59 protein-coding genes, 1 pseudogene and 1 riboswitch (1 of these 61 running past the window's edge) are annotated in these 54,854 nt (G+C 72.1%); of the genes and pseudogenes, 20 read left to right on the top strand and 40 right to left on the bottom strand.

The window, feature by feature from the left end; all coding sequences use genetic code 11:
• The 5 genes from mutM to ABD466_RS20755 form a co-directional block, all read right to left on the bottom strand.
• On the bottom strand, positions 1–804 hold the 5' portion of the coding sequence (gene mutM / locus ABD466_RS20775; RefSeq protein ID WP_344658771.1) for a bifunctional DNA-formamidopyrimidine glycosylase/DNA-(apurinic or apyrimidinic site) lyase. The gene continues 54 nt to the left of window position 1, outside the view; only the first 804 of its 858 coding nucleotides appear in the window; its start codon is at positions 802–804; its stop codon lies beyond the left edge, outside the window.
• Between the two features lie 186 nt (positions 805–990).
• Entirely contained in the window at positions 991–1,812 is an 822-nt protein-coding gene (gene rnc / locus ABD466_RS20770; RefSeq protein ID WP_425558692.1) for a ribonuclease III, read from the bottom strand.
• 23 nt (positions 1,813–1,835) lie between these two features.
• Positions 1,836–2,009: a 50S ribosomal protein L32 gene (rpmF, locus tag ABD466_RS20765; RefSeq protein WP_344658770.1), complete on the bottom strand. Its 174-nt coding sequence runs from the start codon at positions 2,007–2,009 to the stop codon at positions 1,836–1,838.
• A 4-nt stretch (positions 2,010–2,013) separates the two neighbouring features.
• Positions 2,014–2,628, bottom strand: a complete 615-nt coding sequence (locus tag ABD466_RS20760) for a YceD family protein (protein WP_344658769.1) — start codon at positions 2,626–2,628, stop codon at positions 2,014–2,016.
• Positions 2,629–2,844: 216 nt separating this feature from the next.
• Positions 2,845–3,816 (bottom strand): hypothetical protein, encoded by a 972-nt coding sequence (locus ABD466_RS20755; RefSeq protein ID WP_344658768.1) that lies wholly within the window; start codon positions 3,814–3,816, stop codon positions 2,845–2,847.
• A gap of 200 nt (positions 3,817–4,016) precedes the next feature.
• Between ABD466_RS20755 and ABD466_RS20750 the strand changes: the two genes are divergently transcribed.
• A complete protein-coding gene (locus ABD466_RS20750; protein ID WP_344658767.1) occupies positions 4,017–6,029 on the top strand; it encodes a DUF8189 domain-containing protein in 2,013 nt (670 codons plus the stop codon).
• A 94-nt stretch (positions 6,030–6,123) separates the two neighbouring features.
• Here the strand turns inward: ABD466_RS20750 and ABD466_RS20745 are convergent, their stop codons facing one another.
• From ABD466_RS20745 to ABD466_RS20725, 5 genes are all read right to left on the bottom strand, one after another.
• A complete protein-coding gene (locus ABD466_RS20745) occupies positions 6,124–7,308 on the bottom strand; it encodes a hypothetical protein (protein ID WP_344658766.1) in 1,185 nt (394 codons plus the stop codon).
• Between the two features lie 95 nt (positions 7,309–7,403).
• Positions 7,404–7,901: a pantetheine-phosphate adenylyltransferase gene (gene coaD / locus ABD466_RS20740; RefSeq protein ID WP_344658838.1), complete on the bottom strand. Its 498-nt coding sequence runs from the start codon at positions 7,899–7,901 to the stop codon at positions 7,404–7,406.
• Positions 7,902–7,918: 17 nt separating this feature from the next.
• Positions 7,919–8,527 carry a 16S rRNA (guanine(966)-N(2))-methyltransferase RsmD gene (rsmD, locus tag ABD466_RS20735; RefSeq protein WP_344658765.1) on the bottom strand — a complete coding sequence of 203 codons (609 nt, stop codon included), beginning with the start codon at positions 8,525–8,527 and terminating at the stop codon, positions 7,919–7,921.
• Positions 8,528–8,615: 88 nt separating this feature from the next.
• Positions 8,616–10,832 (bottom strand): ATP-dependent DNA helicase RecG, encoded by a 2,217-nt coding sequence (gene recG / locus ABD466_RS20730; protein ID WP_344658764.1) that lies wholly within the window; start codon positions 10,830–10,832, stop codon positions 8,616–8,618.
• Positions 10,833–10,851: 19 nt separating this feature from the next.
• On the bottom strand, positions 10,852–12,855 hold the full coding sequence (locus ABD466_RS20725) for a DAK2 domain-containing protein (RefSeq protein WP_344658763.1): 2,004 nt from the start codon (positions 12,853–12,855) through the stop codon (positions 10,852–10,854).
• Positions 12,856–13,135: 280 nt separating this feature from the next.
• On the opposite strand from ABD466_RS20725, the gene rpmB reads away from it, so the two are divergent.
• The 5 genes from rpmB (at position 13,136) to egtD (ending at position 17,594) form a co-directional block, all read left to right on the top strand.
• Positions 13,136–13,321, top strand: a complete 186-nt coding sequence (rpmB, locus tag ABD466_RS20720) for a 50S ribosomal protein L28 (RefSeq protein WP_194909835.1) — start codon at positions 13,136–13,138, stop codon at positions 13,319–13,321.
• A gap of 154 nt (positions 13,322–13,475) precedes the next feature.
• Positions 13,476–14,567: a glutamate-cysteine ligase family protein gene (locus ABD466_RS20715; RefSeq protein ID WP_344658762.1), complete on the top strand. Its 1,092-nt coding sequence runs from the start codon at positions 13,476–13,478 to the stop codon at positions 14,565–14,567.
• Positions 14,564–15,898 carry an ergothioneine biosynthesis protein EgtB gene (gene egtB, locus ABD466_RS20710; RefSeq protein WP_344658761.1) on the top strand — a complete coding sequence of 445 codons (1,335 nt, stop codon included), beginning with the start codon at positions 14,564–14,566 and terminating at the stop codon, positions 15,896–15,898. Before ABD466_RS20715 ends, egtB begins: the two co-directional genes overlap by 4 nt.
• On the top strand, positions 15,898–16,623 hold the full coding sequence (egtC, locus tag ABD466_RS20705; protein ID WP_344658760.1) for an ergothioneine biosynthesis protein EgtC: 726 nt from the start codon (positions 15,898–15,900) through the stop codon (positions 16,621–16,623). Before egtB ends, egtC begins: the two co-directional genes overlap by 1 nt.
• A complete protein-coding gene (gene egtD / locus ABD466_RS20700; protein ID WP_344658759.1) occupies positions 16,623–17,594 on the top strand; it encodes an L-histidine N(alpha)-methyltransferase in 972 nt (323 codons plus the stop codon). Before egtC ends, egtD begins: the two co-directional genes overlap by 1 nt.
• Positions 17,595–17,852: 258 nt before the next feature.
• Here egtD and thiD read toward each other — a convergent pair whose 3' ends face one another.
• The 3 genes from thiD to ABD466_RS20685 are packed head-to-tail and all read right to left on the bottom strand — an operon-like array spanning position 17,853 to position 20,127.
• Positions 17,853–18,665, bottom strand: coding sequence for a bifunctional hydroxymethylpyrimidine kinase/phosphomethylpyrimidine kinase (gene thiD / locus ABD466_RS20695; RefSeq protein WP_344658758.1), 813 nt, complete (start codon positions 18,663–18,665; stop codon positions 17,853–17,855).
• 26 nt (positions 18,666–18,691) lie between these two features.
• Positions 18,692–19,189, bottom strand: coding sequence for a GNAT family N-acetyltransferase (locus ABD466_RS20690; protein WP_344658837.1), 498 nt, complete (start codon positions 19,187–19,189; stop codon positions 18,692–18,694).
• A gap of 35 nt (positions 19,190–19,224) precedes the next feature.
• Entirely contained in the window at positions 19,225–20,127 is a 903-nt protein-coding gene (locus ABD466_RS20685; RefSeq protein ID WP_344658757.1) for a LysR family transcriptional regulator, read from the bottom strand.
• Positions 20,128–20,221: 94 nt separating this feature from the next.
• Here ABD466_RS20685 and ABD466_RS20680 point away from each other — a divergent pair, with 94 nt between their 5' ends.
• Entirely contained in the window at positions 20,222–20,512 is a 291-nt protein-coding gene (locus ABD466_RS20680; protein ID WP_425558691.1) for a YciI family protein, read from the top strand.
• A 43-nt stretch (positions 20,513–20,555) separates the two neighbouring features.
• Here the strand turns inward: ABD466_RS20680 and ABD466_RS20675 are convergent, their stop codons facing one another.
• Complete coding sequence (locus tag ABD466_RS20675) at positions 20,556–20,843, bottom strand: Dabb family protein (protein WP_344658756.1); 288 nt, start codon at positions 20,841–20,843, stop codon at positions 20,556–20,558.
• Between the two features lie 107 nt (positions 20,844–20,950).
• Between ABD466_RS20675 and ABD466_RS20670 the strand changes: the two genes are divergently transcribed.
• Positions 20,951–22,333: an MFS transporter gene (locus tag ABD466_RS20670; RefSeq protein WP_344658755.1), complete on the top strand. Its 1,383-nt coding sequence runs from the start codon at positions 20,951–20,953 to the stop codon at positions 22,331–22,333.
• Positions 22,334–22,353: 20 nt separating this feature from the next.
• Here ABD466_RS20670 and ABD466_RS20665 read toward each other — a convergent pair whose 3' ends face one another.
• Positions 22,354–23,319, bottom strand: a complete 966-nt coding sequence (locus ABD466_RS20665; protein WP_344658754.1) for a thiamine-phosphate kinase — start codon at positions 23,317–23,319, stop codon at positions 22,354–22,356.
• A 131-nt stretch (positions 23,320–23,450) separates the two neighbouring features.
• Here ABD466_RS20665 and ABD466_RS20660 point away from each other — a divergent pair, with 131 nt between their 5' ends.
• A complete protein-coding gene (locus tag ABD466_RS20660; RefSeq protein WP_344658753.1) occupies positions 23,451–23,687 on the top strand; it encodes an Lrp/AsnC family transcriptional regulator in 237 nt (78 codons plus the stop codon).
• Positions 23,688–23,723: 36 nt separating this feature from the next.
• Positions 23,724–24,299 (top strand): DUF3515 family protein, encoded by a 576-nt coding sequence (locus tag ABD466_RS20655; protein WP_344658752.1) that lies wholly within the window; start codon positions 23,724–23,726, stop codon positions 24,297–24,299.
• A gap of 33 nt (positions 24,300–24,332) precedes the next feature.
• On the opposite strand, the gene ABD466_RS20650 is transcribed toward ABD466_RS20655, so the two are convergent.
• The gene (locus ABD466_RS20650; RefSeq protein ID WP_344658751.1) at positions 24,333–25,505 is read right to left on the bottom strand and encodes a D-alanine--D-alanine ligase family protein; all 1,173 of its coding nucleotides are present in this window, start codon (positions 25,503–25,505) and stop codon (positions 24,333–24,335) included.
• A 39-nt stretch (positions 25,506–25,544) separates the two neighbouring features.
• Here ABD466_RS20650 and ABD466_RS20645 point away from each other — a divergent pair, with 39 nt between their 5' ends.
• Positions 25,545–26,873, top strand: coding sequence for an MFS transporter (locus ABD466_RS20645; protein WP_344658750.1), 1,329 nt, complete (start codon positions 25,545–25,547; stop codon positions 26,871–26,873).
• On the opposite strand, the gene ABD466_RS20640 is transcribed toward ABD466_RS20645, so the two are convergent.
• Positions 26,824–27,831: an NAD(P)H-dependent glycerol-3-phosphate dehydrogenase gene (locus tag ABD466_RS20640; RefSeq protein ID WP_344658749.1), complete on the bottom strand. Its 1,008-nt coding sequence runs from the start codon at positions 27,829–27,831 to the stop codon at positions 26,824–26,826. The two genes, ABD466_RS20645 and ABD466_RS20640, sit on opposite strands and share 50 nt — an antisense overlap.
• Positions 27,828–28,688: a lysophospholipid acyltransferase family protein gene (locus ABD466_RS20635; RefSeq protein WP_344658748.1), complete on the bottom strand. Its 861-nt coding sequence runs from the start codon at positions 28,686–28,688 to the stop codon at positions 27,828–27,830. Before ABD466_RS20635 ends, ABD466_RS20640 begins: the two co-directional genes overlap by 4 nt.
• Before the next feature lie 74 nt (positions 28,689–28,762).
• Between ABD466_RS20635 and cofC the strand changes: the two genes are divergently transcribed.
• Both cofC and ABD466_RS20625 read left to right on the top strand, forming a co-directional pair.
• Positions 28,763–29,440 carry a 2-phospho-L-lactate guanylyltransferase gene (gene cofC, locus ABD466_RS20630; protein ID WP_344658747.1) on the top strand — a complete coding sequence of 226 codons (678 nt, stop codon included), beginning with the start codon at positions 28,763–28,765 and terminating at the stop codon, positions 29,438–29,440.
• A gap of 7 nt (positions 29,441–29,447) precedes the next feature.
• Positions 29,448–29,672 (top strand): hypothetical protein, encoded by a 225-nt coding sequence (locus tag ABD466_RS20625; protein WP_344658746.1) that lies wholly within the window; start codon positions 29,448–29,450, stop codon positions 29,670–29,672.
• Positions 29,673–29,899: 227 nt separating this feature from the next.
• Here the strand turns inward: ABD466_RS20625 and ABD466_RS20620 are convergent, their stop codons facing one another.
• The 4 genes from ABD466_RS20620 to leuC all read right to left on the bottom strand — a co-directional run bounded on the left by ABD466_RS20620 (position 29,900) and on the right by leuC (position 33,109).
• Positions 29,900–30,619: an HU family DNA-binding protein gene (locus ABD466_RS20620; RefSeq protein WP_344658745.1), complete on the bottom strand. Its 720-nt coding sequence runs from the start codon at positions 30,617–30,619 to the stop codon at positions 29,900–29,902.
• A gap of 132 nt (positions 30,620–30,751) precedes the next feature.
• Positions 30,752–31,036, bottom strand: coding sequence for an SCO5555 family protein (locus ABD466_RS20615; protein WP_344658744.1), 285 nt, complete (start codon positions 31,034–31,036; stop codon positions 30,752–30,754).
• A gap of 51 nt (positions 31,037–31,087) precedes the next feature.
• Positions 31,088–31,687: a 3-isopropylmalate dehydratase small subunit gene (gene leuD, locus ABD466_RS20610; RefSeq protein WP_344658743.1), complete on the bottom strand. Its 600-nt coding sequence runs from the start codon at positions 31,685–31,687 to the stop codon at positions 31,088–31,090.
• A gap of 15 nt (positions 31,688–31,702) precedes the next feature.
• Positions 31,703–33,109: a 3-isopropylmalate dehydratase large subunit gene (gene leuC, locus ABD466_RS20605; protein ID WP_344658742.1), complete on the bottom strand. Its 1,407-nt coding sequence runs from the start codon at positions 33,107–33,109 to the stop codon at positions 31,703–31,705.
• A gap of 115 nt (positions 33,110–33,224) precedes the next feature.
• Between leuC and ABD466_RS20600 the strand changes: the two genes are divergently transcribed.
• Entirely contained in the window at positions 33,225–33,941 is a 717-nt protein-coding gene (locus tag ABD466_RS20600; RefSeq protein ID WP_344658741.1) for an IclR family transcriptional regulator, read from the top strand.
• 36 nt (positions 33,942–33,977) lie between these two features.
• Positions 33,978–35,276, top strand: coding sequence for an outer membrane protein assembly factor BamB family protein (locus tag ABD466_RS20595; RefSeq protein WP_344658835.1), 1,299 nt, complete (start codon positions 33,978–33,980; stop codon positions 35,274–35,276).
• A gap of 101 nt (positions 35,277–35,377) precedes the next feature.
• Here the strand turns inward: ABD466_RS20595 and ABD466_RS20590 are convergent, their stop codons facing one another.
• From ABD466_RS20590 to ABD466_RS20570, 5 genes are all read right to left on the bottom strand, one after another.
• The gene (locus ABD466_RS20590; protein WP_344658740.1) at positions 35,378–36,241 is read right to left on the bottom strand and encodes a bifunctional 5,10-methylenetetrahydrofolate dehydrogenase/5,10-methenyltetrahydrofolate cyclohydrolase; all 864 of its coding nucleotides are present in this window, start codon (positions 36,239–36,241) and stop codon (positions 35,378–35,380) included.
• A 26-nt stretch (positions 36,242–36,267) separates the two neighbouring features.
• Positions 36,268–36,354: riboswitch (ZMP/ZTP riboswitch) on the bottom strand.
• Positions 36,355–36,371: 17 nt separating this feature from the next.
• A complete protein-coding gene (locus tag ABD466_RS20585; protein ID WP_344658739.1) occupies positions 36,372–37,682 on the bottom strand; it encodes a geranylgeranyl reductase family protein in 1,311 nt (436 codons plus the stop codon).
• A gap of 32 nt (positions 37,683–37,714) precedes the next feature.
• Positions 37,715–39,355 carry a N,N-dimethylformamidase beta subunit family domain-containing protein gene (locus ABD466_RS20580; protein WP_344658738.1) on the bottom strand — a complete coding sequence of 547 codons (1,641 nt, stop codon included), beginning with the start codon at positions 39,353–39,355 and terminating at the stop codon, positions 37,715–37,717.
• Positions 39,356–39,359: 4 nt separating this feature from the next.
• Positions 39,360–40,055: a demethylmenaquinone methyltransferase gene (locus ABD466_RS20575; RefSeq protein ID WP_344658737.1), complete on the bottom strand. Its 696-nt coding sequence runs from the start codon at positions 40,053–40,055 to the stop codon at positions 39,360–39,362.
• A gap of 137 nt (positions 40,056–40,192) precedes the next feature.
• Positions 40,193–41,479 carry an amidohydrolase family protein gene (locus ABD466_RS20570; protein ID WP_344658736.1) on the bottom strand — a complete coding sequence of 429 codons (1,287 nt, stop codon included), beginning with the start codon at positions 41,477–41,479 and terminating at the stop codon, positions 40,193–40,195.
• A gap of 95 nt (positions 41,480–41,574) precedes the next feature.
• On the opposite strand from ABD466_RS20570, the gene ABD466_RS20565 reads away from it, so the two are divergent.
• A complete protein-coding gene (locus tag ABD466_RS20565) occupies positions 41,575–41,904 on the top strand; it encodes a hypothetical protein (protein ID WP_344658735.1) in 330 nt (109 codons plus the stop codon).
• Between the two features lie 91 nt (positions 41,905–41,995).
• Here the strand turns inward: ABD466_RS20565 and ABD466_RS20560 are convergent, their stop codons facing one another.
• The 5 genes from ABD466_RS20560 to ABD466_RS20540 all read right to left on the bottom strand — a co-directional run bounded on the left by ABD466_RS20560 (position 41,996) and on the right by ABD466_RS20540 (position 46,655).
• On the bottom strand, positions 41,996–42,667 hold the full coding sequence (locus ABD466_RS20560; protein ID WP_344658734.1) for a hypothetical protein: 672 nt from the start codon (positions 42,665–42,667) through the stop codon (positions 41,996–41,998).
• Position 42,668: 1 nt separating this feature from the next.
• On the bottom strand, positions 42,669–43,463 hold the full coding sequence (locus tag ABD466_RS20555; RefSeq protein WP_344658733.1) for a hypothetical protein: 795 nt from the start codon (positions 43,461–43,463) through the stop codon (positions 42,669–42,671).
• Between the two features lie 24 nt (positions 43,464–43,487).
• Complete coding sequence (locus ABD466_RS20550) at positions 43,488–44,684, bottom strand: hypothetical protein (protein ID WP_344658732.1); 1,197 nt, start codon at positions 44,682–44,684, stop codon at positions 43,488–43,490.
• Positions 44,681–44,917 (bottom strand): hypothetical protein, encoded by a 237-nt coding sequence (locus ABD466_RS20545; protein ID WP_344658731.1) that lies wholly within the window; start codon positions 44,915–44,917, stop codon positions 44,681–44,683. The genes ABD466_RS20550 and ABD466_RS20545 overlap by 4 nt, the downstream gene beginning before the upstream one ends.
• A gap of 193 nt (positions 44,918–45,110) precedes the next feature.
• Positions 45,111–46,655: an AMP-binding protein gene (locus ABD466_RS20540; protein ID WP_344658730.1), complete on the bottom strand. Its 1,545-nt coding sequence runs from the start codon at positions 46,653–46,655 to the stop codon at positions 45,111–45,113.
• A 103-nt stretch (positions 46,656–46,758) separates the two neighbouring features.
• Here ABD466_RS20540 and ABD466_RS20535 point away from each other — a divergent pair, with 103 nt between their 5' ends.
• The 3 genes from ABD466_RS20535 to ABD466_RS20525 are packed head-to-tail and all read left to right on the top strand — an operon-like array spanning position 46,759 to position 48,115.
• Positions 46,759–47,247 carry an SRPBCC family protein gene (locus tag ABD466_RS20535; RefSeq protein WP_344658729.1) on the top strand — a complete coding sequence of 163 codons (489 nt, stop codon included), beginning with the start codon at positions 46,759–46,761 and terminating at the stop codon, positions 47,245–47,247.
• Positions 47,244–47,663: an EVE domain-containing protein gene (locus ABD466_RS20530; RefSeq protein ID WP_344658728.1), complete on the top strand. Its 420-nt coding sequence runs from the start codon at positions 47,244–47,246 to the stop codon at positions 47,661–47,663. Before ABD466_RS20535 ends, ABD466_RS20530 begins: the two co-directional genes overlap by 4 nt.
• Positions 47,660–48,115: a MarR family winged helix-turn-helix transcriptional regulator gene (locus ABD466_RS20525; protein WP_344658727.1), complete on the top strand. Its 456-nt coding sequence runs from the start codon at positions 47,660–47,662 to the stop codon at positions 48,113–48,115. The genes ABD466_RS20530 and ABD466_RS20525 overlap by 4 nt, the downstream gene beginning before the upstream one ends.
• Before the next feature lie 28 nt (positions 48,116–48,143).
• Here the strand turns inward: ABD466_RS20525 and mqnC are convergent, their stop codons facing one another.
• The 8 genes from mqnC to mqnE form a co-directional block, all read right to left on the bottom strand.
• Positions 48,144–49,358: a cyclic dehypoxanthinyl futalosine synthase gene (gene mqnC / locus ABD466_RS20520; RefSeq protein WP_344658726.1), complete on the bottom strand. Its 1,215-nt coding sequence runs from the start codon at positions 49,356–49,358 to the stop codon at positions 48,144–48,146.
• 56 nt (positions 49,359–49,414) lie between these two features.
• Complete coding sequence (locus ABD466_RS20515) at positions 49,415–50,386, bottom strand: DUF1152 domain-containing protein (protein WP_344658725.1); 972 nt, start codon at positions 50,384–50,386, stop codon at positions 49,415–49,417.
• Positions 50,387–50,461: 75 nt separating this feature from the next.
• On the bottom strand, positions 50,462–51,025 hold the full coding sequence (locus tag ABD466_RS20510) for a PaaI family thioesterase (protein WP_344658724.1): 564 nt from the start codon (positions 51,023–51,025) through the stop codon (positions 50,462–50,464).
• A 54-nt stretch (positions 51,026–51,079) separates the two neighbouring features.
• The gene (locus tag ABD466_RS20505; protein ID WP_344658723.1) at positions 51,080–51,970 is read right to left on the bottom strand and encodes a menaquinone biosynthetic enzyme MqnA/MqnD family protein; all 891 of its coding nucleotides are present in this window, start codon (positions 51,968–51,970) and stop codon (positions 51,080–51,082) included.
• A 23-nt stretch (positions 51,971–51,993) separates the two neighbouring features.
• On the bottom strand, positions 51,994–52,347 hold the full coding sequence (locus ABD466_RS20500) for a DUF4229 domain-containing protein (protein ID WP_344658722.1): 354 nt from the start codon (positions 52,345–52,347) through the stop codon (positions 51,994–51,996).
• A gap of 43 nt (positions 52,348–52,390) precedes the next feature.
• Positions 52,391–52,906, bottom strand: coding sequence for a GNAT family N-acetyltransferase (locus tag ABD466_RS20495; protein ID WP_344658721.1), 516 nt, complete (start codon positions 52,904–52,906; stop codon positions 52,391–52,393).
• Between the two features lie 5 nt (positions 52,907–52,911).
• Entirely contained in the window at positions 52,912–53,118 is a 207-nt protein-coding gene (locus tag ABD466_RS20490; RefSeq protein WP_344658720.1) for a hypothetical protein, read from the bottom strand.
• 109 nt (positions 53,119–53,227) lie between these two features.
• Positions 53,228–54,388: an aminofutalosine synthase MqnE gene (gene mqnE, locus ABD466_RS20485; RefSeq protein ID WP_344658719.1), complete on the bottom strand. Its 1,161-nt coding sequence runs from the start codon at positions 54,386–54,388 to the stop codon at positions 53,228–53,230.
• Between the two features lie 124 nt (positions 54,389–54,512).
• Between mqnE and ABD466_RS20480 the strand changes: the two are divergent.
• Positions 54,513–54,854 (top strand): annotated as a pseudogene (locus tag ABD466_RS20480) (hypothetical protein); the annotation flags it as partial.

Genomic DNA, 54,854 nt, shown 5'->3' with positions numbered 1-54,854 from the left:
CGACTCGCGCCTGATCGGCGTCCCGCAGCGGTCGCAGGGCTCCCCCTCGCGGCCGTAGGCGTGCAGGGAGCGGGCGAAGTAGCCGCTGTCGCCGTTGACGTCGACATAGAGGCTGTCGAAGGACGTGCCGCCGACGGCGAGGGCGGCGCTCATGACGTCGCGGGCTGCGCCGAGCACGCGGTCGGTGTCGGGGCGGCGCATCTTCGAGGTGGGCTTGTCGTAGTGCAGGCGCGCGGCCCACAGGGCCTCGTCCGCGTAGATGTTGCCGATGCCGCTGACGCGGGTCTGGTCCAGCAGCGCGCGCTTCAGACCGGTGTCGCGGCGGCGGAGTTCGCTGTGGAAGAAGTCGACGTCGAACTCCGGGTCGAGGACGTCGCGCGCGATGTGGGTGACGGAGGCCGGGACGATGACACCGTGGCGGTCCTTCTCCAGGTGCTCGACCGCCATGCCGCCGAAGGTGCGCTGGTCGACGAAACGGAGCTCGGGACCGCCGTCGGTGAAGGTGAAGCGGATCCGGAGATGCTTCTCGTCGGGGGTGCCGGCGGGCTGGACGAGCAGCTGACCGCTCATGCCCAGGTGGCCGGTGACGGCCTCGTCGGCGTCGAGCGGCAGCCACAGGAACTTGCCGCGCCGCTCGGCGCTGAGGAAGGTGAGCCCGGCGACCCGGGCGGCGAAGTCCTCGGAGCCGTCGGTATGGCGGCGGATCGCCCGCGGATGCAGGACCTCGGCGGCGGCGATCGTGCGACCGACCGCCCAGCGCTCCAGGCCGCGGCGGACGACTTCGACTTCAGGCAGTTCCGGCACGGGGTGAACGTATCAAAAAGGTCCGACAGGAAGGGCCCGGCTCGGCGGCCGGGCTCGTGGGGCTCTTGAGGCTCGTGGGGGTCTTGAGGCTCGCGGGAGCGTGCGATCGGGCTCTGGCACCAGGCGCCGCCGGGCTCGTGAGGCTCGCGGGAGCGTGCGGTCGAGGCGGTGGCATCAGGCGCCCGCTCAGGAAGCCTGGGCGTCCGGCTCGATGTCGTAGGGGCCGTGCGTCAGCTTGCGGTCGCCCGCCGCGCCCGGCAGCACGCCCTTCGCGGCCAGGGTCTCGGCGTGCGTCTCGCGGATCTTCCGCCACGCCTCCTCGGCGGCCTGCTGCTCGGCCTCCTTCTTCGAGCGGCCCGAACCGTGGCCGTAGGCGACGCCCGCGACGCAGGCGTCGGCCTCGAAGAACTTGTCGTGGTCCGGACCGGTCTCGGTGACCCGGTAGTCCGGCACGCCGATGCCCGCCACCGCGGTCAGCTCCTGGAGCGAGGTCTTCCAGTCCAGGCCGGCGCCGAGCGTCGCGCTGGTGGCGATCAGCGGGCCGAAGAGGCGGCGGACCAGGTCGAACGCCACGTCGATGCCGTGGTCGAGGTACACCGAGCCGATCAGGGCCTCGAGGGTGTCGGCGAGGATCGACGCCTTGTCGCGGCCGCCGGTGGTCTCCTCACCGCGGCCGAGCTTCACGAAGTCGCCCAGGCCCAGGCCGCGGGCCACCTCGGCCAGGGCCTTGGAGTTGACGACCGCGGAACGCAGCTTGGCGAGCTGCCCTTCGGGCAGCTCGCTGTGCGTCTTGTAGAGCGTGTCGGTCACCACCAGCCCGAGCACTGAGTCCCCGAGGAACTCCAGGCGCTCGTTGGTGGGGAGCCCGCCGTTCTCGTACGCGTACGAGCGGTGGGTGAGGGCACGGTCGATCAGCCGGGCGTCCACGGGCAGGCCGAGACGGGCGATGAGCTCTTCCGGCGGCGCGGTCGCTCCCGTCCCGCCCTTTCCGGACTTGTTGGACGCCACAGCTGGTCTACTCGCGTCCCGACTCAGACCTCGACGACCTGGCGGCGGTCGTAGGTGCCGCAGTTCTCGCACAGGTGGTGCGGAACCTTGGTCTGGCCGCAGTTCTCACACGCGACCAGGGTCAGCGGGGCGGCCTTCCACTGGGCGCGGCGGGAACGGGTGCGACTGCGGGACTTCTTGCGCTTCGGGACGGCCACGGTCCTACTCCTGGTCTTGGGCGGGCGGGGCGACCGGCGCCGTACCGCTGTTGCTTGCTTCGGGGTCCTTCAGGTCCGCCAAGGCCGCCCACCGGGGGTCGACGGTCTCGTGCGAGTGTTCCGGGTCCTCGTTCAGGAGCGCCCCGCACTCGGAGCACAGTCCCAGACAATCGTCCCGGCACAGCGGTGAGACCGGCAGTGCGAGCACCACCGCGTCGTGGACGACCGGCTCGAGGTCGAGCAGGTCGTTGACGAGGAACACCGCGTCCTCGTCCCCTCCCGTGTCTTCACCCGGGAAGAAGTACAGGTCCTGGAAGTCGGCCTCGACCTCGAGGTCGAGCGGCTCCAGACAGCGGACGCACTCCCCGGCCACGGCGGCACGCGCGGTGCCGGTCGCCAGGACCCCCTCGACCACGGCTTCGAGCCGTGCGTCCAGGTCCACGTCCGAACCCGCCGGCACGTAGGCGACGCCGTCCTTCTCGCCGGTGTGCTCCGGGGCCGGGACGGTCTCATGGACCGTCCGCATGGAACCCGGGCGCCTCGCGAACTCGTGGGTGTCGATCACGTACGGCGAGCGGGGATCGGGCTGCGCCGTGGTTCTCGGCGTCGTGCCAGGCATGTTCCCTCTATCGTCGTGTGATGGAAACCCAAGTCGAAGGCGTGCGTCAGCCGTTCGGCCGTCAGGCAGACATCCACGATAGCCGAGCGTCGGGGCGCCGTCCAAACTGTCCCTACGACTGCCCCGCTTCGGCTGCTCCGCATCCTTCCCGAGTCATGCGTTGGGGCCCGTCACCTGCCCCGCTTCGGCTGCTCCGCATCCTTCCCTAGCTGTGCCTCAGTATGTGACCTCCACCGCACCGTCCGCGCCGGCCCCGGAGCTCTGAGAGCCGCCGCCGCCGTCGCCGCCGCGGCCGTACCCCTCCGGACTCCCGGCGCCGCCCGGACCGCCCTGTGAGGCGGTCGAACTGTTGCGCGAGGAGCCGTAGTCGGCGTCGCCGCCCGGCGTGAACGTGCCGTTCAGATCGTGGCCCTGCGACCGGCAGCCGCCGGCCCGGCCGCCGAGGCCGGGGAAGCCGCCCGCGCCACCGTCCTCGAACCCGACCGAGCCGGCCGCGCCGCCTCCCCCGCCGGAGGCGTAGACGTAGGTGCTCAGATCGCTGTTCGCGAAGCTGCTGGCGCCGCCTCCGCCGCCGCCGCCACCGCCCGGGAAGACGTCCGTCGCCCCGCGGCCGCCGGGGATGGCCTTGCCGTCGACCACGCTGGCGCCGGCCCCGCCGTTCCCGCCGTGCGGCCCGTGCTCGGTGCGGAAGCCGTTCGCCCCGCCGCCGCCGCCACCGCCTCCGGTCCCTCTATGGCCGTGGCGGCCGTTGGAGCCCTCGGCCTGACCGTTCCGGCCCTCGGCCCCGCCTCCGGCGCCGCCGCCGGGTGTGGCGTCCACCGCGGCGGCGCCCTGCGACGAACCGCGGCCGCCGGCACCGCCGACGACCACGTTGAAGGTCTGGCCCGGGGTCACCGGCAGCACGCACTCCATGATCGAGCCGCCTCCGCCGCCGCCTCCGCCCCACGAGCTGATTCCGGACTGGAAGCTGTCGCCGCCCCCGCCGCCTCCGGCGCCGACCACCTTGACCGTCAACGACGTGACGCCGGCCGGGACGGTGAACGTCCCGTCCTGGGTAAAGGTCTGCGTGCTCGACGCCGACGCCGACGCGGGCGCGGGCGGGGCCCACGCCCCGGCCAGGGCGACCGCGGCGGTTCCGGCGGCTGTGGCCAGGCGCCGGGCGGCGCCAGTCTTCGTTCCCTCACACACGGCGATTCCTCCGATCACGATTCGGCAGTGTCGAAGCCCACTGGACTACCGGTAACCGGTCGCCTTCAAGTCTTAATGCGCCGTATGAGTGTTTTGCCACAAACTGTTCCGAATATTCGGTGTTGGGTGCCGCCGAGGATCCCCTCAAAGGTGTACGGATGATGTCGAATCTTCGTATCCTGCAGAGGAGAAGGACCACCTTGCGCCCTCTCACAAAAACCCGTTCCATGCTGCTGGCGGTCGCGACCGCCGCTCTCGGCCTCACGCCGGCCCCGGCCCGCGCCGACACGTTCGCAGCGCCGCCTACGGTGGTCCAGGTCGTAGCCCACCAAGACGACTCGATCCTGTTCTTCAACCCCGACATCCGGAAGCTGTACGACTTCCCGACCGTCACCGTGTTCCTCACCGCTGGCGGGTCCACCACCGAGGTGGGGCCCGGCCAGGCGTTCGACAGCACCTGCGCATACGGTGAGAGCCGCGACAAGGGGGCCCGGGCCGCGGCCGCCGCGCTGGCCGGGGTGCAAGACCCGACCTGGACCAGGACACCGATGACATTCGCGGGCAAGGTGGCCGAGGAGGACACGCTGGACCAGGCGCCGCAGGTGAAGCTGGTGTTCTTCAAGCTGCACGAGGCCGGCGACGGCAACTACCCCGGCAGCGGGAACCAGCAGGCGGTGCTCGACGATCTCTACCTGCGAGGCGAGACCACCGGCTGGCACGAGTCGACGATGGGGACGATGCCCGACGACGGCGGCTCGGACTGCGAGTCGGAGTACGCCGACCAGACCTACACCAAGGCCGAGCTGACCGCGTCGCTGACGGCCCTGTACGAGCACTACAACGCGACGGTCGTCTACGGCATGGACGCGCACCGGTTCGCCAGCGATCCCGGCAACTCCGACCACCTGGGCGCCGGCGGCTTCACCCTGGACTCGGTCGCGGCCTACCACGGCCCCGGCGGCGATCACCACGTCGTGCTGCGGTCGTACCAGGACTACGACATCAGCAACGAACAGGCGGACGTCGACGCCTACAACTCCGGGCTCAAGCACAACGACTTCCTGAGCTACCTGGGCCCGGACCGCGGCGACATCCCCGGTCAGTACCACGGGCTCTTCGACACCTCGCCGGATCCTGACAACTCGTTCTACACGCCGTTCTACAGCCGCCAGTACTCGCGCTGGCCGAACGGCGCGGTCTGGACCGGGCAGGACGCGAACGGCCGGCTCACCGCCTTCGCCGTGGCGGACAGCCAGATCCAGGTCTGGACCGAGAGCGCGCCCGGCTCGTGGACCGGCCCGGTGCCGCTGCCCGGCGGCACCGGGATGGCCGCGACGCTGGCGGTGACCCGGGATCCCTCCGGCATGCTGCGGGTGACCACGATCCGGCTGGCGGACTATCAGGTGATGACGGTCGTGCAGACCGCGCCGGGGTCCTGGGGGCCCTGGACCTCCCTGGGCAACCCGAACCCCGAGGACCCCACGCTCGTGGGCGACCCGGCCACGCTGACCGAGTCGAACAACAACGTCACCGTGTTCGTCCGCAACCGGGGCACCGGGGTGAGCGCCAAGACCCTGAACCCCGGCCAGTCCTGGCCGGACGAGTGGGCCGACCTCGGGGGCTGGCAGGTGCGCAACGATCTGGCCGTGGGCCGGGCCGGCAGCGGTGCCGGGGAGCTGTTCGCCCCGGCCGGAAGCGGCATCCTGCACTGGAAGCAGAACTCGTCCGCGCTCTGGGCCCAGGACTCCGGACCGCTGACCTCGACGGTGCTCGGGAAGGTCCAGGTCTCCATGGCGAACAACGCCGACGGCCGGGCGGAGATCTTCTACGTGAACCCCGACAACCCTGTGGTCGCCACCCAGTGGACCCAGGCCGACGGCGCGTGGACCGGTTCGCCTGGACTACTCGCCAACAGTCCGAACACCCTGGAGAGCGTCGCGGCGGCGGTCCCCGGCGACGGGCGGATCTCGCTCGCGGTCCGCAACGCCGGAGGCGGGGTCAGCATGGTGTCGCAGACCGGCCCGAACGTCGGGTTCTCGAACACCTGGCCGGACCTGGGGAGCGTCATCGTCGGAGCGCCGGCGCTGACCGTGGACTCCACCGGGCGGCTGGTGGTGCTGGCCATCGAGCTGGACGGGACCCTGCACGTCAACCGGCAGACCGCGGCCGGCACGGACAGCCCGTTCGGCGGGTGGCAGCTGGCCGGGAGCTGAGCCCGCGCGAGCCCGTCCGAAGCGAGCGGGCCGTCGCCCGGCAGATGCCGGGCGACGGGCCGCTTTCGTTGAGGCTGAGCCGGTCAGCCGGTCGTCACCGCTGGTACGGGTCGTCCCGGAACTGGCGCACGTCGATCATCCCGGTGTCGAAGAAGCCGGTGGCCTCCGGCTGCCCCTGCTGCTGGCCGGGGTGGGTCTGGTGCGAGGGGTGCTGGCCCTGCTGCTGCGCGTACGGGTCCTCCTGCTGGTAGGAGGGGTACTCGCCGGTGTGGTAGCCCTGCTGGTCGTACTGCGCGCCGTAGGGCTGGACCGGGTACGGCACCGCCGCCGGGTCCGCGTAGTTGTACGCGCCGTTCTGGTCCTCGTAGCCGTAGCCGACCGCGACCGGGGCCGGCTGCTGGTACTCCTGCGGCGGGTAGTCCTGGGAGAAGTCCGGCCGCTGGAACACCCCGCTCATGTCCGCCTGCGCGAACTCCCGGGACAGCTCCGGCTCGGGCAGCCCGTACGAACCCGGGTTGTAGGCGTCCTCCGGCTGCGCGTACGCGGCCTCCTGGTACGCGGCTTCCTGGTACGCCGAGGTCTCCTGGTAGGACGAGGTCTCCTGGTAGGACGGCGCCTCCTGGTAGGAGGGCTGGTTCTGGTAGCCGTTCTGCTGCTCGTACGCCTCGTCGGTGTACTGCGGGTACTCGCCGGTGTTGTAGTCGCCGCGGGAGCCCCCCTCGCGCGGATAGCCGGCGCCGACGTGGTCGTCGCGCTCGGAGAAGTCGTACTCCGGCCGGGTCGCGGCCTCGACCGCGTCCTGCTCCAGGACGTGCTGGCCCAGCTCCTCCATCGGGTCCTTGCCGGCCATCTTGGCCCGGCCCCGGCCCACCGCCTGCAGCGTCTTGGTGAGCACCACCTCGAAGTTGGCGAGCTTGTCGTCGACGTAGTTGTCGGCGTCCTCGCGGATGCGCCGCGCCTCCTCCAGAGCGGCCCCGCGGATCCGCTCGGCCTCCCGGCCCATCTCGGTGCCGGACAGCATGCTGCCGCGCTCGCGCCGGGCGGCCTCGATGTGCTCGGCGGCGTCCCGGCGGGCCTGGGCTATCACCTCTTCGCGCTCGGCCACCAGGCGCCGCGACTCCGCCAGCTCCTGGGCCAGGCCCTCGGCGAGCTCGTGCAGTATCTCCATCACCTCGGCGCGGTTGATCACGCACGAGGCGGACATGGGGACGGCCTTGGCGTTCTCCACGATCTGCGCCAAGTCCCCGACCATCTGCTCCAAGCGGTCGCTCGTGGCCACTTCTCACACGCTCCTTCGGCGGCGCGGGACCGCCCCGTCTGTCGGCATCCGATCGGTTTCTGCTTCCGTCCCGCGCACGGGTTTCAGCGCAAAGGCTACGCGGACTTGGCCTTGCGTTCAGCCAGACGGTCGGTGAGGGCCGAAAGCACCAGGTCGGGGACCAGTCCGGAGACGTCCCCGCCGAGCGCCGCGACCTCCTTCAGGAGCGAGGAGGACAGGTAGCTGTACAGCGGGTTGGAGGCCACGAACAACGTCTCGATGCCGGCCAGCCGGTGGTTCATGTGCGACATCTGGAGTTCGTACTCGTAGTCGCTCACCGCGCGCAGGCCCTTCATGCTGGCGCGGATCCCGTGCCGGGCGCAGAAGTCGACCAGCAGGCCCTCGATCGGCTCGACCCGCACGTTGCCGTAGTCGGCGGTCACCCGGCGCACCAGGTCCATGCGCTCGTCGACGGTGAACAGGCCCCCGGCCTTGCCGGCGTTCACCCCGACCGCCACGAACACCTCGTCGAACAGCTGCGAGGCGCGGCCGATGATGTCCAGGTGTCCGTTGGTGATCGGGTCGAAGGACCCGGGACAGACGACGCGGCGGATGACGGGCTCGGCCATGTTCACTCCGGCTGTTCGAGGGGTCCGGTGGGGGGCGCGCCGCGAACGTACCAGACCGCGAAGTTCATGCGGGCCTCCCCGTAGCTCTTGCTCCGCGTCGCCTCATAACCCGGTGGCCAGGGGAAATCGGCGTCCCGCGAGGAACGTTCGAGGACGGCGACGGCGTCCGGGGCGAGCCAGCCGCCCTCGCCGAGGGCTGTGAGGATGGTCACCACGGCGGCGTCGGGTACCGCGTACGGGGGATCCAGCAGGACCAGGTCGAACGGGGCTTCGGCGGGCGGCGCCGCGGCGGCGGCGCGCTCGGCGCGGTCGGTGACGACGCGGGCGCCGGGCAGGCCGACGGTGGCGACGTTCCTGCTGATCAGCTGGGTGACCCGCCGGTCGGCCTCGACGAGCAGGACCGCTCGCGCCCCGCGCGACAGCGCCTCCAGGCCCAGGGCGCCGGAGCCGGCGAAAAGGTCGAGGACGGACAGTCCGGACAGGCCGCCGAACTCGGCCTCGAGCGCCGAGAACAAGCCTTCGCGGGCCCGGTCGCCGGTGGGGCGGGTGCCGTCGCCGGGCGGGACCGCCAGGCGGCGGCCACGGGCGGCTCCGGCGATGATGCGGGTCATGGGTGACGGGGCTTTCGGTCGATCGAGCTGGCGGTCCGGGAGTCGGCCTTCGAGCCGGCCGGCGAGCTGTCCGGCAGGCGGCCGGTTCTCAGGTCTTGCCCAAGTATTCCGCGCGCTCGGTGTCCAGCAAGGCGGCCACCGTCCCGGCGAGCGCGGGATGCCCGGCGAGCTCCGGGTCCGCCGCGACCAGCGGCGTGGCCTCCTCGCGGGCGGCGCGGATGACGTCCTCGTCCTCGATGACGCTGAGGAGCTTCAGCGAGGAGCGGTAGCCGGACTGCGAGGCGCCGAGGACGTCGCCCTCCTTGCGCAGGGCGAGGTCGATCTTCGACAGCTCGAAGCCGTCGAGGGTGGAGGCGACGGCCGCCAGCCGCTCGCGGGCCGGGCTGCCCTCGGGCGACTCGGTGACCAGCAGGCACAGGCCGGCCCACTGTCCCCGGCCCACCCGGCCGCGCAGCTGGTGCAGCTGCGACACGCCGAAGCGGTCGGCGTCCATCACCACGATCACGGTGGAGTTCGGGACGTTCACGCCGACCTCGATGACCGTGGTGGCGACCAGGACGTCCAGCTCGTGCCCGGCGTAGGCGCGCATCACGGCGTCCTTCTCGTCCGGCGCCAGGCGACCGTGCAGCACGCCGACGCGGAGCCCGCGCAGCGGGCCCTCGGCCAGTCGGGCCGCCACGTCGACCACGGCCAGCGGCGGGCGCTGCTGGCCGGGCTCGGAGACGAGGTCGGAGCCGTCGTCGGCGACCTCGTCGGCCTCGCCGATGCGCGGGCAGACCACGTAGGCCTGGTGACCCGCCGCCACCTCCTCGCGGATCCGCTCCCAGACGCGGGTGAAGTGCGACGGGTGCTCGTGCGCGGCCACCACGTGGGTGGCGATCGGCGAGCGGCCGGCCGGGAGCTCGGACAGGATCGAGGTCTCCAGGTCGCCGAAGACGGTCATCGCGATGGTGCGGGGGATCGGTGTCGCGGTCATGACCAGGACGTGCGGCGGGTCCTCGCCCTTGGCGCGCAGCGCGTCGCGCTGCTCGACGCCGAACCGGTGCTGCTCGTCGATGACGACCAGGCCGAGGTCGGCGAACTGGACGCGGTCCTGGATCACGGCGTGCGTGCCGACCACGATGCCGGCCGCGCCGGAGGCCGCGTCCAGCAGGTTCTGCCGGCGCTCCTTCGCGTTCTGCGACCCGGTCAGCAGGGCGACCTTGACCTGCTTGCGTCCGGGTTCGGCGACCGGGATCTCCGAGAACAGGTCCGCCGGCACGTCGGCCGCCGCGCCCAGCATCTGCACGATGGAGCGGTGGTGCTGCTGCGCCAGCACTTCGGTGGGGGCCAGCAGCACGGCCTGGCCGCCGGCGTCGGCCACCGCGAGCATGGCCCGCAGCGCGACCATCGTCTTGCCGGAGCCCACGTCGCCCTGCAACAGCCGGTGCATCGGGTGCACGGAGGCCAGGTCCCGCTCGATCTCCTCGCCGACCTGGCGCTGCCCGGCGGTGAGCTGGAACGGCAGGGCGTCGTCGAAGGCGTCGAGCAGACCGCCGGGGACCCGCTTGCGGGGCTTGGCCGGCAACGCCTTGAGAGCCTCCCGCCGCTGGGCCAGCACCACCTGCATGGGCAGCGCCTCGTCCCACTTCAGGCGCTTGCGGGCGACGGCGATCTCCGGCCAGTCGTCGGGGCGGTGGATCCGGCGGAGGGCCTCGGTCAGCGGGAGCAGCCCCTGGCGGGCCCGCACCGGCCGGGGCAGCGGGTCGTCCTCGGGGTCGGCGTCCAGCTGGTCCATGACCATGCGGACGCAGCGGGCGATCTTCCAGGACGGCAGGCCCCCGGACGCCGGGTAGAGCGGGATCAGCTCGCCGGCCCAGTTGTCGACGTCGGTGTCGCCGGCCTCGTCGGAGTCCGCGTCCAGCTTGGCGAACTCCGGGTTCGTCATCTGGATCCTGCCGTGGTACTCGCCGACCTTGCCGGCGAACATGCCGAGCATCCCGGGCTTCAGGGCGTTGGCCGCGCGCGGGTTGAAGAAGGTGATCTCCACGGCGGTGTCGGCGGAGTCCCGCACCTCGATGGTCAGCATCTGGCCGCGCCGGGCCGCCATCGCCCGCCGGCTGACCTTGGTGACCTGCGCCACGATCGTGGCCTCGGTGCCCGGCTCGAGCTCGGACAGCTCGGTCAGCTGCCCGCGCTTGACGTACTTGCGCGGGTAGTGGCGCAGCAGGTCGTTGACGGTCTCCAGGCCCAGGGCGGTGCGCAGCACCTTGGCGGTGCGGTCGCCGACCGCCTTGGTCAGGGGCACGTCCAGGCGGATGCCCATGGCTCGGACACCTCCGGGGTCACTCGACGCCGATCAGGAGCGGGTAGCCGGTCCGCCCGCCCTCGTACACCACGACATCCACGACCGGATGGCGTTCCCGCAGACGGTCGGCGACGGCCTCGGACATCCCCGGCTCGGCACCGTCCCCGACCACCAAGGTCACCATCTCACCGCCCGCCGACAACATCCGCTCCACCACCGAGGCCGCGGCCGTCGCCTGGTCGTCCTCGATCAGCGCGACGTCGTTCTCGACGTGCCCCATGACCTGCCCGGGACGGCACACCCCGGCCATCGTCCAGGCCTCGGTGGCGGCCACCTCGATCGCCCCGTACCGGGTGGCCCCGGCCGCGGCGGTCATGGCCACCACGTCGGCGTCGAAGCGCCGGGCCGGCTCGTGCACCGCGAGCGCCGCTATGGCCTGCACGGTCACCTTCGCCGGCACCGCCGCCACGCGGACCGGCGGATGGCCGGGGTACCGGCCGGCCGACAGCCGCTCGGCCACCGCGGCGGCCACGACGGCCGTCTCGGCCCCGTTGGGCAGCAGCACCACCTCGGCCGCCCGGGTCGCCGCCACGGCCCGCTCGAAGTCGGCGGCGCTCGGCGGCCGCTCGGCGGTGGCCCGCAGCACGTACGCCCCGGACTCCTCGAACAGCGCGGCGACGCCCTCGCCGTACGCGACCGCGACCACGGCCCGCGTCGGCCGCGTCACCGGCACCCCGGCCCCGGCGACCGCCACCGGCACCTCGGCATGCGGCGCGGGCTGCGAGGCCAGGTGCGTGATCTTGATGTCCCGCGGCCGCCCGGCGGCGAGCCCGGCTTCCACGGCGAACCCGGCGTCGTCGACGTGCACGTGGACCCGCCACAGCCCCTCGCCGCCGACGACCACCAGGCTGTCGCCGCCGCCGCGCTCACAGAACTCGTCGAGCTCGCGCCGCAGCCCGGCGACCGCGGCGTCGGACGCCTCCAGCAGGTAGATGACCTCGTACTCGGGCTCCGGCCGCGCCGCCGGGACGGGGTCCACGACGCGGGCCGCGCCCACGGCGGCCAGGCGGCGCTGCCGGAACGCCCCGCGCGGATCGACGCCCCCGGTGTAGGCGGCCAGCGTCTCCAGGATCACGACCAGGCCGAGGCCCCCGGCGTCGACCACGCCGGCCTGGCGCAGGACGTCGAGCTGTTCGGGGGTCCGGGCCAGCGCCACCCGGGCGCCGGCCGCCGCGGCTTGGGCCACGTAGGCGAGGGAGTCGTTGGCCGTGAGGGGACGCGGGGGGCCGGGCGCCGCCGAACCGGGATCCACCGCTTCGACCACGACGTCCGCGGCAACACCATGAACTTCGGCACCGCCAGCCGCATGACCAGCAGAGGCATCAGGCGACTCGGCGACCGAGCCGCTAGCGGAGCCACCGGCCGAACCGTCGAGCGAACCACCAGTGGGGCCACCGCCAGAGCCACCGGCCGAACCACCGGCCGACGGCAGGTCCCGCAGTCCCGCAGCACCCGCAGCCCGCCCCTCCGCCAGCTCTCCGATCGCCACCACAGCCGCCGAGGCCGCCTCCGCCGCCGCCCCCGCCACTGACAGGATCGTCCCGGCCGCCGGGCGCGCCACGGCGTCGTACGCCGACGCGGCGGCCGCCGGCAGGCCCGCGGCCAGGGCCGGGCCGTCGACCGCGGGGCCGGTGTAGCGGGCGTTGGCGGCGCCGCGCAGCAGCTGGCTCAGGATCACGCCGGAATTGCCCCGGGCGCCGAGCAGGGCGCCGTGGGCCAGGGCCTGGAGGGCCTCCGGGACCGACGGCGCCGGCCCCGGTGCGGCCAGGCGGTCGTCGAGGGCGCGGCAGGCCGCCTCGAAGGTGAGGTACATGTTGGTGCCGGTATCGCTGTCCGCGATCGGGAAGACGTTGAGGGCGTCGATCTCCTCGCGGTGCCTTCCCAGCACCGCCAGCGCCGCCCCGGCCCAGCGGCGCAGGGCGCCGGCGTCGACGGGGGCCGCGGCCGGGGACGGCGGCGGCTGGGGGGCGGTGGGGGGCATGGCGGCCAGGGTACCGCTGTCGCGCCCGGGGATCCGCGCGATGGTGCGGCATCGGATACGGCGCCGCGAAGCAGCACCTCGACGGGTGGTGGTGGGAGACGGGCGGGCGGATTGGCGTCACGGCCCCCGCTTCGGCTACTCTGACCAGGTTGCCAGGACGGGCTCCGCCCCCTGGCCGTGGAACCTGCCCGCCGACGACGGCGGGACTCAAGCAAGCACGCAGCCGCAGGATCAGTTCCCCCCACCGGCAGCGTCAACGACTCGGTAGAGGTGAATCGAAGTGGCTGCCAACTGCGACGTGTGCGGCAAGGGGCCGGGCTTCGGCCACAACATCTCGCACTCGCACCGCCGGACCAAGCGGCGCTGGAACCCGAACATCCAGACCGTGCGCGCGGTGGTGAACGGGACCCCGAAGCGAGTGAACGCCTGTACCTCCTGCATCAAGGCGGGCAAGGTCGCGCGCTAAGCGGCTCAATGCCGGGCGGTAACCGCCCGACAACGTGTGACACCCTCGAACCGCAGGTCAGCCCGGCAAGGGCGGACCTGCGGTTCGTCGTGTTCAGCGAACCGTAAGCCTCGGGACCGCGACTGTGTCAGTACCGCGTGTCACGATGGAGTGCATGACCCTCATCACGGTGGACGATGCCGTCGAGTACATCTCGGGCATCTGTTTCAAAACCGGCCCGCCGAGCCGGGTCGGCGTGGAGCTGGAGTGGTTCCCCCGAGACGCCCGCCGCCCGGGGCACCTGCCCGAGCGGGAGCGGCTCATCCGGGCCTTCTCGGAGGCGGCCGCGCTGCCGCTGTCCGGGACCCTCTCGATGGAACCCGGCGGCCAGTGGGAGCTCAGCTCCTCCCCCGCCGGCTCGGTCCGCGACCTGATCGCCGCGACGGACCGGGATCTCGCCCTCCTGCGGCGGTCGGCCTCGGAGGCAGGCCTCGAGCTCGTCGGCATCGGCCACGAGCCCGGCCACCCTCCCCGACGCGTCCTCGACCACCCCCGCTATGTCGCGATGGAGCGGTTCTTCGACCGCGACAACGGCTCCGGCCGCGTGATGATGTGCTCCACGGCCTCGATCCAGGTGAACCTGGACGCCGGTCACGAGCACGACGGCCCCGACGGCTACGTCACCCGCTGGCGCCTGGCCCACCGGCTCTCCCCGGTGCTCACCTGGGTCTTCTGCCGGACCGACCGGCCGGCCGTGTGGGCCGCCCTCGATCCGGGCCGCACCCTGGCCCCTCCCCTGGACTCCCCCGACCCGCGCACGGCGTACGCGCAGTACGCGCTGGACGCCAAGCTGCTGTGCGTCCGGCGCCCGGACGGCGCCGACTGGAGCGCACCCCCGGGTCTCACCTTCCGCGAGTGGATCACCGCCGGCACCCTGGACCCCGCCGAGGACCGGGCGCCGACGCTGGACGACCTCGCCTACCATCTGACCACCCTCTTCCCGCCGGTCCGGCCGCAGGGGCACCTGGAGCTCCGGGTGCTCGACGCGCTGCCCGGCGATCTGTGGCGGGTGCCCACCGCGCTCGTCACCGCCTTGTTCCACGACGCCCGGGCGACGGACGACGCCCGGGCCGCCCTCGAACTGACCCCGATCCGGAAAGCCGCCACCGCCTGCTTCGAAGCCGCCCTCGCCGCCCTGCCGCGGATGGACGCGCCGGAGTCGCTGACGGCCGAAGTGGCGCGCTACGCCGAGGAGGAGCTTCCATGACAGCGCCCGTACACGACCCGACCGCCGGAGCCGGAGACCTCGCCGGGCACATAGCCCGCAGCCTGGAACGGGCCCGGCACCGCACCGAGGGCCTGACCGGCTCGGTCGACGACGCCGACCTGGTCCGCCAGCACTCCCCGCTGATGTCGCCGCTGGTCTGGGACCTGGCGCACATCGGCAACCAGGAGGAGCTGTGGATCCTGCGCAACCTGGGCGGCCGGGAGCCGATGCGCCCGGAGATCGACCCGCTGTACGACGCCTTCGAGCACCCGCGCTCCGAGCGGCCGACGCTGCCGCTGCTGCCGCCCGACGAGGCGAGACGGTACGTGCACGAGGTGCGCGGCCGGGTGCTGGACCTGTTGGAGCAACCCCGCTGGGGCGACGCGGAACTGAGCCGGGGCGGCTTCGCCTTCGGCATGATCGCCCAGCACGAGCAGCAGCACGACGAGACCATGCTGATCACGCACCAGCTGCGGATCGGCGAGCCGGCCCTGCACCGTCCGGCCCCGCCGCCGCCCGGGCCCGACGCGCTGGCGCTGCCGCCGGAGGTGTTCGTGGCCGGCGGGCCGTTCACCATGGGCACCTCCACCGAGGCCTGGGCGCTGGACAACGAGCGCCCGGCGCACGAGGTGGACGTCGCGGGCTTCTGGCTGGACACCACCCCGGTCACCAACGGCGCGTATCTGGAGTTCCTCGCCGACGGCGGCTACGACGACCCGCGCTGGTGGTCGCCGGAGGGCTGGGAGCACCGGCGAAGCGCCGGCCTGGTCGCCCCGCTGTACTGGACGTACGAGGACGGCCAGTGGCTGCGCCGCCGTTTCGGGGTGACCGAGCCGGTGCCGGCCGCCGAGCCGGTCGTGCACGTCAGCTTCTACGAGGCCGAGGCCTACGCGGCGTGGAAGGGGCGCCGTCTGCCGACCGAGGCCGAATGGGAGAAGGCGGCCCGGTACGACCCGGCCAGCGGCCGGTCGCGCCGCTACCCCTGGGGCGACGAGGACCCGGAGCCGCAGCACGCGAACCTCGGGCAGGCGCACCTGCAGCCCGCACCGGCCGGCTCCTACGCGGCCGGCGCGGCACCGAGCGGCGCGCGACAGCTGATCGGCGACGTCTGGGAGTGGGTCTCCTCGGACTTCCTGCCGTACCCGGGCTTCGCGGCCTGGCCGTACCGGGAGTACTCGGAGGTCTTCTTCGGCCCGGCCTACAAGGTGCTGCGGGGCGGCTCCTTCGCCGTCGACCCGGTGGCGTGCCGGGGCACCTTCCGGAACTGGGACTACCCGATCCGGCGGCAGATCTTCTCGGGGTTCCGGACGGCCCGCGACGGAGAGCTCTGATGTGCCGGCACCTGGCCTATCTGGGGCCGCCGCAGTCCTTGCGGGCGCTGCTGATCGACCCGCCGCACTCCCTCTTCCGGCAGAGCTGGGAGCCGCGGCGGCAGACGCACGGCGTGGTGAACGCCGACGGCTTCGGCGTCGGGTGGTTCGCCGACGGCGATCCGGAGCCCGCGCGCTACCGCCGGTCCGGGCCGATCTGGGCCGATCCCTCGTTTCCCGACGTCGCGCGGGTGACGCGCAGCGGCGCGGTGCTGGCCGCGGTCCGGGACGCCACGGTCGGCGCGGCCACCGGCACGGAGGCGGCCGCGCCCTACGCCGGCGACGGCTGGCTGTTCAGCCACAACGGCGCCGTCGACGGGTACCCGCGCTCGATGGCGAAGCTCGCCGGGACCGTCCCGGCGGCGGACCTGCTGGAGCTGGAGGCCCGGACGGACTCGGCGTTCGTCTGGGCCCTGATCCGCGCGCGGCTGCGGGAGGGCGCCGGGATGGCCGAGGCGGTCTCCACGGTCGTCGCCGACGTCAGCGCGCTCGCCGGGAGCCGGCTGAACCTGCTGCTCACCGACGGCACGACCATCGTCGCCTCGATTTTCGGCGACTCGCTCAGCGCCCTGACCGGCCCCGGCTTCACCGTGGTCGCGTCGGAGCCGTACGACGACTCCCCCGGCTGGACCGAGGTCCCGGCGGGAGTCCACACCTGGAACACGGAAGGGGCGGTGCAGGCCTGATGAGCGGTATCGAGATCGATCGGCGGCTCCCGGAGGACTTCTTCGCGGCGGCCCTGCGTGACGACGTCCTCAAAGGTCTGACGGCCGATCCCAAGTGGCTGCCGCCCAAGTGGTTCTACGACGCGCGCGGCAGCGACCTGTTCGAGGAGATCACCCGTCTCCCCGAGTACTACCCGACCCGGGCCGAGCGGGAGATCCTCGCCGCCCGCGCCTCCGAGATCGCGGCCCTGACCCGCGCCGAGACCCTCGCCGAACTCGGCTCGGGCTCGTCGAGCAAGACCACGCTGCTGCTGGACGCGCTCCAGGCGGCCGGGACCCTGCGCCGCTACGACCCGATCGACGTCAGCGAGGCCGCGCTGCTGGCGTCCGGCGCCCAGCTCCAGAAGCGCTACCCGGACCTGACCGTCCACGCGGTCGTGACCGACTTCGAGGAGCGCCTGGCGATCCCGGACTCCGAGGGCCCGCGCCTCGTGGCCTTCCTGGGCGGCACCGTCGGCAACCTCCTGCCGGAGGAACGCTCGGTGTTCCTGTCCCGGGTCCGGGCGGGCCTGCGCGCCGGCGAGTGGCTGCTGCTCGGCACGGACTTGGTGAAGGACCCTGACACACTGGTCGCCGCCTACGACGACGCGGCCGGCGTGACGGCGGAGTTCAACAAGAACGTGCTGCGCGTCGTGGACCGCGAACTGGCCGCGGACTTCGATCCGGACGACTTCGACCACGTGGCCCTGTGGGACGCGGAGGCGGAGTGGATCGAGATGCGGCTGCGGGCCCGCCGCTCGCTGCTGGTCCGTCTCAAGGACCTGGACCTCACCGTCTCCTTCGACGCCGGCGAGGAACTCCGGACCGAGATCTCGGCCAAGTTCCACCGCGAGGGAGTCGAGAGGGAACTCGCGGCGGCCGGCTTCGCCCTCCGGCAGTGGTGGACCGACTCCGAGGGCAGGTTCGGGCTGTCGCTCGCGGAAGGGATCTGACCGCGGACGCTTGAGAGATGACGCGAGAAGTCCGGAGCGGCGAGTAGGCAGTCCCGTCTCCCCGGACTTCTCGCGATCTCGGTGAAGAAGCTAGTCGGCGGCCCTTGCGCCCGCCTTGCGCCAAGATCGCACGCGCGGCGCTACCGGCTCAGTGCCGCTCCTGGCCGACCCGTCTGATCCAGGCAGGGCAGCGCGGCCCCGGCTACGATCCCGCCGCACGCGCCCCCGTGCCAAGACTGCCGGTGCCGCGCTGCGGTTTCAGCGCCACCGCCACCCGTGGTCGACCGGCCCGATCCCGGCCCCCAGCGGGAACCCGGCCTTGATCCCGCCGGTGACGTAATCCTTCGCCGTGCGCACAGCCGCCGGGACGTCGTCGCCGAGCGCCAGGCGCGAAGCGATCGCGCTCGCCAGCGTGCAGCCGGTTCCGTGCGTGTGCCGGTTGTCGTGCCGGGGCGCGCGCAGCCACATCTCGGCACCATCCGGGCCGACGAGCAGGTCCACCGACTCCGGCTGGTCGCTCAGGTGGCCGCCCTTGACCAGCACCCACCGCGGGCCGAGCGCCGCGAGGGCTCGGGCGGCCGTGGTCATCTCGTCCTCGCTCGTCACGTCCAGGCCGGTGATCAGCCGCACCTCGTCGAGGTTCGGTGTCACGACCTTCGCCCGCGGCAGCAACTCGCCCCGCAGCGCGTCCAGGGCGTCCGCAGCCAGCAACGCGTCACCGTGCTTGGAGACGCTCACCGGGTCGACCACCACCGGCACCTCCGGCGCCAGCGTCCCGATCAGCCGCGCCACCGCCGACGTCAGCTCCGCGGACGCGAGCATTCCGGTCTTCACCGCGTCCACGCCGATGTCGTCCACGACCGAGCGGAACTGCTGCTCCACCGCCTCGATCGGCAGCGGCCAGAAGTCCTGGACCCCCACCGAGTTCTGCGCGGTGATCGCGGTGAGCGCCGACATGCCGTGCACGCCGAGCGCGAGCATCGTCTTCAGGTCGGCCTGGATGCCGGCGCCGCCGCCGGAGTCGCTCCCGGCGATCGTGAGGACGCGGGGCGGGGCGGAAGCAGCGGACATGCCGATCAGCATAAGAGCTGCGGGGCTCAGTCCCGGAAGTCGACCATGTAGAAGACCTTGTCATAGCGGCGCTCCCCCACCGCGACGAAGTCCGGCAGCCGTCCGTACTCGCGGAACCCGAGGGTCCGGTAAAGGTGCAGCGCGTTGTCGTTGTCGCCGCGCGCGTCGAGCGTCAGGACTTCGATCCCGGCCGTCCGCGCGCTGTCGACCAGGGCGACGGTGAGCAGCCGCCCGACGCCCGCGCCCTGGGCCTCGCGCGCGACCGCGATCTTCTCCAGATCCGCATGCGGACGGTGTGTGGGGCGCGCGTAGCGCAGCCAGTAGCCGAGGCCCACCAGGCGCTCGCCGATGTACGCCAGGAACAGCGCTCCGTCATCGGCCCGGGCCGCGGCGCAGACCTTGTCGAGCAGCTCGACGATCTCCTCGCGGGTCGGCGGCTCCACCCATCCCAGTGCCGCGCCCGTGGTGACCAGATCGGCGAGGATCGCGTGCGCGGCGTCTATGACGGCGTCGTCCACCGTCAGCGTGTCATGGACGGTGACCGTTTCGTCCCCCGCCGTCACGCCATCGCCCAACTCGCCGGGCTGAACCGCTGCGTCAGCTCCACCAGCGCCCGCAACGGCGCCGCGGCCGGTCCGAGCCCTTCGCGCCACCGCGCCTCGACCGTCAGCCGCACCGGCCCCTCCTTCAGATCCAGCATCACCAGGTCCCCGGAATCCAGTTCGGCCTGCACCGAGAACCTCGGCAGCAGGGCGGCGCCGCGGCCGTTCACCGCCAGGCGGCGCAAGGCGTTCAGCGATCCGGTGATCATAGCGATCTTCAACGACGGGCCCACGTCCCGGCCGAACTCGTCGAAGCACTGCCGGTAGATGCAGCCGATCTCGGTCACCAGGAACTCGGAGCGCTTGACGTCGTCGAGGGTCAGCGGGTGGATCGCGGCCAGCGGATGCGAGGGCGCCGTCACCAGCACCACGCGGTCGTAGCCGACCACCGCCGAGGGGCCGTCGTAGCCGGGGCCGCTGTCCAGGGTGAAGACCGCGTCCAGGCGGCCGTCGTTCAGCTCCTCCATCAGCCGGCCGCGACTGCTGACGGTGACCGTGACGTCGGCGGTGTCGGGGCCGCCGGCACCGTGGTCGAAGGCGGTCAGCACCTCCGGCAGCCACTCGTCGGCCAGCGACTGCAACGCGCCGATCCGCAACAGCGGCCGCTGTCCGGAGACGCAGCGGCGCATCTCACCGTCCAGATCGAGCAGGCGCCGCGCGTACGGCAGCAGACGCTGTCCGGCCTCGGTCGGCACGGTGCCGACGCTGGTCCGGTTCAGCACCGGCACGCCGAGGTCGCGCTCCAGGGTCCGCACCTGGTCGCTGACGCTGGACTGCGCGTAGCCGAGCTGCTCGGCGGCCGCGGAGATGCCGCCGGTCTCGACGACGGCCAGGAAGGCACGCAGCTGTCGGGTGTCCATGCCGCCATCATGCCATCGGCTTCTCCGATAGGGAGGCCGCGCAGGGTACGGTGCGGAGACAGAACCGTCGCAGAACTGGGACTTCCAAGGGGTCATGATGGCTCGCTTCGCCGTCGAATACGTCTACACCGCCGACACCGCCAAGCGGGACGAGGTGCGGCCCGCGCACCGCGCGTTCCTCGCCGCCCAGCAGGGAGAGGTGCGGCTGTTGGTGTCCGGGCCGTGGGCCAACGGCACCGGCGCCCTGCTGGTCTTCGAGGCCGAGGACGAGGCGGCGCTGCGGGCGACGCTCGAGCACGACCCGTTCGCCGAGGCCGACCTGGTGAGCCGGGTACGGATCAACGAGTGGACGCCGGTGCTGGGACCGTGGGTGGCGGCCGGCTGACCGCCACCCCGCGCGGGCCGGGGCCCGAGACCCGGCCCGGGCCTCAGATCCGGTACAGAAGCCGTTCGCGCTGGGCGCGGATCGGGTCGAGATACTTGCTGCGCACCTCGTGGTGGCCCGGGTCTTCGGTCCAGGCCCGGTAGGCCTCCTCGTCGTCGAAGTCGGCGACGACCGCCGCGTCCATCGCGTCGTCCGTCAGCCGGGCGTCGCGGTGGAACTCGAAGTGGCGGCGCCGCTCGAACGGCACCTCGGACAAGGCCGCCGCGAAGGCGTCGATCTGGGCCTCGGTGGCTTCGGGGGTGAATTTCAGGAGCAGGATGCTTCGGATCACGCCCCGATCATCGCGCAGGCTCCATCGTTCGCGCCATCGGAGTCTCCGATGGCGCGATCGGAAACCCGGCCTGTCGGGATCACCCCGCGGACGGCCACCCTCGAGCCATGGCACTGACCGATACCGCCGCGGTTCCCGGGACCCGTCCGGGTCCCCGCCCCGAAGCCCGCCCCGCCCGCCGCCGGACCCGCGCCGCCTTCACCGGCATCGTGGCCGGCAACTTCATGGTCCTGCTCGACGCCTCGATCCTGAACGTCGCGCTCCCCGACGTCCGCACCGACCTGCACGCCTCGGCCGCCGCGCTGCCGTGGACCGTCGACGCCTACACCGTGGTGTTCGCGGGGCTGATGCTGGCCTCCGGCGCCGTCGCCGACCGGTGGGGCGCGCGCCGGGTGTACCAGACCGCGCTGGCCCTGTTCGGCCTGATATCCGTGTTCTGCGCCTCGGCTCCGAACGCCGGCGTGCTCATCGGCGGCCGCGCGCTGCTCGGCGGGGCGGCGGCCGGCATGGTCCCGGCCTCGCTGGCGCTGCTGGCCGGGCTGTACCCGGACATGAAGGAGCGCGCGAAGGCGATCGGCGCGTGGGCCGGTCTGTCGTGCATCGGCCTGGCCGTCGGGCCGGTGCTCGGCGGGGCCCTGGTCGCGGCCGGCGGCTGGCGGCTGGTGTTCCTGGTGAACCCGCCGATCGCGCTGGCGTCGTGGTTCCTGGCCCGCGGGCTGTCCGCGCACCGTCCCGAGAAGCCGCGGCAGTTCGACCTCGCCGGGCTGGCGCTGTTCACCGTGGGTCTCAGCACCCTGACCTACGGCCTGGTCGACGCGGGCACCGAGGGCTGGTCCCGGCCCGCGCCGGCGGTGGCGCTGGCGGCGGCCGCCGTCGCGTTCGGCGCGGTCGCGGTGGTCGAACGCCGGGTCGCGGCACCGGTGCTGCCGCCGGATCTGCTGCGCCTGGGCCGGATCCGCGCCAACCTGGTCGCGGCCGTGGCGGCGAACTACGTGTTCTACGGCCTGCTCTACACGCTGACGCTGTGGCTGGAGAACGTCCGGGGCCTGAGCCCGATCACGACCGGCGTCGCGTTCCTGCCCCTGATGCTGCCGATGTGTGTGCTGCCCTTCTTCACCAGCCGCCTCGCGCACCGTTTCGGCGCCCGTCCGCTGATCCTGCTGGCCCTGGTGGCCGACATCGCCGTCGGCGCGGTCCTGGCCACCGTCGGCCCGCACACCTCGCTGGCCGTGGTGATCGGCGCGCAGCTGTTGCTGGCCGTCGGCACCACTCTCGCCATCCCGTCCATCACCGCCGACATGGCCGTGGCCACCCCGCAGCGGTTCGCCGCCACCGGCCAGGGCGCCCTGAACGCCGCCCGGCAGGCCGGCTCGGCTCTCGGCGTCGCGGTCCTCGGCACCCTGGCCGGTGTGCACGCGGCCGGGATCGCCCTGGCCGTCGGGGCGCTCGCGGCGCTGGCCCTGACGGGGATGACGCGGCGGAGCGCGTGAGCCGTCCCTCGGGGGTGAGATCAGTACTTGCCGAAGTGGCTGAACCCGCCGGGGCCGTCCCACGGCTTCCCGTCGACGGTCACCGCCGGCGGGCCCGCATGGACCGAGCCGATGCGGCGCCAGCCGGCCGGGAGCGGGGCGTCGGGGGCGAAGGTCGCGACCAGCGCGTGGTCCTCGCCCCCGGTGAGGACCTGGTCCAGCCGCAGACCGGGGGCGATGGGCACCAGGGCGCTTTCGACGTCGACCGCGACGCGGCCGGCCACCGCCAGGTGCTCCAGGTCGGCGAGCAGGCCGTCGCTCACGTCGAGCATGGCGGTGGCGCCGGCACGGGCCGCCTCCGGTCCGGCGGCGTAGGGCGGGGCGGGGCGGCGGTGGGCCAGCAGGAAGTCCGCTTCACTCCCGCCGGGCCCCGCTTCACCCGCGCCGGGAGAACCGGCCGCGAGCAGTTCCAGTCCGGCCGCCGACCAGCCCAGGCGCCCGGCGACGCACACCGCGTCCCCGGGGCGCGCGCCCGAGCGCAGGACCGGAGCGCGGCCCTCGAGCGTGCCGAACACCGTCACCGAGATCGTGATCAGGTCGCCGCGGACCAGGTCGCCGCCGGCCACGACGGCGCCCAGCGGGGCGCACTCGGCGGCGACGCCGTCGGCGAACTCCTCGACCCAGGCGACCGGCAGGTCGCCGGGCAGCACCAGGGACAGCAGCAGGGAGGTGGGGACGCCGCCCATCGCGGCGATGTCGGAGAAGTTCTGGGCCGCCGCCTTGTGGCCGACGTCGCGGGCGCTGGACCAGTCGCGGCGGAAGTGGCGGCCCTCGAGCAGCAGGTCGGTGCTGGTGACCAGACGGCCGTCGGGGATGGCCAGCACGGCGGCGTCGTCGCCGGAGGGCACCAGCACCTCGCCTCCGGCGGGGCCGGGTTCGGTCAGGGGCAGGCGCGCCTGGATCCGGGCGATCAGCCCGAACTCGCCGACGTCGTCGATCGTCTCCACGGCGCAACCGTAACGCGGACGGTCCGTCGGCAACTCGATCGGGTGAACCGTTACGGCCCGCCCAGCGGGCATGGACTCCCGGAATGTGGGAAGCGCAGGGTACGGTGGCGTTTCCGACAGGAGGAGGACACGTGGTTCAAGCGTACATCCTGGTCCAGACCGAGGTGGGGAAGGCGGCCGCCGTGGCGCAGGCGATCACCGATCTGGAAGGCGTCACCACCGCCGAGGACGTGACCGGGCCCTACGACGTGATCGTCCGCGCCGAAGCCGAGACCATGGACGAGCTGGGTCGGCTGGTGATCGCCAAGATCCAGGTCATCGAAGGCATCACGCGCACGCTGACCTGCCCCATCGTGCACTTCAAGTGATGTGGTAGACCGTACCCCGTGGGAACGAGGGGTCCGGTGGACAAGACGACCAACAGGTGGATACCGGCCGCGGCTGTGTCGACAGCCGCGGTTTTGGCGTGCGCGGGAGCGGTGTGGGGGGACCACGTGTCCCGCGCCGGCGCGGTCGGCGTCGCCCTGCCGAAGACCTCCGACCCCGCGGTCCTCACCGCCTGCGCGAACCTGGTCCGGGCCCTGCCCGCCGATCTGGAGGGTGCCCACCGGCGCGGTGCGGCCGGCACCGACGCCCACGTGAAACAGCGCGCCGTGGCCTGGGGCTCCCCCGCCACGACCCTGCGCTGCGGCGTGAAGGAGCCCGCGGCGATCACCGTCGGCGGCCCCGACTACACGCCGGACCACAACCGGTACGCGAACATGGGCGACGCCGCGTTCCTCAACTGGTTCATCGACGAACACGAGCACTCCGTCACCTACACCACCACGGACCGGGCGGTCTACGTGGAGGTGACAGTGCCCTTCGACAGCCTCGCCCAGAAGCAGTCCGCCTCCAACGCCCTCATCGACCTCGCGCCGGCGATCGTGAAGACCGTCCCGAACAAGGACGGCGAGTTCGTCGACGACCCGGCCGAGTAGCGGGCCGGGAGCCGCGCCGAGGAGCGGGGCCCGCTACCGCAGCCCGGTCGGCCGCCGCAGCGCCGAGTCGATCAGCCGCGCGATCAGCGCCGGGTACGTCAGCCCCGCCGCCAGCCACATCTGCGGGAACATCGACGTCGGCGTGAAGCCCGGCATGGTGTTGATCTCGTTGACGATGAACCGTCCCGGACCGCCGTCCGCCGACTCCTGGTAGAAGAAGTCCACCCGCGCCAGGCCCTCGCAGCCCAGCGTCTCGAAGACACCGACCGCCTGCTCGCGGATGTCCGCGATCTCCTCCGGGCTCAGCCGCGCCGGGATGTCGACCTCGGTGGTGCCGTCCAGGTACTTGGCCTCGAAGTCGTAGAAGGCGTGCGACCCGGTGACCCGCAGCTCGGCCGGCAGCGAGGCCTCGGGGCGGTCCAGCGGCCCCTCGCCCTCCAGCACCCCGCACTCGATCTCCCGGCCCGGCACCGCCGCCTCCACGAGCACCTTCGGGTCGTGGCGGCGGGCCGTCTCGACGGCGGTGTCCAGGCCCTCGGGCGCGTCCACCTTGGTGATGCCCATCGAGGACCCGGCCCGCGCCGGCTTCACGAACACCGGGTATCCGAGCTCTTCGACGGCCAGCCGCACCGCGGCCCGGCCCTCCTCGGTGGCCCAGTCCCGGGGACGCACGACCTCGTACGGGCCGACCTCGAACCCGGCCTGGGTCAGCAGCCGCTTCATGAACTCCTTGTCCATGGAGACGGCCGACGCCAGCACCCCGGAGCCGACGTAGGGGATGCCGGACAGCTCCAGCAGGCCCTGCAGGGTGCCGTCCTCGCCGTAGGGGCCGTGCAGCAGCGGCAGCACGACGTCCACCTCGCCGAGCGACTTCGGCACCGAGCCGGGCTCGTGCACGGTCAGCTCGCGCGCGGTCGGGTCACCGGCCATGGTGACCAGGTTCGCGCGCTCGGCCGAGGCCGGCAGCCCGATCTCCGGCAGTCTGCCGTCGGCGATCGCCAGGACCGGCCCGGAGCCGTCGGCCGCCTCGGCCAGCACCCACCGCCCGTCGGCGGCGATGCCGATCGGCAGGATCTCGTAGCGGTCCGGCTCCGGCCCGTTGCGCAGCGCGTCCAGAACGGACCCGGCGGTGACGCAGGAGATGGCGTGCTCGCTGGACCGCCCGCCGAAGACGACGGCCACCCGGATCCGCTTCTGATCAGTCATGAGACCAGACACTACCGAAGTCGGAGTAGGGTCCGGACCATGATCTCCAGGGGTGGGGCGGTGCGGGCGGGCCTTCGCGCCTGGTGGGCCCGGGTGTCGCCGGAGCCCGGACCGCAGCGGGCCCTGGTGGCGTCGAGCTTCGTGAACCGGCTGGGGACCGGGATGTTCGTGGCCGTGTCGGCGCTGTACTTCACGCTGATCGTGGGGATCCCGGCGCGGCAGGTCGGCACCGGTCTCACGATCGCGGGCACGGCCGGCCTGCTGGGCTCGGTGCCCGCCGGGATGCTGGCCGACCGGGTCGGGCCGCGGATGGTGCAGCTGGTCACCCTGGGCGTGCAGACCGGCACGATGGCGGCTTTCGTGTTCGTGCACTCGTGGTGGATGTTCACGACGGTCACGGCGCTGGACAAGGTCGCGGACGCCGCGAACAACGCCGCCCGGGGCGCGCTGATCGGCCGGGTCGGCGGCGAGCGCCCGGCCTTGTTCCGGGCCAAGCTGCGCTCCTTCGTGAGCGTCGCGGTGGTGCTGGGGACGCCGGTGGCCGGGATCGCCATCCAGATCGGCACACGCGCCGCCTACGTGACGCTGATCCTGGCGAACGCCGCCAGCTATGTGGTCTGCGCCCTGTTGCTGCTGCGGGTGCCGGAGTATCCGCCGATACCCCGGCCGGCGGGGAGCCGCCGGTTCGCGGCGCTCGCGGACCGGCCCTACGCGGCCTTCGCGGGTCTGAACGGCTTGCTGAGCCTGCAGGCTGTGGTCGTCGCGCTGGTGATCCCGCTGTGGATCACGACGCGCACGCAGGTGCCGCGCACGATGGCCGCCGTGGTGTTCGGGATGTTCTTCGTGGTCGGCGTGCTGCTGATGCAGCCGGTCGGGCGCCGGACCGAGACCGTCGCGCAGGGCGGCCGGGCCCTGCGGACCTCGGGGCTGGCGGTGGCGGCCGGCTGCGCCGTGCTCGCCGTGAGCGCCGAGGGTCCGCGCTGGGCGCAGGCGGCCGTGCTCCTTTTCGGCGCGGCGATCATCTGCGCCGCCAGTGTGTGGGCGCTGGCGGCGGGGTTCTCGTTGAGTTTCGGTCTCTCCCCCGCCCACGCGCAGGGCGAGTATCAGGGCTTGAACCTGCTCGGCCTCGACGCCGCCGCGGCGGTCGGCCCGGCGCTGCTGACCGCGCTGGTCCTGGGATTCGGCGGCCCCGGGTGGTTCGTCCTCGGGGCCGGGTTCGCGGCGGCCGGACTGCTGGGGCCGCCGGTCACGCGCTGGGCGCAGCGCACGCGGCCGGACACCGCCGACGCCGGTGCCGTCGCGGACGCGGCCCCCTCCCTCAGTGCCCGTGCCGCTCGGCCTTCAGCGGCCGGGTCATCAGCTCCTTGAGCATCTCGCCGGGCGAGCGGCCGTCGTGCACGATCGCCACCACCGTCTCGGCGATCGGCATCTCGACGCCGTGCCGGTCGGCCAGCTCCAGCACCGCCTCGCAGGACTTCACGCCCTCGGCGGTCTGCTTCACCTCGGCCTGCGCCTGCTCCAGCGTCAGGCCGCGGCCCAGATACACGCCGAACATCCGGTTCCGGGACAGCGGCGAGGCGCAGGTGGCGACCAGGTCGCCCATGCCGGCCAGGCCGGCGAAGGTGTACGGGTCGGCGCCCAGGGCCGCGCCCAGCCGCGCGGTCTCGGCCAGGCCGCGGGTGATCAGCGTGGCCTTGGTGTTGTCGCCGAAGCCCATGCCGTCGGCGATGCCGACCGCGAGGCCGATGACGTTCTTCACCACGCCGCCGAGCTCGACGCCGGTCACGTCGGAGCCGGTGTAGGTCCGGAAGTACGGCCCGTTCGTCGCGGCCTGCAGCCGCAGCGCCACGTCCTCGTCCCGGCTGGCGACCACGGAGGCGGCGGGCTGGCGGCGGGCGATCTCCGGCGACAGGTTCGGTCCGGACAGCACCGCGACGCGCTCCCGCCCGAAGCCGGTCACCTCGCGGATCACCTCGCTCATGCGCTTGGCGGTCCCGACCTCCAGGCCCTTCATCAGCGACACCAGCACCGTGTCCGGGCCGATCCGGTCGCTCCAGGCCGTGAGGTTCTGGCGCAGGGTCTGGGCCGGCACGCTCAGAAACGCGAACTCGGCCCCGGCCAGCGCCTCGGCCGGATCCGTGGTGGCCCGCACCGCCTCGGGCAGCCGGACGCCCGGGAAGTAGTCGGGGTTCTCGTGGGCGGCGTTGACGGCGGCGATCTGGTCCGGCCGCCGGCCGACCATCACGATCTCGTTGCCGGCGTCGGCCAGGACGATGCTCATCGCCGTGCCCCACATCCCGGTGCCGAAGACGGCGCAACGCCTCATGCGGTGTCGACCTGCTTTCCGATCTCGTCCTCGCCGGCCCCGTCGGCCCCGGCGCCGCTTTCAACGACCGCCGCGCCGTCGTCGTTCCGGCGGCCGGTACCGTTTCCGCCGCCCCCGCCGAAGCGGCTCCCGTCGCCGTTCTCCGGCACGAACCGCACCGCCGGCGGCTCCTCGCCGCGCAGCTTCGCCAGCAGCTCGGTGATCGCGTCCATGATGCGGTCGGTGGCCGCCTTCACGGTCTCCGGGGTCGTCGGCAGCGCCCGCAGATCGTCCAGGTCCACCGGAGGCCCGGCCAGAATCACCATCCGCTTCCGCGGCAGCAGGTGCGGCCGCCTCTCGGTGTAGGCGAGGATCTCCTGCGGCCCCCACTGCGCCACCGGGATCACCGGACAGCCGGTGGTCAGCGCGATCCGCGCGGCACCGCTCTTCGCCGCCATCGGCCACAGGCCGGGATCGCGGGTGATGGTGCCCTCCGGGTACACCGTCACCGCCTCGCCGGCCTCCACCGCGGCGATCGCGTCCCGCAGGGCGTTCGCCGCGTCGGCGGTGTCCCGGTAGACCGGGATCTGCTGGGCCGCCCGCAGGACGCTCCCGACGAACTTGTTCTTGAACACCCCGGACTTGGCCAGGAACCGCGGGATCCGCCCGTTGCCGTAGACGAAGTGCCCGAACGCCAGCGCGTCGACGTGCGACAGATGGTTGGCCGCGATGACCACTCCGCCGGTCTTCGGGATGTTCTCGCCGCCGCGCCAGTCCCGCTTCATCAGCAGCCTCAGCAGCGGCACCATGACCACGGCGATGAAGCGGAACGCCGGGCCTTGCTTCCTGGGCGGCCGGTAGGGGGTGGTGGAGGGCATCCCCCAAGTGTTCCCGAGTGCGGGGCGTCGGAACAAGTAGCGGGGTCCGCGCCCCGGCATGACAGGATCAAGGCATGCCCCGGTCAGCCCCTTCCGACGAGACACCCTGGTGCCTGGTGGTTCCGGTGAAACGGCTGGGGCGAGCCAAGAGCCGCCTCATCGGTGCGGACGTGCCGCCGGAGCTCCGGGAACGACTGGCCCTGGCGTTCGCCACCGACGCCGTCACCGCCGCCCTGTCCGCCACCCGGGTCGCCGGCGTCCTGGTGGTGACCGACGATCCCACGGCCGCCGCCGTCCTCGGCGCCCTGGGCGCGAAGATCGTGCCGGACGCGCCGGACGCCGGATTGAACGCCGCATTCGCCTTCGGTGCCGGAACCGCCCGCCGAATCCACGGCGACGGAATCGGCGTCGCCGCCTCGGCGGCGGATCTTCCGGCATTGCGCGGTGCCGAACTGGATATCGCTCTGGCGCGCGTCGCCGGCGACAAGCGCCATTTCATCGCCGACGCGCACGACATCGGCACCACCATGCTTTTCGCGCCGCCCGGCACGGATCTGGACCCCCGTTTCGGCGGCCCGTCGCGCGCCGCCCACACCGCCAGCGGAGCGGTGGAGCTCCCCGGGACGGACATCAGTTCGCTGCGACGCGACGTCGACACTCCCGCCGACCTCGTCGACGCGCTCCGCCTGGGCGTCGGTCCGGCCACCGCGGCGGTCTGGGCCGCGGGAAATCGGGCGGCTTCCGGTGTATAAACGGTCCGTGACGCGCACAGAGGTCCAAGGCACCGCTCGGGTTTTCGATCCGGCCACCCGCAGCGGCACGGTGCTGCTCGACGACGGCACCGAACTCGCCTTCGACACCGCCGCCTTCGACGCCGGCGGGCTCCGGCTGCTGCGCCTGGGCCAGCGCGTGAAGATGCGCCGGGACGACGCGGGGCGGATCGTCGCGCTGACGCTGGTGACGCTGCCGCTGCCGCTGCCGTAGCCGGCCGTCTCGGCCGCGACCACGACCGCGACCTGGCCGGGCCGGGCCGGGCCGGGCCGGGCCGGGAAGCGCAACGCCCCACAAACAAGCCGCAACGCACGAGGCGGTGCCCCGGTCACCCGGGACACCGCCTCGCACCGATGCTTCGCGTCACCGAAGCACCGTTTCACTCACCCTTCCGCCACGGACCACCTCACTGATCCATCACGGACGACCACTCGTGTCGGTCAGCGCTTCGCCGCGGTCTTCTTGGCGGGCGCCTTCTTCGCGGTGGTTCGCTTGGCCGGCGCGGACTTCTTCGCCGGCGCCTTGGCGACCTTCTTGGCGACCGGCCGAGCCGCCGCCTTCTTCGCCGGCGCCGCCTTCTTGGCCGGCGCCTTCTTCGCGGTCGCCGCCTTCTTCGCCGCCGCCTTCACGACGGTCGCCTTCTTCGCGGCGGCCTTCTTGGCGGGCGCGGCCTTCTTCGCCGGAGTCGCCTTCTTCGCCACGGTCTTCTTGGCGGCGGTGGCCTTGGTGGCCGTCTTCTTCGCCGGGGCCGCCTTCTTCGCGGCCGCCTTCGTCACAGTCTTCTTGGCGGCGGTGACCTTGGTGGCCGCCTTCTTCGCCGGAGCCGCCTTCTTCGCGGTCGCCGCCTTCTTCGCGGTGGCCTTGGCCGCCGCCGGCGCCTTCTTCTCGCCGTTGACGATGTCCTTGAAGCCCTGGCCGGCCTTGAACTTCGGCGCCGAGGACGCCTTGACCTTCACCGACTCGCCGGTGCGCGGGTTGCGGGCGGTGCGAGCCGGACGCTTGACCTTCTCGAAGGAGCCGAAGCCGGTGATGGAGACCTTGGTCCCCGAGGCGACCGACGCCACGATCGCGTCCAGCACCGCGTCGACGGCGTCCCCGGCATCCTTCTTGCTCGCACCGAGCTTGTCGGAGACGGCCTCGATCAGCTGGGCCTTGTTCATGTCTACCTACCCTTGGGGCTGTTGGTACGTCTTGAGCCTGATTTCGGCCGTACGTCGCAAGCTTGCTCCGTATCAGAACCAATCGCACCGTATGGGGGCGCCAGAGGGCGAATCAAATACCTAGGGGTTAAATCACCCTTGTGTCGCAGTGTTTTTCCCAGAAGGGGTGTCTGCGGGGGCTGAAACGGCCCCGGGGACGAGCACCGACAACTCGTTGAAGAAAGCTTCCAGCCGGTGTGCCGCGATCGTCACGTCGTGGCGTGCCAAAGCGGTGATGGCGAGCACCCGCTTGGTGAGTTCGGCCCGGCGCTGCGCCGGGATCCGCGGATCGCCCAATGCCTTGTGGGCGTCCTTCAGGCGCGCGGCGAACGCCGCGTAACGCGAAGGGCGGGGCCGCGGGGGCAGATCCGATGGCATTCACCAATAGTGCCCCCGGGCCCCGCCCGGGAAAAAACTGATCAAGCAGACTCAGGCCGCGGCGGGCAGCGTCCGCGGCTTGAACGCCGGCCGCTCGGCCTCGAACTCGTCGATCGCCTCAGCGTGCCGCAGCGTCAGGCTGATGTCGTCCAGCCCCTCCAGCAACCGCCAGCGCGTGTAGTCGTCCACCTCGAAGGTGAACACGTGCCCCTCGACGCGCACTTCGCGCGCCTCGAGATCGACCGTCACCTCCGCCTCGGGGTGGTTCTCCAGCAACTTCCACAGCAGCTCGATCTCGTCCTGGTCCAGCACCGCGGTCAGCAGCCCGTCCTTGGCGGAGTTGCCGCGGAAGATGTCGGCGAACCGCGCCGACAGGACCACCTTGAACCCGTAGTCCTTCAGCGCCCACACGGCGTGCTCGCGCGACGACCCGGTCCCGAAGTCGGGGCCGGCCACCAGGATCGACACCCCCTGGTACTGCTCCTGGTTCAGGATGAACTCCGGATCGGCGCGCCAGGCGGCGAACAGCCCGTCCTCGAAACCGCTGCGGGTGATGCGCTTGAGGTACACCGCCGGGATGATCTGGTCGGTGTCGACGTTGGAACGGCGCAGCGGCAGCGCGCGCCCGGTGTGCGTCGTGAACTTCTCCATGATCTCTGGTCTCTCCTAAGCAGCCAGGTCCGACGGGGACGACAGCGTCCCCCTGATCGCGGTGGCGGCGGCGACCAGCGGCGACACCAGGTGCGTGCGGCCGCCCTTGCCCTGGCGGCCCTCGAAGTTGCGGTTGGAGGTGGAAGCCGAGCGCTCGCCGGGCGCCAGCTGGTCCGGGTTCATGCCCAGGCACATGGAGCAGCCCGCGAACCGCCATTCGGCGCCGGCTTCCAGGAACACCTCGTGCAGCCCTTCGGCCTCGGCCTCCAGCCGGACCCGCGCCGAGCCCGGCACGACCAGCATCCGGACGCCGTCGGCGACCTTGCGGCCCTTGACGACGGCGGCCGCGGCGCGCAGGTCCTCCAGCCGGCCGTTGGTGCACGAACCCAGGAAGACCGTGTCCACCTTGATGTCGCGCAGCGGCGTACCGGCCTCCAGGCCCATGTACTCCAGCGCCTTGCGCGCGGCGACCTTGTCCACCTCGGCCTCGAAGTCGGTCTCCGGGTCCGGGACCGACGCCGCCAGCGGCAGGCCCTGGCCCGGATTCGTGCCCCAGGTGACGTACGGCGTCAGGGCGTCGCCGTCGATGACCACCTCGGCGTCGAAGGTCGCGCCCTCGTCCGTGCGCAGCGTGCGCCAGTACGCGACGGCGGCGTCCCAGTCGGCGCCGGACGGCGCGTGCGCGCGGCCCTTCAGGTACGCGAAGGTGGTCTCGTCCGGGGCGATCATCCCGGCACGGGCACCGGCCTCGATGGACATGTTGCAGATCGTCATCCGGCCTTCCATCGACAGTTTCTCGATGGCCTCGCCGCGGTACTCCAGGACGTAGCCCTGCCCGCCGCCGGTACCGATGCGCGCGATGACGGCGAGCACGACGTCCTTGGCGGTGACGCCCTCGGCCAGTTCCCCGGTGACCGTGACCGCCATCGTCTTGAACGGCTTCAGCGGCAGCGTCTGGGTGGCCAGCACGTGCTCGACCTCGCTGGTGCCGATGCCGAAGGCCAGCGCGCCGAACGCGCCGTGGGTGGAGGTGTGGGAGTCGCCGCAGACCACGGTCATCCCGGGCTGGGTCAGGCCCAGCTGCGGGCCCACCACGTGCACGATGCCCTGCTCGGCGTCGCCGAGCGGGTGGATGCGCACGCCGAAGTCGGCGCAGTTCTTGCGCAGCGTCTCGATCTGCAGCCGGGAGACCGGGTCGGCGATCGGCTTGTCGATGTCGAGGGTGGGGGTGTTGTGGTCCTCGGTGGCGATGGTGAGCTCGGGGCGCCGCACCTGGCGGCCGGCCGCCCGCAGGCCGTCGAAGGCCTGCGGCGAGGTCACCTCGTGCAGCAGGTGCAGGTCGATGTAGAGCAGGTCGGGCTCGCCTTCGGCCGAGCGGACCACATGGTCCGCCCACACCTTCTCGGCCAGGGTGTGGGGCATCGTCGCTCCTGTCTTCCCACTTGTTCGCATCTGTCGCCCTCCGCCGGCGCGGCCTGTCGATCTTTCCGGTCCGCACGCCTTGCGTCTCGGGATCTGAGACGGCAGAATTCGGTCTATGGACAACTCTAGCGGAGTCGGCGTCCTGGACAAGGCCGCCGTCGTACTGAGCGCCCTGGAGGCGGGCCCCACAACCCTGGCCGGCCTGGTCACCGCCACGGGTTTGGCGCGCCCGACCGCGCACCGCCTGGCGGTCGCGCTCGAACACCACCGTCTCGTATCCCGGGACATGCAGGGCCGTTTCATCCTCGGCCCCCGGTTGCAGGAACTGGCCTCGGCGGCCGGCGAGGACCGGCTGCTGGCCGCGGCCGGGCCGGTGCTGGCCGCGCTGCGCGACCACACCGGCGAGTCCGCGCAGCTCTACCGGCGCCAGGGCGACCTGCGGGTGTGCGTCGCGGCCGCGGAGCGCATGTCAGGGTTGCGCGACACCGTGCCGATCGGCTCGGCACTGCCGATGACCGCCGGCTCGGCCGCGCAGATCCTGCTGGCCTGGGAGGAGCCGGACCGGCTGCACCGCGGCCTGCAGGGCGCCCGGTTCACCGCCACGACGCTGGCCGGTGTGCGGCGTCGCGGCTGGTCCCAGTCGGTCGCCGAGCGCGAGCAGGGTGTGGCCTCGGTCTCGGCGCCGGTGCGCGGCCCCAACAACCGGGTCATCGCCGCGGTGTCGGTGTCCGGCCCGATCGAGCGTCTCACCCGCCAGCCGGGGCGCCTGCACGCGCAGTCGGTGGTCGAGGCCGCGGCCCGGCTGAGCGAAGCGGTGAAGCGGGGCTCGTAGCGGACGGCGCGCGGGCACACTGGACGCGTGAGACGGATGAGACTCGCACGAGGCCGACGACACAACGGCGTGTCCGTCGCCCGGCTCGCCGGCGCCCTGGCGGCCCTGGCCCTGTTCGCGGCAGCGGGATGCTCGAAGAGCGACGCCGGGCCGACGCCGAAGCCCGCGGTCTCGACACCCGGCCCCGGCTCCACGACGGTGTCGAAGGTCACACTCGACGGTCCCGTCTACGGAATGCCGGCCGACAGCGGCGACGGCGTCTTCGCCGCGACGGAGAACAACACGGTCTACGCCCTCTCACCGACGGACGGATCGGTGAAGTGGAGCAAGCACTTGGCCGAGCCCTTCCGGCCCCACGGATGCGGGAACATCGTTCCCCTCGGGATCACCGGCGCACCGGTCTACGATCCCGCTTCCCGTCTTGTCTATGTGGTCGCCGAGGACGCGACCGCCCACCATGTGCTCTACGGCCTCGCGGCGGCCGACGGCCACGTCGTCTCGCACGTGGAGGTCGACCCGCCTTTCGGCGACCGCGACTTCCTGCAGCAACGGCCGGCCCTGACCCTGTGGCACGGACACGTGTTCGCGGTCTTCGGCGGCCTGGCCGGCGACTGCGGCGACTACACCGGCGCGGTCGCATCCGTCGACACCGCCTCGGGATCCGTGCAGTGGTTCGAGGCCTCGACCTCCGGCCGCGGCGGCATGTGGGCGCCGGGCCGACCGGCGGCCGGACCGGACCGCCTGTACTTCTCCATCGGCAACGGCAACGCCGACAAGGCCGGCGACCCCTTCGACGGCACCGACTCCGTGGTCGCCCTGGACGAGAACGCCAAACGCGTCGACCTGTTCGCCCCGGCCTCCTGGGCCTCCGACAACGCGAACGACGCGGATCTGGGCTCGATGAACCCGCTCCTGGCCGCCGGCCACGTGATCATCGCGGGCAAATCAGGCCAGGGATACCTGCTGGACCCGAACCACCTCACGACCGCGACCGCCTTCCCCGCCTGCGCCGCGTTCGGCCAGGCGGCGTCCGCCGGGGACGTCGTGTACCTGCCGTGCGCGGACGGCACGCGCGCGTTCCGGATCAGCGGCACCCAGCCGACGGCCTTGTGGCACGCGGCGAAGGCGAACGGCCAGCCGGTCCTCGACGACGGCCGCCTCTGGGTCACCGATGGGGACGACGGCGTACTGCTCGCGCTCGATCCCGCCACCGGCGCGACGACCGCGCGGGTCAGCGTCGGCGCGTTGCCGCACTTCGCCACGCCGACCGTCGTCGGGGACAAGGTGTTCCTGGGGACGATGGAGGGCGTGGCGGTGGTTTCGGCCGGCACGTGAGCCGATCGGTCGGCGCGGCCCTGGGATGCGGGATGGACCGCGCCGCGTAGAGTCGAAGTACCTTGATTCAGTCGCCGCGCCGGAGCGCTGCCGCCGCCGCGCTAACCCCGCGCGACCTGCCACCGGGCCGCCGCCACCGTCTGCTCCAGCAGCACCGCGATCGTCATCGGCCCGACGCCGCCGGGCACCGGCGTGATCAGGCTCGCTTTCTCGGCGGCCGAGGGGAAGTCCACGTCGCCGACGTTGCCCGGGTTGTATCCGGCGTCGATGACGACCGCGCCCGCCTTGACGGCGTCCCCGGTCAGGAACCGCGGCCTGCCGACCGCGGCGACGAGGATGTCGGCTCGGCGCGTGAGGGCGGCCAGATCCGCAGTCTTCGAGTGGCAGTAGGTCACCGTGGCGTCGCGGGCCAGCAGCAGCATGCCGACCGGTTTGCCGAGGATCGGGCTGCGGCCCACGATCACGGCGTGGCGGCCGGCGAGGTCGACCGAGTACGCGTCCAGCAGCCGCAGGATCCCGCCGGGGGTGGCGGAGGCGAAGCCGGGCTCGCCGAACGCCATCGCGGCGAAGGAGTGCATGGTCACGCCGTCCACGTCCTTCTCCGGGGCGATGGCCTCGAAGGCGGCGCGCTCGTCGATGTGCGGCGGGACCGGGTGCTGGAGCAGGATGCCGTGCACTTCCGGGTCCTGTGACAGGCCGGTCAGTGTCGCGACCAGTTCCGCGGTGGTGGCCGTCTCCGGCAGTTCCACGTGCCGCGAGCCGATCCCCGCTTTCGCACTGCGGTTCTGCTTCATCCGGACGTAGGTCACCGAGGCCGGGTCCGAGCCGACCAGAACCGTCGCCAGACACGGCGTCACGCCGGCCTGGGCCTTCAGCGCGGCGGCGTCCGCAGCCGCCTGCTCCACGATGCGGCGGGCGACCGCCGTGCCGTCCATGAGCAGAGCAGAGGGGATTCCAGCAGACATGGGCGCGCCTCCCGGGCGTCGATGTGACGAATCGCCCAGGCGCACGGCAGAAGACGAGGTGTCAGGCCGCTCCCCGGTGGTACCCCACCTCAGCGCCAGTCACGGCCCGACACCCACTGTAAATCAGGACTCAGGCGTCCGGGGCGATCTTCGCCATCGCGTTGATGATGCGGTCCATGGAGTCGCCGCCCTTGGGGTCGGTCAGGTTCGCCAGCATCTTCAGCGTGAAGCGCATCAGCATCGGGTGGGACAGGCCGCGCTGGGTGGCCAGGCTCATCACCTTCGGGTTGCCGATCAGCTTCACGAACAGGCGGCCCAGGGTGTAGTAGCCGCCGTAGGTGTCCTTCAGGGCGCGCGGGTACGCGGACAGCGCGCGCTCACGCTCGAGGCCGGCCGGGCGGGCCAGGGCCTGGGCGATCACGTCGGCAGCCAGTTCCCCCGATTCCATGGCGTAGGCGATGCCCTCGCCGTTGAACGGGTTCACCATGCCGCCGGCGTCGCCGACCAGGAGCACGCCGCGGGTGTAGTGCGGCTGACGGTTGAAGCCCATCGGCAGCGCGGCGCCGCGGATCGGCTCGGTGCGGTTCTCCTCGTTGAAGCCCCACTCCTCGGGCGTGTTCTTCAGCCAGGAGCGCAGCAGGTCGGGGTACTTCACGTTGCGGAACGACTTGGTGGTGTTCAGGATGCCCAGGCCGACGTTGGAGGTGCCGTCGCCCATGCCGAACACCCAGCCGTAGCCCGGCAGCAGCCGCTCGCCGTCCCACAGCTCCAGCCACGACTCCAGGTAGTCGTCGTTGGTGCGCGGCGACTTGTAGTACGTGCGGTACGCCACGCCCATCGGGCGGTCGTCGCGCTTGTGCAGACCCAGCGCGATGGACAGCCGGGTCGAGTTGCCGTCCGCGGCCACCACCAGCGGCGCGTGGTAGGCGGTCTCGCGCTTGCCGCCGTCGGCGTCGGTGACGCGCGCCGTCACGCCGATCACCCGGTTGCTGCGCGGGTCCACGATCGGGCCGGTGACGTTGGTGCCCTCCCGGAGCCGGGCCCCGGACTTCTCGGCCTGCCGGGCCAGGATCTGGTCGAAGTCGGCGCGCGGCCGCACCAGGCCGTAGTTCGGGTACGCGGCCAGGTCCGGCCACGCCAGCTCCAGCCGCATGCCGCCGCCGATGATCCGCAGGCCCTTGTTGTGCAGCCAGCCGGCCTCCTCGGAGGTGTCCACGCCCATCCGCACCAGCTGCTTCACGGCGCGCGGCGTGAGGCCGTCGCCGCAGATCTTCTCGCGCGGGAACCGGGCCTTCTCCAGGAGCAGCACGTCCAGTCCGGCGCTGGCCAGGTGGTAGGCGGTCGCCGAGCCCGAGGGCCCGGCACCGACCACGATGACGTCGGCGACGTTTTCCGAGGGCACAGCCTCGGCCGGGGCGGTGGAAGCAGTTTCGGCGGTCACACGGCCGATTCTAGAGCCCCCGATATTCAAACCTACGGTGCCTGCCCGCCTTCACTGGGAGCGGGCTTGAGTCGCGTGGTGTTGTCTTGGGCCGGATGGTCCTTGCCGGCCGGTCCGGCGGCGAACGCCAGCAGCATGGTGGCGGTGACCTTCTGCGCGAAGGCGTGCGCCGGGCCGTCCATCTTGTCCGTGCAGCCGCCGTCCACGAGCGCGCAGTTCCAGCGCATGGTGCCGGTCGAGAACACGCCGGCGCCGGAGGGCACGGTGTAGTACGCGGCGTCGGCGTAGGACTTGGTCTTGCGGCAGGTGATCGGCGAGTGCGAGATGGCCTGGATCGGGTGCGGCGTGCTGCTGTCGGAGACGACCCGGTCGTACTCGACGCCCACCAGCCCCTTGAAGGCCTGCCCGGCCTTGGCGTCGGTGCCGGCCAGCAGCCAGGAGCCGGGGTCGTAGACGACGAGGTCGGCGTTGGCCGGGTTGCACTCGTAGAGCACCCCGGTCAGGACGTTCTCCGGCCGCGGCTGCGGCGGGTACCGCCAGTCCTGCGTGGACTCCGCCGGATCGGTGACGTGGATCGGGTCCTCGGCCGCGTCCTTGTAGTCGACCTGGACGCGGTCCTTGCCGAGCGGCGAGTCCTGGAACCGGATGTGCCGGAACACCGCGTTCGCGCCGAGGAAGGCGATGTTGGTCCCGGCGTCCCGCGCCTTGGTCACAGTGTCGCGCATCTGCGCCGACCAGTACTCGTCGTGCCCGAGGGTGATGATGGCGCGGGCGCCCTGGAACAGCCCCGGGTTCTCGTGCAGGTCCAGGTCGGTCGCGTAGGCGAGCTGGAGGTCGTGCTCCGAGGCGAGCTTCTCAGCGAAGACGATCGAGGACTGCTCGTAGGTCTGGAAGCGGTCGGCACCGGTGGAGTCGTAGGGCCGGTCGTAGGAGACGATGCGCGCCCGGTGCGCGTAGTCGTTCTTCGGACCGCCGCTGTAGAGGTCGTAGCCGCCGTACTCGTTGTAGGCCTGCCACGTGGTGACCGCGTTGATCAGCACCACCTTGCCGGCGGTGGACGTCGACTTGACGGTGATCGGGACGAACCGCGATCCCTTGGTCCCGGCCTTGCCCTTCGCGTCCACCGGGTCCAGGCGGATCAGGTACGCGCCCTCCGGCCAGCCGGCGGTCGACACGGTCAGCGACGGCTGCCAGGCCGTGGTGACGGTGTTCACCTGGGGCTTGACCGTGGCGCCCGGCTGGACCGCGCCGGGCGTCGGCGCGGACTTCCACACCTCGCGGCCCTGCGCGCCGTTGTAGTACCCGATACGGAACGCGGTCGCGGTGAATTGCTGCGCGACGGTGTTCACGTAGAGCTTGAACGACTGGCCCGACGTCACCGCCACCTGGTCGGCGTAGCCCTCGATGCCGTGGTCCTCGCCGCTGTCGATGCCGTTCTTCCACGCCGGCGTGCCCGGCTTGGCGTTCTCGGCCTTCACGCTGAACGCACCGGCCAGAGCCGGCGCGCCGTTGTCCGCCGCGCCTCCGGGGACGCCGCTGCTCGCCTGGGAACCGCCGGGACCGCCTCCGCCCTGCCCCGGCTTCTTCGAGCCGTCTCCCGAGCAAGCCGCGGCCGATGCCAGCATGAGCACCGCCGCGGCGAGCCCCGTCGCCCGCCTTATTCGAGCCTTCACAGGCTCAGTCTTCCTTGATCCCGCGATGCAATGCGACGATTCCCCCAGTCAGGTTACGGTGCGCGACCCGCCGCCAGCCGGCCTTGCCGATCACCGCGGCCAGCTCTCGCTGGTCCGGCCACGCGCGGATGGACTCGGCGAGGTAGACGTACGCGTCCGGGTTCGAACTCACCTTCGTCGCGACCGCCGGCAGCGCCTTCATCAGGTATTCGATGTAGACGGTGCGGAAGGGCGCGAAGGTCGGCCGGGAGAACTCGCAGACCACCAGGCGCCCGCCGGGCTTGGTCACCCGGTGCATCTCGCGCAGCGCCGAGTCGGTGTCCTGCACGTTGCGCAGGCCGAAGGAGATGGTGACGGCGTCGAAGGAACCGTCCCGGAACGGCAGCCGCGTGGCGTCGCCGGCGGCGAACGTGAGGTGCGGCAGGCGGCGCTTGCCGACCTGCAGCATGCCGAGGGAGAAGTCGCAGGAGACCGTCTGCGCCCCGGCCGCGTGGAACGGCTGGGTGCTGGTGCCGGTGCCCGCCGCGAGGTCCAGCACGCACTGACCGGGCCGGGCGTCGACGGCGTCGCGGACGGCGCGGCGCCACAAGCGCGTCTGGCCGAGCGCCAGGACGTCGTTCGTCAGGTCGTAGCGTTCGGCCACGCCGTCGAACATGGCGGCGACTTCGTGGGGCTGCTTGTCCAGCGATGCTCGGCTCACGGGCCGATTCTCTCACCCGGCCCGCGGCTCCCGACGTCGCGGTGGGGTCGGGAGCCGCGGCGAGCCGCCGACCGCCGGGATGCGCGCGCGGAACCGGCGTGGTCCGGCGTGGTCCGGCGTGGTCCAGCGCGGCGCCGTCAGACCTTGCGGTGCACGATCGTGCCGCCGAGCACGGTGGCCACGCACCGCCCGTGGTCGATCAGCAGCCGGTACGGGTCGGCGGTCGCAGAGACCGCCGCGCCGGTCGCCTCCGAGTCCTCGGGCACCGCGAAGACCGCGAAGTCGGCGCGCACCCCGGGCTCCAGCCGGCCGACCCGCTCCGGGCCCTCGGACAGGCCCAGCGCGACGGCGCCGCCGAGCGTCGCCGCCTCGACGATGCGCTGGTCGAGGTCGTCCGCGGTGTATCCCTGCTCGCGGGCGACGGCGCGCAGCGCGCGGGCCTCGTCGAGCAGGTCCAGCGACGGCGACGACGCGGCGGAGTCCGTCCCGATCCCTATCGGCGAGCCCTCTTCCAAGTACGCGGCCACCGGCGGCCGGCCCGCGTCCAGGATCCGGTTCGAGCGCACGCACAGCGCGACGGCCGTGCCCCGCTCGCGCAGCAGCGCGCGATCGGACGCGCTGACGTGGATGCCGTGCGCGATGTGGCAGTCGGCGCCGAGCGCGCCGCGCGCGTCGGCCCACTCCACCGGCGTCAGGCCGGTGCCGCGGCCGAGGATGTCGGAGAAGTCCAGGCCGAACTGCTTGGCGTTCTCGGCGAACGGGCCGGTGCCGCTCAGCACGTACTCGGACTCCTGCAGGGTCTCGGCGATGTGCGGGTGCAGTCGCTTGCCGCGCTCGTGCGCTATGGCGACGCAGTCCTCGTACACGCCGGTGCTGATGGTGAACGGGGTGTGCGGGGAGACGCCCCGGACCGGGGCCCCGGCACCGTCCACCGCCGCGAGGAACTCGGCCCGCCGACCGGCCGCCCAGGAAGCGTCGTCGGCGAAGACCGCCTCGATGTAGGCCACGCCCCGGATGCCCGAGCGGGCGATGGCCGACAGCACCACCGGCTCGGTGACGATGTCCGCGACCGCGGTGGTGCCCGTCTCCAGGTACGCGTGCAGGCCGCGGCGCGTGGACTCCTGCCACATGGCGTCGGTGAACGTCGCCCGCCGGGCGACCATCTGGTGCAGCCACTCCGGGAACGGCAGTCCGGAGGAGGCGAGATCGCCGAAGTCGAAGTACTGGGTGTGGGCGTGGCTGTTGACCAGGCCCGGGGTCAGGATGCCGGGCCAGTCCCGGACCCGGGCGCCGGGGTGCGCCGCGACCAGCTCGGCACGGGTGCCGACGGCGGTGACACGGCCGTTGTCGACGAGGATCGCGCCGTCGGGAATCGGGGCGAAGGTCATCGGGAGGACGAGCGGGGCGGCGTGGAGGGTCAACACGGTTCGAGGTTATGCCACCGCCGCCCGGTGTTGTCGCCCGGCCTCCAGCCCGGGGATCATGGTGGCCCGTGTGGGGGTTGTGGATTCTTCTCGTCGTGGCGGCCGTTGGCACCGCCCTGCCGGCCTTGGTGGCCGGCTACGCCGCGGTCAAGGGCCGGCATCGGCAGGGCGGCGAATCGACGCTCGTGTTCCCGGCCGTCGGGCCGATGCTGTTCCTGCTGCCGGTCTGGGTCGTCGCCGGCATCCTGTCCGGGCTGGGCATGTCCGCCTGGGGCCACGGGGTCACCGGCACGGTCGGCACGGCCGCCGCGGCGGTCTTCGGGCTGTTCGCGCTCGTCTCCGGCGGCTTCCTGCTGGTCTGGTGGGTGCGGGGTGCGAGACGTGCCGCCCGCCTGAACAAGCAGCAGGTCTCGTACCCGGACTGAGGAGTACGACGGGACCGGGGGCCGGGGTCGCCGCCCGCCGCGCGTCGTCCCCAGGGACGGACCTGACCCTGGCAGCACCGGCGGCGAAACGTCAGGAGAACCCGTGCTCCGCCAAGGCGAGGGCGAGACGGTCCGGGTGGCGCGTCGGCACGAGCCACAGGGAGCTGACTTCCGTCCGGTAGCTGCGGCTGAAGGAGTTCACGTTCAAGTAGTTGCCGAAGTACCGGCGGGGAGGCGGCGGCTCGCCGACCACGCTGGTGGCCTCGGCGAGTTCGACGACCAGCACCGCGCGCGCGAACGGCGGGACCAGCACGCCGGCCGGGATCGTGAAGTCCGCCATGCGGCGCGGCACGCCCCAGTAGCGGGTCGGGCTGAAGATCCGGCGCGCCCGCATCATGGCGTCCACCAGCCGCGGACTGGTCTCGATCCGGGTGGTGTCGATCGCGGACCACGGGATCAGGTACGCCCCACGGGCCGCGCCGAGGGCGCCGACCGTGAGGCCGGCGTCTCCGACGACGATGCCGGTGCGCCGGTTGCGCATCAGCAGGCTGATCGCGATGGAGAACGGCGGCGCCAGCAGCACCACCGGGACCGCGACGAACCACACCGGGTCCGCCGCGATCCCCAGGACGACGGCGGCCGCGACCAGCAGCGCCGGCAGCAGGCCGCCGCAGGCGATCAGGCGCCCGCTGAGCGCGGAGCGCGGTTCGCGGTACTCCTCGCCGTCCGGCGGGTCCGTCACGTCCGGCACCTCCGGCCTCACGTCACCAGGATCCGGTGGCGAACACCCGGGCGAGCAGCGTCCCCAGCTCCTCGGCGGTCAGCACCGTGACCTCGTCGGGGATCTCCGGATCCTGGCGGAACAGGCGCACGTGCGCGGTGGCGCCGGCGCTGATCACCGAGACGCCCGCCTCGGTCACCGGCTTGCCGTCCTGGTGCTTGAACCGGCGGATGTCGTACGGATAGGAGCCGGCCTGGTCCTGCCGCGGAACCATGGCGACCTCGGTCAGGATCCTGACCGCGGCGGCCTCGGACACCAGCAGGTAGCGGGTCATCCAGCCCAGCGGACCCATCTTCTTGGTGTTCTCGTAGGGCTTCGACGACGGCAGCGCCACCGGCTCCTCGATCACCACACCGCGGACCGGCTGCTCCAGATCGCCGACGGCGAGGAACTGCAGGCACCGGGTCTGCTTGTTGACGACGTCGGTCGCCACCACGAACGACGGCCGCTCCCGGGCGGCCTGCACCAGGCCGAGTTCGGGCGACAGGCTCCAGGCCCGCGCGTCCGACCCCTCCGGCTGGTCGTCGAGCAGCAGACCGCGCTCGCGCAGCGCGTCCAGCGCCAGGTCCATCGCCTTGGTGCGGTTCTTCTCCCCGAACTCGTTCCAGGCGTTCATCACCCGCTGCTCGAACAGGGCCTGCGCCGGGCCGCCGAGCACGCAGCGCTCCAGCCCGGACAGCACGGTCAGCTCCACGGTCTCGCCGGCCGCGGCCCGCTCCAGCAGGCGGGCGGCCGCGGCCTCGCGCTCCAGCGGCGTCATCAAGTTCTCGGTGTTCATGTCTTCTTCGTTCCTCGTGCGCCGCTAGAACAGACTCGTGACCGCGTGCCAGGCCTTCTTCGCACCGTGGCCGATGTCCTTGCCGACGGTCTCGGCGCCGTGGCCGATGTCCTTCACGGCGGTGACGGTACCGTGGCCGACCGCGTTGCAGACGTTCCGGAACGGCTTCCAGTGGTGGTACAGGAACGTCCCGGCGAGGTACACGCCGGTCCCGATCATCACCACCTCGCCGACCACCGGGATCTCGTCCATGAACATGTTGGCGGCGATCAGGCCGCCGTTGATGCCCGCCGCGCCGCGCTCGGTCCAGCCCATCACGCCCTTGTCCGGCGGATACGCGACGGTCAGGGCGTCGGCCAGGATGCCCAGCCCGCCCAGGCCGTAGCTCAGGCCCCTGATGCCGGCGATGCCGCTCGCCGCGGTCCGCAGCCAGGCCGGCGCGAACGCCGCGAAGGCGTCGAGCTCGCCGCCGACCCGCTCGGTCAGGTTCGCCGCCTCGATCAGCGCCTCGGAGGCGGACTTGCCGCTCTTCATCAGCCCTTCGACGCCTTCGAGGGCCTCGTCGATCTCGCCGAGCCACTCGCTCGGCTGGCCGGCCACCTTCTCCAGCAGGCCGATCCAGTGGTCGGCGGCGACGATGTCCAGCGGCGACAGCACGCCCTCGAGGATCAGCCGGTACGGCTCGATCACCTCGTACCAGGGCTTCTTCTCCTCGCCCTCGCCGCCCTCGCCCTCACCGGAGTCCTTCTTCGCGGCCTCCAGGTAGTGCTGGTTCAGCTCGTGCGCCTCGGTCTGGACCGAGTCGGCGGCGTCGTGGGCGTCCTTGACGTCCATCTCCTTCTGCCGGCCCGGCCCCGCCTTCTCGTGCTGCGCGGACTCGACGTCGGCCTTGGCGTTCTTGGCCTTGGCCTCCAGCGCGTCGGCGTCGTGCTGGAAGCCGGCCAGCTGCCCGGCCCAGCCCTTGGAGGCCTCGGCCAGCTTGCCGGCGTCGGTGATGATCGCCTGGAGCGCCGGGATCGCCTTCTCGAAGACCTGGACCTCGGTGGCCTGTTTGGCGTCACCCTGCCAGGGGCCGACGTCGATGCCCTTCAGCAGCGCCATGATGGCGTTCAGCTCGGTGACGGCCTCTTCGTGCTTGCGGGCCAGACCCTGGGTGCCGCCGACGTCCCCGGGCGTCGGGTCCCAGCCCAGGTTCGGCATGGGGCGGGCGTGTGCGCTCACGGCATCTCCCGGTGGTGGCCGCCGGACGAGGCCGCGGTGGCGAGCTTGCGGTCGGTGTCGTGGACCGACGTGCCGACGTCGGTGACCTTGGACGCCAGTTCGTTGACGCTGACCGCCAGCAGGCCGAGCCGGCCGGAGAGCGCCTCCTGCATCTTGTGCAGGGCCTCGATGAGCGGATCCGCGCCGACCACGTCGGCGTCCATTCCCCGCAGCGATTGGCTGAGGGTCTGCATGCGTGTCGCCGCGCTCCTCAGCGTGCTGGCGATGCCACTGAGCGTGGCATCGTCGAGTACCAATGTCCCTGACATAGGGCCGCCCCCTGTGATGCGTGCCGAAACCCGCGTGACCGTCATGTGCGCCCGATGTGAACTCGCGACAATCTAGCGGGCTCCGGCACCCCTATACAAGAACCCTTAGATCATTTCCTCAGTTGACCCGGCGCTCGTGGCCCGTCCAGTAGGGCTCGCGCAGTTTGAACTTCTGCAGTTTGCCGGTGGCGGTGCGCGGCAGGACCTCGCGGAACTCCACGCTCGTCGGGGCCTTGTAACCGGCGATCAGGCCCTTGCAGTGCCGGATCACCTCGGCCTCCGTCGTGGCCCGGGAGCCGTGGTCGTCCTTCAGGACCACCAGGGCCTTGATGGTCTCGCCCCACTTCTCGTCCGGAACGCCGATCACCGCGCACTCGGCGATCGCCGGGTGCTTGTACAGCGCGTCCTCCACCTCGATGGACGACACGTTCTCGCCGCCGGTGATGATGACGTCCTTCTTGCGGTCGGAGATGGTCAGATAGCCGTCCTCGCCGATCTCGCCGCCGTCGCCGGTGTGGAACCAGTCGTCCTCCAGGGCCCGCGCCGACTCCTCGGGCTGCTGCCAGTAGCCGGACAACACGACGTTGGAGCGGACCAACACCTCGCCCTCCGCGTCGGTGACCATCCGCGTGCCCAGCGACGGGACGCCGGCGCGCATCAGGTTCCGGGCGCGCTCCAGGCTCGACAGGCCGTCCCACTCGGCACGCGGCCGGTTCACGGTGACCAGCGGGGCGGTCTCGGTGAGGCCGTAGATCTGGTTGAACTGCCAGCCCAGCACGTCCTCCACCTGCTGGATGACGGTGCTCGGCGGCGGGGCGCCGGCCACCACCACCCGTACCCGGTCCCGGCCGGGGATCTCACCGTCCCACTCCCTGGCCGCGGCCAGCACCATGGCGATGACCGTCGGGGCGCCGTTGAGCAGCGTGACGCCGTGCTCCTCGACGCGCCGCAGGATCTCGGCGCCGTCCACCTTGCGCAGCACGACCTGCCCGGCACCGAGGCCGGTGACCACGTACGGCATGCCCCAGCCGTTGGCGTGGAACATCGGCAGCGTGTGCAGGTACACGTCCCGCTCGCCGACGCCGAGGTGCAGCCCCATCAGGACCGCGTTCAGCCAGAGGTTGCGATGCGTCAGCTGCACGCCCTTCGGCCGCGCGGTGGTGCCGGAGGTGTAGTTGATCGTGGCGGTGTCGCCCTCCTCCACCGCGTGCCGCACCGGATCATGGTCCCCGCTGAAGAACTCGGCGTCGCAGTCCTCGCCGATCACGAACCGGTGCCGCGCCGCCACCTCCTTGAGCGAGTCGTCCAGCTCCGGATCGACGAGCAGCACCTCGGCCCCGCTGTGCTCGACGATGTAGGCCACCTCCTCGGCCTTCAGGCGGAAGTTGACCGGCACCAGCACCCGGCCGTACCCGCTGACGCCGAAGAACGAGGTGAGCAGCCGCGCGGAGTTGTGGGACACCACAGCCACCCGCGCCCCGGCCCCGACCCCGAGCCGGTCCAGCGCCGCGGCCTGCGCCCGCGCGCGCCGCGCGAGCTCGCCGTAGGTCAGCGTGCCCCAGGAGGGCGCGGGCTGGTCGGGTTCGTCGACGATCGCCGCGCGGTCGCGATAGACGAGCTCAGCGCGGTCCAGGAAGTCCGAGACAGTGAGGGGAATCTGCATCTCCTCACTGTCTTACTTCTCAGTAGCCCTGCCTAGAGGGTGTCCAACTGTTCACCCGCCCGGCGGGTTGACACCGCAAATACTAAGCGCGCATACTAAATCCATGACGACGAAGACTCTCGGCACCGCCCGCATCACCTCGGCCGCCGCCCCGGCCGCCTTCTTCGCCCGCTGGGCCGACATGGCCACCTGGCCCGAGTGGAACGCCGACACGGAGTGGGTGCGGCTCGACGGGGAGTTCGCCGCCGGGGCGACCGGCGTGCTGAAGCCCAAGGGCGGGCCCAAGACGAAGTTCGTGGTGGAGAAGCTGGACGACAAGGAGTTCACCGACGTCTCGCTGCTGCTCGGGGCGCGGCTGACGTTCCGGCACCTCGTGGCCGCCGAGGCGGACGGCACGACGGCGGTCGAGGTGGCGGTGACGCTGGCCGGGCCGATGGCCCGGGTCTGGAACCTGATCCTGGGCAAGGGGATCGCCGAGACCCTGCAGAGGGACCTGGACAGCCTGAAGGACGCGGCCGAGGCCGACGCCCACGGCCCGCACGGCGCCCCGGTCGGCGCCGGCTCCGGCGTGCGGGCGGAGGTCACGGCATGAGCACCCGGTACTGGCTCGGGGTCGTCTGCCGCGACCACGTCCGCCGCGGCACCGGACTGGGCATCGCCCAGCTCGGGCACGGCAAGCGGACCGGGCTGGCGCGCCTGAGCCCCGGCGACTGGCTGGTCTACTACTCGCCGCGCACCAGCCTGCGCGGCGGGGCTCCGCTCCAGGCGTTCACCGCTCTCGGTGAGGTCGTGGACGACGTGATCTGGCAGGCCGACGAGGGCGCGTTCCAGCCCTGGCGCCGCCGGGTGCGGTATCTGCCCGACGCCGTCGAGGCGCCGATCGCCGGATTCGGCGGGCGGCTGGACCTGACCTCCGGGCCGAACTGGGGCTATCAGCTCCGGAGGGGGCTGGTGGAGCTGACGCCGTCCGATTTCGCCCGGATCCGGTCCGCTATGGTCGGCTCGTGACCCCATCGGACCTCGCCACCGGATTCGCCGACGCCGAGGAGAGCCCCGGATTGCTGCTCTGGCAGGTCACGAACCGCTGGCAGGCGGCGATCCGGGCGAGCCTGAAGCCCCACGGCCTGACCCACGTCCAGTTCGTCCTGCTCGCCGCCCTCACCTGGCTGGGCGGCGACGGGCCGGTCACCCAGAAGGCGCTGGCCGACCACGCCGCGACCGACCCGATGATGACCTCGCAGGTGCTGCGCGCCCTGGAGGAGCGCGGCCTGGTCGAGCGGCGCCCGCACCCGCAGGACCGGCGGGCCCGCGCGCTGGCCGTCACGCCGGCCGGACGCGATCTGGCCAACCGCGCCGTGGTCGCCGTCGAGGCCTGTGACGCCGCGTTCTTCGGGGCGCTCGGCCCCGACGTCGCCGGCTTCGCGGCCGCGCTGCGGCGGCTGAAGAGCGCCGCCGCCTAGCCCGGTCCCGGAGCCCGGCCCCGGCGGCTCAGCGCACGTCGACGAGCTTCAGCTCCGGGTGCGCGGTCCCGCCCTCGATCGCGGTGGACGCGATGTGGCTCATCACGTGGTCGTCGACCGGGTCGTTCGCCGGGTCGTCGTGCACGGTGAGCAGCTGGTACGTCGTGCTGCGCTGGGCCGGGACGCGGCCGGCGGCGCGGATCAGGTGGATCAGCTCCATGCGGTTGGAGCGGTGCCTGGCCCCGGCCGAGGAGACGACGTTCTCCTCCAGCATCACCGAGCCGAGGTCGTCGGCGCCGTAGTGCAGGGAGAGCTGGCCGGCCTCCTTGCCGACGGTCAGCCAGGAGCCCTGGATGTGGGCGACGTTGTACAGGTACAGCCGGGCCACCGCGATCAGGCGGAGGTACTCGAACATCGTGGCCTGTGTACGGCCCTTGAGGTGGTTGTTCTCCGGCTGGTAGGTGTACGGGATGAAGGCGCGGAAGCCGCCGGTGCGGTCCTGCACGTCGCGGATCATGCGCAGGTGCTCGATGCGCTCGGCGTTGGTCTCGCCGGTGCCCATCAGCATCGTGGAGGTGCTCTCCAGGCCCAGGCCGTGCGCCGTCTCCATGATCTCCAGCCAGCGCTCGCCGGACTCCTTCAGCGGCGCGATGGCGGTGCGCGGGCGGGCCGGGAGCAGCTCGGCGCCGGCGCCGGCGAACGAGTCCAGGCCGGCCTCCTTCAGCCGGGTGATGGCCTCCTCGATCGACACGCCGGAGACCTTGGCCATGTGCTGCACCTCGGACGCGCCGAGGGAGTGGATGACCAGCTGCGGGAAGCCGGCCTTGATGGCGCGGAAGTTCTTCTCGTAGTACTCGACGCCGTAGTCCGGGTGGTGGCCGCCCTGGAACATGATCTGCGTGCCGCCCAGCGCGACGGTCTCGGCGCAGCGCCGCAGGATGTCGTCGAGCTCGCGGGTCCACACCTTGTCCGACTTCGGCGCGGCGTAGAAGGCACAGAACTTGCACGCGGTGACGCACGCGTTCGTGTAGTTGATGTTCCGCTCGATGATGTACGTCGCGATCTCGCCCTGCTCGCCGTACACACCGGAGAAGCGCTTGCGGCGCGCGGCGTCGGCGGCGGTGCCCAGGGCGTGCAGCGGCGCGTGCCGGTAGAGCTCCAGCGCCTCGTCGTGCTCGATCCGCCCGCCGTCCGCGGCCCGGTCCAGCGCGTCCTGCAGCTCGGCGGCGATCTGCCTGCTCATCGGGGGTGCCCTTCGGTCCGGGGTCATCGCGTGCGCGTTCCAGCGTACTTCGCGGATCAGTGCGGGAACTGTCTGGGTGCCCGCCGCCCGGGCAGGGCGTCCCGGAAGTTCCCGATGATCGTCGAGATCTGCCGGATGGTCTGCGTCCCCTCCAACAGCGGCAGATACAGATGACGCGCCGCGAGTCCCTCGACCGTGACTGTGAAGTACATCGCCATGAGCGGATTCACAAAAAGCACACTGCCATGTGTGCGTTGTGTGAATTGGACGTTTCCGGACACACCGAGCATCGCCGACGCGATCTGACCGTGCACGATCGACGGCCGCGACGGCGTGTGCTCCTGCGCGTGGGCGACGGCGTCCAGGTAGAGGGCACCCTCCCGGCTGGAGCGCGGGATGGAGAAGGCCCCGAGGTAGTGGCCGTCGGCGTCCAGGTCGGCGAGGTTCTCCAGCACCTGCACGTGGTTGACACCGTGGTGGGCGTCGATGCCGAAGCCGATGCTCGTCACCAGCCGCACCGGCACCTCGGACAGCCCGGCCACGGCCCCCAGGCTCGCCATGTCCTCCTCCGGCGTGCCCAAGCCCGCCTCATCCCCCCGCATGAGGATGTCGGTCCCGCCGTCGACCAGCACGATCGCGTCGATCCCGTGGTGCTCCACCAGCGCCCGGTACGCCGCCCGCAGCGGCTCGACCCCGGTCCGCTGGAACGCGTAGACCGTGGAGGGCTCCCCCACGGTCTTCAGCCACCGCGCCAACGTCCGCTCCGGGAAGTACTCGGCGAACCCGCCGCTGGCCGGCGTGATCGCCGCGACATCCGGCGCGAGCCAGGACTCGAGCGTGAACCCGGACGCGACGAACGTCAGGTTCCCCAGGAACACCTCCGCCCCGCGCGCCCGCAGCGCGAACGCGAGCGGAAGCCCGCCGTACACGTCGAATCCGCCGCCGGCCCCGGCGACGAGGATGCGCCGGGAGCCCGCGAGGGCGGCGAACAGGGGAAGGTCGCCGAGGCTGGTGGTGGTCGTCGTCATGTCAGAGGACGATAACGGCGGCCTGCGACCTCATCGCGTGGATACCGGACGCCCAGTGAACAGTCATGTACCTTCCTACGCGTCCCCCGCCCGGAACACCATGCAGCTCGAAGTGGCCGTCGCGTACAGCTTCCCGTTCGCGTCCACGATCCGCGCCTCGGCCAGCGCGGTCCGCCGTCCGATGTGGGTCACGGTGCCGATGCACTGGACCGGGCCGGTGTCCTTGGTCATGCCGCGCAGGAACTTCACCGACAGGTCCAGGGACGTGTAGAAGTCGCCGGCGGGGAGCAGCGACTGGACGGCGCAGCCGCAGGCGGAGTCCAGCAGGGTGGCGAAGGCCCCGCCGTGGACCGAGCCGATCGGGTTGTAGTGGTGCTCCGCGGGGGTCATGTGGAAGACGACGCGACCCTCCTCGACCTCGGTCAGGCCGTCGATGCCCATGGTGACCGAGATCGGGGGGCGGGCCATGCGGCCCTCGGCCATGGCGCGCAGGTACTCGATGCCGGACAGGCCCGCGGCCTCGGAGGAGGAGGCCAGCGGGTCGCTCCAGCTGTAGGTGCGGGTGCGCTCGCCGGATGGGTCCGCGGTCGCGGGGTCGGCTGTGTCAGCGCTCTCAACGCCGTCCAAGGTCTCGGTCACGGCCGCGGTCCTCCGGGGGGTGCGCAAGTTAGCTACCGATAAGTAACCGCGAGTCTAGACCCGTGTCCCGAGCAGCGCGATCTCCGGGACGACCGGGACGCCGATCTGCGGCCCGACCTGGCGCGCGAACTCGCGGACGCCCTCCAGCTGCCGCTCGCCCAGTGAGAAGTCCAGCGTGGTGAAGTAGTCCTCCAGCTCCGCGGCGGGGAACTGCTCCCAGCGCTCGACCTGGCGGGCGACCTTGTCGACGTGCTCCAGCGAGATGTCGCGCGAGCGCAGGAACGCGGCGTGGACTTCGTGCACGATGTCCGGGAACTTCTCCAGATACTCCCGGCGCACCGCCCAGACCGCGAACACCATCGGCAGGCCGGTCCAGTCCTTCCACGCCTGCCCGAGGTCCAGCAGGTCCGCGCCCAGCCGCCGCGCGTCGTGGAGCCAGGCCCGCAGCGCCGGGTCGCCGATGATCACCCCGGCCGCGCCCTCCCGCAGCATCAGCTCCAGGTCCGGCGCGCAGGGGAAGTAGTCCGGGCGCACGCCGTACTTCTCCCGCAGGATCAGCTGGGCCAGCTCGACCGTGGTGCGGCTGGTCGAGCCGAGCGCGACGCGGGCGCCGCCGAGCTCCTCGAACGGCACCCGGCTCACCAGGTTGCAGCTCGTCACCGGGCCGTCGCTGCCGACCGCGACGTCCGGCAGCACCACCAGGTCGTCGGCGTGGCGCAGGTACTCGACCAGGCTGATCGGGCCGATGTCCAGGTCGCCGGCCACCAGCAGGTTGGAGAGCACGTCAGGGCTGTGCTTGACCAGCTCCATGTCGAGGATGGCGCCGGAGCTGACCAGGCCCCAGTAGATGGGCAGGCAGTTGAGGAACTGGATGTGCCCGACGCGGGGTCGCCGCCGGCACTGGGTGAGGTGCGCTTCGAGCCGCGCGCCGGAGTTGTCGTCCACCCACCCAGGCTACGTCCGGCTGATCAGTCCTCGTCCTCCAGGGCGGCGTTCGCCTGGAACCTGCCGGCGAGCTTCTCGGTGCGCGCGGTGACCTGCTCGGACATCGCGTCCCGCTGCCGCGACAGCAGGAAGAACGACGCCACGCCGGAGACCAGCAGCGCGCCCATCATCAGGTACAGCGCGCCCGCGCCGGTGACGATGTGCCCGGTCGCGGCCACGACGCCCCACAGCACGCCGAGCGACACGATGAAGATCGCGATCCGCAGCGTGGCGTAGCGCAGCGTGGCGTGCTTGGCGGACGCCGAGACCAGGCGCGCCTCCAGGTCGGGCGTGCCGGCCGCGGCGGTCTGGGCGGCTGTCTTGTTGTCGGCAGGCATCCGCCGACTCCTTCCATCGGTATGAGACCAGCGACGGGCGAGGCTACAGGCTCAGGGCCATGTGGACCTCGTCCCGGTAGTCGTCCGCCGCGACCCGCAGCATGCGCGGGATGCGGCCGACCTCGGTGTATCCGCACTTGGCGTAGAACCGTTCCAGCCCGAGCCCGCCGCGGCAGGTGAGGTGGAGCAGCTCGACACCGTCGAGGGTACGCGCCACGCGCTCGGCCTCCCGCATCAACTCCACGCCGTAGCCCTTGCCCTGGTGCTTCGGGTGCACGACCACGGTCTTCAGGATCCGCACATGGTCCTTCAGCGCGAACCGGTGGTCGGCGACCACCAGGAACGCGACCGGGTCGCCGTCCGGCGCCTCCGAGCCCACGAGCAGCAGGTCCAGCCCGGCGTTGAAGCCCTGGAACGCCTTGGCGTCCACGGCCTCGCGCCGCACCGGGGCGACGAAGCCGACGGCCCCGCCGGCGTTGGTGGCGTCCACCCAGGCGTCGACCAGCCGGGCACGCAACGCGCCGGGGATCTCGGAGTACGTGCGGAACGTCAGGGCCATGGCGGTCAGCGGGCCCGCCGCAGCCCGACCGCGATGTTCACCACGGTGACGGCGACCACGATCAGCGCGGCGCCGAAGACCTCGACCGGCGCCACGGGCTCGGTCCGGTCCAGCAGCAGCGCGCCGCCGGCCACCGCGAACAGGCCGACGGCCAGGATCCGCAGCTCGGTGCCGAGGCTGAAGGGGCGGCGGGAACGATCGGGAGACTTCACAAGATAGGACTATGCGATACCGGTCCACCGAATCCCAAATCAGGCTGACACCGCGGACGGCGAACGCCTCCCGCCCGGGAGATCGTTCGCCGTCCGTGACGGTCCCGACTCAGAACGTCATCAGCTGCGGCTCCTCGCGCCGCGCCGGCTCCGGGCCCTCGTACTCCTTGATGACCTCGTAGCGGGTGTTCCGCTCCACCGGCGTGAACCCGGCGTCGCGGATCAACTCCAGCAGGTCCTCGCGGGTCATCTTGTCCGGCGTGCCGAAGTTGTCGGCGTCGTGCGTGATCTTGTACTCGACCACCGAGCCGTCCAGGTCGTCGGCGCCGTAGTTGAGCGCCAGCTGCGCGGTGGACAGGCCGTGCATGACCCAGAAGCACTTCACGTGGTCGAAGTTGTCCAGCAGCAGCCGGGAGACCGCGAAGGTCTTCAGCGCCTCCACGCCGGTGGCCATCGGCTGGCCCATCAGCCGGTTCCGGACCTTACCGTCCTTGCTGTCGTGGAAGTCGTGCTGGAAGCGCAGCGGGATGAAGACCGCGAAGCCGCCGGTCTCGTCCTGCAGCTGCCGCAGCCGCAGGACGTGGTCCACCCGGTGCCGCGGCTGCTCGATGTGCCCGTACAGCATGGTGGCCGGCGTCCGCAGCCCCTTGGCGTGCGCCAGCCGGTGGATCCGGGACCAGTCCTCCCAGTGCGTCTGGTGGTCCACGATCCGCGACCGGATCTCCTCGTCGAAGATCTCCGCTCCGCCGCCGGTCAGCGACTCCAGGCCGGCCTCGATCAGCTCGTCCAGGATGGCGTCGGCGCTCAGCCCGGAGATGCGCTCGAACCAGTGGATCTCGGTGGCGGTGAAGGCCTTGATCGAGACGCCGGGCAGCACCGCCTTCAGCTCGCTGATCGACTTGGGGTAGTAGCGCCAGGGCAGCGTGGGGTGCAGGCCGTTGACGATGTGCAGTTCGGTGATGCCGTCCGGCTCCATGCCCTTGGCCAGCCGCACCGCCTCCTCGATGCGCATCGTGTAGGCGTCCTTCTCCCCCGGCTTGCGCTGGAAGGAGCAGTACGCGCACGACGCCGAACAGACGTTCGTCATGTTCAGGTGGCGGTTGACGTTGAAGTAGACCTTGTCGCCGTTCTTCCGCGTCCGGATCTCGTGCGCGAGCTCGCCGAGCCACGCCACCTCGTCGGTGTCGTACAGCGCCACCCCGTCGTCGAAGGACAGCCGCGAGCCGGAGAGGACTTTCTCCTCGATCTCCCGCTTCAGCCCGGAATCCATGCCTTCACCTCTTCTGTCGCTGTAGCACCGGCAGAAGCAGGGTACGCCCCGCGGGTGTCACAACATCGTTCGGATTCCTAGATCACGTTGCCATCCGGAGCCCCGACAGCGGATAGTCGTCATCATGTCCGAATCACCCTCCAGACGAGCCGCCGACTGGCCCCCGCCGGACGAGCGTGGTGGCGGTCGCGGTCAGCGTCCTGACGGCTACGGTCAGCGAGCGAACGCCGCACAGACGCCGTGGGAGCCGCAACCGCGGTCGGCGCAGCGTCCGGCCGGGCGCGACGACCGCACCCGCCGCGGAGGGTACGACGACGGCTACGGACAACAGGGGCAGCCGCAGGGCCGCCCCGCCGCCGGCGGCCGCGGCGGCGCGGCGTACTCCGGCGGCTACGAGGACGACGGCCGCTCCGGCGCCCGGCGCGGCTCGCGCTCCGGCGGCCGGGAAGCGGGCTACGACGACGGG

The organism is Catenulispora subtropica (assembly GCF_039531675.1).
GTDB classification, from domain to species: Bacteria; Actinomycetota; Actinomycetes; order Streptomycetales; family Catenulisporaceae; genus Catenulispora; species Catenulispora subtropica.
Note: the sequence above shows the minus strand (reverse complement) of the source record. Positions and strands in the feature narration are given on the sequence as shown.

What these genes read in the sequence shown, in the direction of transcription:
- leuD (WP_344658743.1), bottom strand. Translation starts at nt 31,687, where the DNA reads ATGGAGAAGTTCACGACGCACACCGGGCGCGCGCTGCCGCTGCGCCGT.
- rsmD (WP_344658765.1), bottom strand. Translation starts at nt 8,527, where the DNA reads ATGACCCGCATCATCGCCGGAGCCGCCCGTGGCCGCCGCCTGGCGGTC.
- ABD466_RS20545 (WP_344658731.1), bottom strand. Translation starts at nt 44,917, where the DNA reads ATGCAGACCCTCAGCCAATCGCTGCGGGGAATGGACGCCGACGTGGTC.
- ABD466_RS20725 (WP_344658763.1), bottom strand. Translation starts at nt 12,855, where the DNA reads ATGCCCCCCACCGCCCCCCAGCCGCCGCCGTCCCCGGCCGCGGCCCCC.
- egtB (WP_344658761.1), top strand. Translation starts at nt 14,564, where the DNA reads ATGACAGCGCCCGTACACGACCCGACCGCCGGAGCCGGAGACCTCGCC.
- ABD466_RS20515 (WP_344658725.1), bottom strand. Translation starts at nt 50,386, where the DNA reads ATGACGACGACCACCACCAGCCTCGGCGACCTTCCCCTGTTCGCCGCC.
- leuC (WP_344658742.1), bottom strand. Translation starts at nt 33,109, where the DNA reads ATGCCCCACACCCTGGCCGAGAAGGTGTGGGCGGACCATGTGGTCCGC.
- mqnE (WP_344658719.1), bottom strand. Translation starts at nt 54,388, where the DNA reads ATGGATTCCGGGCTGAAGCGGGAGATCGAGGAGAAAGTCCTCTCCGGC.
- ABD466_RS20715 (WP_344658762.1), top strand. Translation starts at nt 13,476, where the DNA reads ATGACCCTCATCACGGTGGACGATGCCGTCGAGTACATCTCGGGCATC.
- ABD466_RS20555 (WP_344658733.1), bottom strand. Translation starts at nt 43,463, where the DNA reads ATGAACACCGAGAACTTGATGACGCCGCTGGAGCGCGAGGCCGCGGCC.
- ABD466_RS20495 (WP_344658721.1), bottom strand. Translation starts at nt 52,906, where the DNA reads ATGGCCCTGACGTTCCGCACGTACTCCGAGATCCCCGGCGCGTTGCGT.
- egtD (WP_344658759.1), top strand. Translation starts at nt 16,623, where the DNA reads ATGAGCGGTATCGAGATCGATCGGCGGCTCCCGGAGGACTTCTTCGCG.
- ABD466_RS20645 (WP_344658750.1), top strand. Translation starts at nt 25,545, where the DNA reads ATGATCTCCAGGGGTGGGGCGGTGCGGGCGGGCCTTCGCGCCTGGTGG.
- ABD466_RS20760 (WP_344658769.1), bottom strand. Translation starts at nt 2,628, where the DNA reads ATGCCTGGCACGACGCCGAGAACCACGGCGCAGCCCGATCCCCGCTCG.
- cofC (WP_344658747.1), top strand. Translation starts at nt 28,763, where the DNA reads ATGCCCCGGTCAGCCCCTTCCGACGAGACACCCTGGTGCCTGGTGGTT.
- ABD466_RS20685 (WP_344658757.1), bottom strand. Translation starts at nt 20,127, where the DNA reads ATGGACACCCGACAGCTGCGTGCCTTCCTGGCCGTCGTCGAGACCGGC.
- ABD466_RS20500 (WP_344658722.1), bottom strand. Translation starts at nt 52,347, where the DNA reads ATGCCTGCCGACAACAAGACAGCCGCCCAGACCGCCGCGGCCGGCACG.
- ABD466_RS20540 (WP_344658730.1), bottom strand. Translation starts at nt 46,655, where the DNA reads ATGCAGATTCCCCTCACTGTCTCGGACTTCCTGGACCGCGCTGAGCTC.
- ABD466_RS20635 (WP_344658748.1), bottom strand. Translation starts at nt 28,688, where the DNA reads ATGCCCTCCACCACCCCCTACCGGCCGCCCAGGAAGCAAGGCCCGGCG.
- ABD466_RS20595 (WP_344658835.1), top strand. Translation starts at nt 33,978, where the DNA reads ATGAGACTCGCACGAGGCCGACGACACAACGGCGTGTCCGTCGCCCGG.
- ABD466_RS20670 (WP_344658755.1), top strand. Translation starts at nt 20,951, where the DNA reads ATGGCACTGACCGATACCGCCGCGGTTCCCGGGACCCGTCCGGGTCCC.
- ABD466_RS20590 (WP_344658740.1), bottom strand. Translation starts at nt 36,241, where the DNA reads ATGTCTGCTGGAATCCCCTCTGCTCTGCTCATGGACGGCACGGCGGTC.
- ABD466_RS20615 (WP_344658744.1), bottom strand. Translation starts at nt 31,036, where the DNA reads ATGCCATCGGATCTGCCCCCGCGGCCCCGCCCTTCGCGTTACGCGGCG.
- recG (WP_344658764.1), bottom strand. Translation starts at nt 10,832, where the DNA reads ATGGGCATCCGCCTGGACGTGCCCCTGACCAAGGCGGTCGGCGACCGC.
- ABD466_RS20650 (WP_344658751.1), bottom strand. Translation starts at nt 25,505, where the DNA reads ATGACTGATCAGAAGCGGATCCGGGTGGCCGTCGTCTTCGGCGGGCGG.
- ABD466_RS20620 (WP_344658745.1), bottom strand. Translation starts at nt 30,619, where the DNA reads ATGAACAAGGCCCAGCTGATCGAGGCCGTCTCCGACAAGCTCGGTGCG.
- ABD466_RS20600 (WP_344658741.1), top strand. Translation starts at nt 33,225, where the DNA reads ATGGACAACTCTAGCGGAGTCGGCGTCCTGGACAAGGCCGCCGTCGTA.
- thiD (WP_344658758.1), bottom strand. Translation starts at nt 18,665, where the DNA reads ATGTCCGCTGCTTCCGCCCCGCCCCGCGTCCTCACGATCGCCGGGAGC.
- ABD466_RS20535 (WP_344658729.1), top strand. Translation starts at nt 46,759, where the DNA reads ATGACGACGAAGACTCTCGGCACCGCCCGCATCACCTCGGCCGCCGCC.
- mqnC (WP_344658726.1), bottom strand. Translation starts at nt 49,358, where the DNA reads ATGAGCAGGCAGATCGCCGCCGAGCTGCAGGACGCGCTGGACCGGGCC.
- ABD466_RS20640 (WP_344658749.1), bottom strand. Translation starts at nt 27,831, where the DNA reads ATGAGGCGTTGCGCCGTCTTCGGCACCGGGATGTGGGGCACGGCGATG.
- egtC (WP_344658760.1), top strand. Translation starts at nt 15,898, where the DNA reads ATGTGCCGGCACCTGGCCTATCTGGGGCCGCCGCAGTCCTTGCGGGCG.
- ABD466_RS20530 (WP_344658728.1), top strand. Translation starts at nt 47,244, where the DNA reads ATGAGCACCCGGTACTGGCTCGGGGTCGTCTGCCGCGACCACGTCCGC.
- ABD466_RS20680 (WP_425558691.1), top strand. Translation starts at nt 20,222, where the DNA reads ATGATGGCTCGCTTCGCCGTCGAATACGTCTACACCGCCGACACCGCC.